The organism is Paenibacillus sp. 32O-W (assembly GCF_007679495.1).
In the GTDB taxonomy this organism is placed as follows: domain Bacteria; phylum Bacillota; class Bacilli; order Paenibacillales; family NBRC-103111; genus Paenibacillus_L; species Paenibacillus_L residui.
This window is the reverse complement of the sequence record NZ_VEGP01000009.1, coordinates 1-57,671: the sequence shown is the minus strand read 5'-3', so window position 1 is coordinate 57,671 and position 57,671 is coordinate 1. Positions and strand designations below refer to the sequence as shown.

48 protein-coding genes and 2 riboswitches (1 of these 50 running past the window's edge) are annotated in these 57,671 nt (G+C 48.3%); of the genes, 39 read left to right on the top strand and 9 right to left on the bottom strand.

Features of this window, described 5'->3' with window-relative positions; genetic code table 11:
- The 4 genes from FS806_RS05780 to FS806_RS05765 all read left to right on the top strand — a co-directional run.
- Positions 1-1,301, top strand: partial view of a DUF5704 domain-containing protein gene (locus FS806_RS05780; RefSeq protein WP_260981992.1) — the 3' portion only. The gene continues 2,347 nt to the left of window position 1, outside the view; 1,301 of the gene's 3,648 nt are visible here — the last part of the coding sequence; its start codon lies off the left edge, out of view; it ends in the stop codon at positions 1,299-1,301.
- Between the two features lie 24 nt (positions 1,302-1,325).
- Positions 1,326-1,811: a hypothetical protein gene (locus FS806_RS05775; protein WP_080835137.1), complete on the top strand. Its 486-nt coding sequence runs from the start codon at positions 1,326-1,328 to the stop codon at positions 1,809-1,811.
- 211 nt (positions 1,812-2,022) lie between these two features.
- Positions 2,023-2,463: a hypothetical protein gene (locus FS806_RS05770; RefSeq protein ID WP_080835134.1), complete on the top strand. Its 441-nt coding sequence runs from the start codon at positions 2,023-2,025 to the stop codon at positions 2,461-2,463.
- A 21-nt stretch (positions 2,464-2,484) separates the two neighbouring features.
- Positions 2,485-2,751 (top strand): helix-turn-helix domain-containing protein, encoded by a 267-nt coding sequence (locus FS806_RS05765; protein WP_144933645.1) that lies wholly within the window; start codon positions 2,485-2,487, stop codon positions 2,749-2,751.
- Here FS806_RS05765 and FS806_RS26590 read toward each other — a convergent pair.
- Entirely contained in the window at positions 2,738-3,445 is a 708-nt protein-coding gene (locus tag FS806_RS26590) for a hypothetical protein (protein ID WP_260981991.1), read from the bottom strand. The genes FS806_RS05765 and FS806_RS26590 overlap by 14 nt on opposite strands.
- A gap of 76 nt (positions 3,446-3,521) precedes the next feature.
- Here FS806_RS26590 and FS806_RS26585 point away from each other — a divergent pair, with 76 nt between their 5' ends.
- The 14 genes from FS806_RS26585 (at position 3,522) to FS806_RS05700 (ending at position 19,269) form a co-directional block, all read left to right on the top strand.
- The gene (locus FS806_RS26585; protein ID WP_306436773.1) at positions 3,522-3,962 is read left to right on the top strand and encodes a TnpV protein; all 441 of its coding nucleotides are present in this window, start codon (positions 3,522-3,524) and stop codon (positions 3,960-3,962) included.
- 68 nt (positions 3,963-4,030) lie between these two features.
- A complete protein-coding gene (locus tag FS806_RS26965) occupies positions 4,031-10,048 on the top strand; it encodes a helicase-related protein (protein ID WP_313960562.1) in 6,018 nt (2,005 codons plus the stop codon).
- Between the two features lie 181 nt (positions 10,049-10,229).
- Positions 10,230-10,514 carry a hypothetical protein gene (locus FS806_RS05755; protein WP_054819675.1) on the top strand — a complete coding sequence of 95 codons (285 nt, stop codon included), beginning with the start codon at positions 10,230-10,232 and terminating at the stop codon, positions 10,512-10,514.
- A gap of 49 nt (positions 10,515-10,563) precedes the next feature.
- Positions 10,564-11,514 carry a DUF3991 domain-containing protein gene (locus tag FS806_RS05750; RefSeq protein WP_144878496.1) on the top strand — a complete coding sequence of 317 codons (951 nt, stop codon included), beginning with the start codon at positions 10,564-10,566 and terminating at the stop codon, positions 11,512-11,514.
- 162 nt (positions 11,515-11,676) lie between these two features.
- A complete protein-coding gene (locus FS806_RS05745) occupies positions 11,677-11,970 on the top strand; it encodes a type II toxin-antitoxin system Phd/YefM family antitoxin (protein ID WP_260981990.1) in 294 nt (97 codons plus the stop codon).
- The gene (locus FS806_RS05740; protein ID WP_144933643.1) at positions 11,948-12,265 is read left to right on the top strand and encodes a type II toxin-antitoxin system RelE/ParE family toxin; all 318 of its coding nucleotides are present in this window, start codon (positions 11,948-11,950) and stop codon (positions 12,263-12,265) included. Before FS806_RS05745 ends, FS806_RS05740 begins: the two co-directional genes overlap by 23 nt.
- 299 nt (positions 12,266-12,564) lie before the next feature.
- Positions 12,565-12,924, top strand: a complete 360-nt coding sequence (locus FS806_RS05735) for a plasmid mobilization protein (RefSeq protein WP_054819116.1) — start codon at positions 12,565-12,567, stop codon at positions 12,922-12,924.
- 14 nt (positions 12,925-12,938) lie between these two features.
- Complete coding sequence (locus tag FS806_RS05730) at positions 12,939-14,354, top strand: relaxase/mobilization nuclease domain-containing protein (RefSeq protein WP_144878495.1); 1,416 nt, start codon at positions 12,939-12,941, stop codon at positions 14,352-14,354.
- Entirely contained in the window at positions 14,272-15,168 is an 897-nt protein-coding gene (locus FS806_RS05725; protein WP_144878494.1) for a PcfB family protein, read from the top strand. Before FS806_RS05730 ends, FS806_RS05725 begins: the two co-directional genes overlap by 83 nt.
- Positions 15,165-16,070: an ArdC-like ssDNA-binding domain-containing protein gene (locus FS806_RS05720; RefSeq protein ID WP_144933642.1), complete on the top strand. Its 906-nt coding sequence runs from the start codon at positions 15,165-15,167 to the stop codon at positions 16,068-16,070. Before FS806_RS05725 ends, FS806_RS05720 begins: the two co-directional genes overlap by 4 nt.
- 39 nt (positions 16,071-16,109) lie before the next feature.
- On the top strand, positions 16,110-16,301 hold the full coding sequence (locus tag FS806_RS05715) for a hypothetical protein (RefSeq protein WP_054819089.1): 192 nt from the start codon (positions 16,110-16,112) through the stop codon (positions 16,299-16,301).
- A gap of 16 nt (positions 16,302-16,317) precedes the next feature.
- A complete protein-coding gene (locus FS806_RS05710; protein WP_260981989.1) occupies positions 16,318-18,057 on the top strand; it encodes a VirD4-like conjugal transfer protein, CD1115 family in 1,740 nt (579 codons plus the stop codon).
- Positions 18,057-18,362, top strand: a complete 306-nt coding sequence (locus FS806_RS05705; protein ID WP_041052545.1) for a hypothetical protein — start codon at positions 18,057-18,059, stop codon at positions 18,360-18,362. The genes FS806_RS05710 and FS806_RS05705 overlap by 1 nt, the downstream gene beginning before the upstream one ends.
- 67 nt (positions 18,363-18,429) lie before the next feature.
- The gene (locus tag FS806_RS05700; protein ID WP_144878491.1) at positions 18,430-19,269 is read left to right on the top strand and encodes a VirB6/TrbL-like conjugal transfer protein, CD1112 family; all 840 of its coding nucleotides are present in this window, start codon (positions 18,430-18,432) and stop codon (positions 19,267-19,269) included.
- A 2-nt stretch (positions 19,270-19,271) separates the two neighbouring features.
- Here FS806_RS05700 and FS806_RS05695 read toward each other — a convergent pair whose 3' ends face one another.
- Positions 19,272-19,523 carry a helix-turn-helix domain-containing protein gene (locus tag FS806_RS05695; RefSeq protein WP_054819090.1) on the bottom strand — a complete coding sequence of 84 codons (252 nt, stop codon included), beginning with the start codon at positions 19,521-19,523 and terminating at the stop codon, positions 19,272-19,274.
- Positions 19,524-19,692: 169 nt separating this feature from the next.
- On the opposite strand from FS806_RS05695, the gene FS806_RS05690 reads away from it, so the two are divergent.
- The 4 genes from FS806_RS05690 (at position 19,693) to FS806_RS05675 (ending at position 22,985) form a co-directional block, all read left to right on the top strand.
- Positions 19,693-19,878: an aspartyl-phosphate phosphatase Spo0E family protein gene (locus FS806_RS05690; protein WP_144878490.1), complete on the top strand. Its 186-nt coding sequence runs from the start codon at positions 19,693-19,695 to the stop codon at positions 19,876-19,878.
- Positions 19,879-19,907: 29 nt separating this feature from the next.
- Positions 19,908-20,201, top strand: coding sequence for a hypothetical protein (locus FS806_RS05685; protein ID WP_054819091.1), 294 nt, complete (start codon positions 19,908-19,910; stop codon positions 20,199-20,201).
- A gap of 98 nt (positions 20,202-20,299) precedes the next feature.
- Entirely contained in the window at positions 20,300-20,665 is a 366-nt protein-coding gene (locus tag FS806_RS05680; RefSeq protein WP_054819092.1) for a PrgI family protein, read from the top strand.
- Positions 20,658-22,985, top strand: coding sequence for a VirB4-like conjugal transfer ATPase, CD1110 family (locus FS806_RS05675; RefSeq protein ID WP_144878489.1), 2,328 nt, complete (start codon positions 20,658-20,660; stop codon positions 22,983-22,985). The genes FS806_RS05680 and FS806_RS05675 overlap by 8 nt, the downstream gene beginning before the upstream one ends.
- 202 nt (positions 22,986-23,187) lie before the next feature.
- Here FS806_RS05675 and FS806_RS05670 read toward each other — a convergent pair whose 3' ends face one another.
- The 5 genes from FS806_RS05670 to FS806_RS05650 form a co-directional block, all read right to left on the bottom strand.
- Complete coding sequence (locus FS806_RS05670) at positions 23,188-24,441, bottom strand: aspartate kinase (protein ID WP_144878514.1); 1,254 nt, start codon at positions 24,439-24,441, stop codon at positions 23,188-23,190.
- A gap of 100 nt (positions 24,442-24,541) precedes the next feature.
- Positions 24,542-24,850 (bottom strand): Na-translocating system protein MpsC family protein, encoded by a 309-nt coding sequence (locus FS806_RS05665; RefSeq protein ID WP_144933641.1) that lies wholly within the window; start codon positions 24,848-24,850, stop codon positions 24,542-24,544.
- A 24-nt stretch (positions 24,851-24,874) separates the two neighbouring features.
- On the bottom strand, positions 24,875-25,339 hold the full coding sequence (locus tag FS806_RS05660) for a hypothetical protein (RefSeq protein WP_054819094.1): 465 nt from the start codon (positions 25,337-25,339) through the stop codon (positions 24,875-24,877).
- A 112-nt stretch (positions 25,340-25,451) separates the two neighbouring features.
- A riboswitch (cyclic di-AMP (ydaO/yuaA leader) is annotated at positions 25,452-25,610 on the bottom strand.
- 209 nt (positions 25,611-25,819) lie between these two features.
- Positions 25,820-26,521: a response regulator gene (locus FS806_RS05655; protein WP_144878487.1), complete on the bottom strand. Its 702-nt coding sequence runs from the start codon at positions 26,519-26,521 to the stop codon at positions 25,820-25,822.
- Positions 26,508-28,076 carry an ATP-binding protein gene (locus FS806_RS05650; RefSeq protein WP_144878486.1) on the bottom strand — a complete coding sequence of 523 codons (1,569 nt, stop codon included), beginning with the start codon at positions 28,074-28,076 and terminating at the stop codon, positions 26,508-26,510. The genes FS806_RS05655 and FS806_RS05650 overlap by 14 nt, the downstream gene beginning before the upstream one ends.
- Before the next feature lie 498 nt (positions 28,077-28,574).
- Positions 28,575-28,736: riboswitch (cyclic di-AMP (ydaO/yuaA leader) on the top strand.
- 107 nt (positions 28,737-28,843) lie between these two features.
- Between FS806_RS05650 and FS806_RS05645 the strand changes: the two genes are divergently transcribed.
- The 14 genes from FS806_RS05645 to FS806_RS05580 all read left to right on the top strand — a co-directional run bounded on the left by FS806_RS05645 (position 28,844) and on the right by FS806_RS05580 (position 49,026).
- Positions 28,844-29,251 carry a hypothetical protein gene (locus tag FS806_RS05645; RefSeq protein WP_054819095.1) on the top strand — a complete coding sequence of 136 codons (408 nt, stop codon included), beginning with the start codon at positions 28,844-28,846 and terminating at the stop codon, positions 29,249-29,251.
- A 161-nt stretch (positions 29,252-29,412) separates the two neighbouring features.
- Entirely contained in the window at positions 29,413-29,490 is a 78-nt protein-coding gene (locus FS806_RS27060; protein WP_144878513.1) for a potassium-transporting ATPase subunit F, read from the top strand.
- 31 nt (positions 29,491-29,521) lie between these two features.
- Positions 29,522-31,204: a potassium-transporting ATPase subunit KdpA gene (kdpA, locus tag FS806_RS05635; RefSeq protein ID WP_144878485.1), complete on the top strand. Its 1,683-nt coding sequence runs from the start codon at positions 29,522-29,524 to the stop codon at positions 31,202-31,204.
- Between the two features lie 13 nt (positions 31,205-31,217).
- On the top strand, positions 31,218-33,248 hold the full coding sequence (kdpB, locus tag FS806_RS05630; RefSeq protein WP_144878484.1) for a potassium-transporting ATPase subunit KdpB: 2,031 nt from the start codon (positions 31,218-31,220) through the stop codon (positions 33,246-33,248).
- Between the two features lie 32 nt (positions 33,249-33,280).
- A complete protein-coding gene (gene kdpC / locus FS806_RS05625; RefSeq protein WP_144878483.1) occupies positions 33,281-33,889 on the top strand; it encodes a potassium-transporting ATPase subunit KdpC in 609 nt (202 codons plus the stop codon).
- Positions 33,890-33,976: 87 nt separating this feature from the next.
- On the top strand, positions 33,977-36,313 hold the full coding sequence (locus tag FS806_RS05620) for a histidine kinase (protein ID WP_144933640.1): 2,337 nt from the start codon (positions 33,977-33,979) through the stop codon (positions 36,311-36,313).
- A gap of 89 nt (positions 36,314-36,402) precedes the next feature.
- Positions 36,403-37,230 (top strand): alpha/beta fold hydrolase, encoded by an 828-nt coding sequence (locus tag FS806_RS05615; protein WP_144933639.1) that lies wholly within the window; start codon positions 36,403-36,405, stop codon positions 37,228-37,230.
- 447 nt (positions 37,231-37,677) lie between these two features.
- On the top strand, positions 37,678-38,097 hold the full coding sequence (locus tag FS806_RS05610; protein WP_144933638.1) for a sigma factor-like helix-turn-helix DNA-binding protein: 420 nt from the start codon (positions 37,678-37,680) through the stop codon (positions 38,095-38,097).
- Positions 38,098-38,214: 117 nt separating this feature from the next.
- Positions 38,215-38,622: a DUF6075 family protein gene (locus FS806_RS05605; RefSeq protein WP_144933637.1), complete on the top strand. Its 408-nt coding sequence runs from the start codon at positions 38,215-38,217 to the stop codon at positions 38,620-38,622.
- A gap of 761 nt (positions 38,623-39,383) precedes the next feature.
- Positions 39,384-40,625: a C40 family peptidase gene (locus FS806_RS05600; protein ID WP_222126592.1), complete on the top strand. Its 1,242-nt coding sequence runs from the start codon at positions 39,384-39,386 to the stop codon at positions 40,623-40,625.
- 274 nt (positions 40,626-40,899) lie between these two features.
- Complete coding sequence (locus FS806_RS05595) at positions 40,900-42,753, top strand: ATP-dependent nuclease (protein WP_144933636.1); 1,854 nt, start codon at positions 40,900-40,902, stop codon at positions 42,751-42,753.
- Positions 42,746-44,506 carry an ATP-dependent helicase gene (locus FS806_RS05590; protein WP_186328223.1) on the top strand — a complete coding sequence of 587 codons (1,761 nt, stop codon included), beginning with the start codon at positions 42,746-42,748 and terminating at the stop codon, positions 44,504-44,506. The genes FS806_RS05595 and FS806_RS05590 overlap by 8 nt, the downstream gene beginning before the upstream one ends.
- Positions 44,503-46,353 (top strand): site-specific DNA-methyltransferase, encoded by a 1,851-nt coding sequence (locus FS806_RS05585; RefSeq protein ID WP_222126591.1) that lies wholly within the window; start codon positions 44,503-44,505, stop codon positions 46,351-46,353. The genes FS806_RS05590 and FS806_RS05585 overlap by 4 nt, the downstream gene beginning before the upstream one ends.
- Before the next feature lie 48 nt (positions 46,354-46,401).
- Positions 46,402-49,026, top strand: a complete 2,625-nt coding sequence (locus FS806_RS05580) for a restriction endonuclease (RefSeq protein WP_222126590.1) — start codon at positions 46,402-46,404, stop codon at positions 49,024-49,026.
- Positions 49,027-49,210: 184 nt separating this feature from the next.
- Here the strand turns inward: FS806_RS05580 and FS806_RS05575 are convergent, their stop codons facing one another.
- Positions 49,211-50,050, bottom strand: a complete 840-nt coding sequence (locus FS806_RS05575) for a TIR domain-containing protein (RefSeq protein WP_144933633.1) — start codon at positions 50,048-50,050, stop codon at positions 49,211-49,213.
- Between the two features lie 9 nt (positions 50,051-50,059).
- Positions 50,060-53,182, bottom strand: coding sequence for a sacsin N-terminal ATP-binding-like domain-containing protein (locus FS806_RS05570; RefSeq protein ID WP_222126589.1), 3,123 nt, complete (start codon positions 53,180-53,182; stop codon positions 50,060-50,062).
- A 177-nt stretch (positions 53,183-53,359) separates the two neighbouring features.
- Between FS806_RS05570 and FS806_RS05565 the strand changes: the two genes are divergently transcribed.
- From FS806_RS05565 to FS806_RS05555, 3 genes are all read left to right on the top strand, one after another.
- Positions 53,360-54,505, top strand: coding sequence for an IS4 family transposase (locus tag FS806_RS05565; protein ID WP_005837477.1), 1,146 nt, complete (start codon positions 53,360-53,362; stop codon positions 54,503-54,505).
- 938 nt (positions 54,506-55,443) lie between these two features.
- On the top strand, positions 55,444-55,590 hold the full coding sequence (locus tag FS806_RS05560) for a hypothetical protein (RefSeq protein WP_054796018.1): 147 nt from the start codon (positions 55,444-55,446) through the stop codon (positions 55,588-55,590).
- A 71-nt stretch (positions 55,591-55,661) separates the two neighbouring features.
- Positions 55,662-57,407, top strand: coding sequence for a recombinase family protein (locus FS806_RS05555; protein WP_144933631.1), 1,746 nt, complete (start codon positions 55,662-55,664; stop codon positions 57,405-57,407).
- Positions 57,408-57,671 lie beyond the last annotated feature (264 nt).

Below are 57,671 nucleotides of genomic sequence, written 5' to 3'. Positions count from 1 at the left end.
GCAACCGGGATTATGCCAAGTATGTGAGGGACAAGCAGGTACGCTTTCCGTTCGATGTGTACAAAGCGGATCGCACAACGCTCGTCCCCAAGGAAACGTGGGTATCCATCCCGGTCGGCCAGATGCAGACAACCTTCTATTTACCCGTTTGGGTGGACGAGGGCCATTATGACGTGTTATTCCGAACGTTTGCCGAGAATAGTCCGGCCTCCTTTACGTCCCAGATGAATGCCAATCTGGACTTGTCCAACCATGTGGCTACGCAGGTGGTTCCAGTGGAAGTGATCGGACGTCTCTATGATTTCCGCATCACCGACATTGCCGATTTTGCCTGGGAATCGGTGTTCCGCACCCAAAAGGGCAGCGCGACGCCGACAGGAAACGCCTACTGGGTCGGCACGAAAGGCATTGACGGCGCACCGCGCGGCAATACCCCTCCTTACGTGCTGCCGGTACGGCAAGGCAGTCACCCGGAGAGCGGCAAGAAAAATGTTGCGGTCAAAACGGGTTACCATGTCAAATTCGAAGTCATGACGAAAGGCAACATGTTCGGCTCGGGCGACGGCATCCTCATTACACCGACGTTTTATTTTGTGGACAGCAAGGGGAAGAACAGGCAGGAAGTCGATCTCTACTATCATTCAGGCAGTCAGCGGTTTATTCGTATTGGCTCCAGCGACGATGTGGAGAAACGGTATGTGACGCTCGACGCTCGCCTGCGCAATGTGCCGAAGCAGGAGTTGACCGGCACCGCCGCAACGCTTTGGTCGCTGAACGGTTCGCCCGGAGCGAGGCAGACGTTTATCGATCAATATGTAAAGGATGCGCAGAAGCCGACCTATGTGGGCGGCTACGATATCATGCTGCTGCCGCCTCAGCTTCGGACGTTTGTCGGAAGCACGCAGGTGCCCTCCGGCATCGATGCGGCCCGCGCCAACGCTTCGGTTCAGCGATGGCGGGGGGACTACAGTTTGCCCGCCGCGCCGTACGTGGTGCCGAAAGGCTTCAATCTGGCGGAGTACGGCCGCACGCACCGGCTGGACGACCATGCGCCCGTATTTCTGAAGGATGGGTACATCATCGTCAATTTCAACATCGAAACGATCCGCAATCAAGACTTGAACCATCCGCATCTGCAATACAAAAACGCGCCGCTGGACAATCAGTGGCGGATGGAAGGGTTTCAGCCCAGCTTCGTCGATCCATACGGGGCAACGTTCTCCCTGCTGGACGGCGACGTCGTCTTTTATCATGCCAATTTGTCCAGCTACGACGACTTTGGGACGGGAGGCACCCATTAAATTCACCAGACGGGAGGGATAAACATGTTGGAAAAGCTGCAAAGTGCCGCGCCAGAGGATACGGCTTATTTTTATTCCGCTTCTGCCGCAGAGGAGATCGAACGTGGCTGCATCGGCCACCTGCGCGGCGATTTTGGGCGGTCGGGCGAGGAGTTCTGGGTAACCTGGTTTCCCCGGCGCTCTCCCTTTGAAACGACTGCTTTTAAAGAAGAATTGGGTAAGGTCTTTCAAGCTATCGGCGATCAGAAGGTGCTGAAAAGCCGCAAGCATATGTTACGATTTTGCAGCGAGCACCCGGAGGCGCGCATCGGCGGTGCTTGGAGCACGGATGTATACGGGTTTTGCATGCAAACGCAGGATCACCGCTACTATTTGCGCTGCTTTCCCTTTGCCGGGGATTACAACTTTTACTTGTACTGCTATGCCCGGCCGGAGCGCTTGGTGGAGCAGCAACAGCAAGCGCCTTCCACGCCTGCCGCACAGAAGAAAAAAACGGAAACGCAACGATAGGAGGACGCAATGAACGATCTCACTCGTTATCGGCTGCTGGACGGAGCCTCGCTTCCGCTTGCGGCCAAGTTGGTGTACTGCTATTTACTGAATTTGGCGGGCGGAAAAAACAGCCGCTTTCCTCCCGTCGGCTTGTGGCAGATATCGGACTTTCCCCTTCTATGTGTGTCGCAACCTAGAGCGAACACCTACCAGCCGGGAGGAAAAGAATATGCTGGAAAGACTGCAAACGGCCGTGTCGGAGGACGCGGCCTATTTTTATTCCGCTTCGATAAAGAAGGATACGGAACGGGGTTGCATCGGGCACCTGCGCGGTTATTTTGGCAGCAGCGGCGAGACATTCTGGGCAAACTGGTTCGAGCATTTGCCAGCGCTAAAAACGCCGGCTTTCCGGGCGGAACTGGATGCGGTTGTGCGGGCATTGACGGAGCAGGGACTTCTTCAAAGCCGCAGCCAGATGCACCGTTTTTGCCTGTCGCATCCGGAGGCCCGATTATCGGGGGCGTGGCATTCCGGCGTATACGGCTTTTGTTTTCAAACAGAGCGCCATCGGTACTACCTGCGTTGTTTCCCGCATGCGGGAGACTACAATTTCTATCTGTACTGCTACATCCGGCCGGATCGTTTGTCGGAACGGTCGCCGGAGCGTTAGCGTCTGCTGAGGAGGAAGCCTATGAACGATCTCACCAGGTATAAACTGCTGGCCGAAGCGAAGGTCCCTCCTGCAGCAAAGCTATTGTACAGCTACCTGATGGACCGCGCGGGCGGGCGGCATGGCTGCGTCTTGTTGTCCGGCAAAAAGCTGGCTTCGGAGGTGGGGCTCTCTCTTTCCACTGTCCGCCGAAATCTGCATCGACTGCAACTTATTGGACTCATTCGGATTACGGCTCGTTATTCCGAGGAAGGCATTCGCCTGACCAATCAAATCACGTTTCGGTAAGGGAGGTGCTCTCATGACAGCCAAGTTGCAGCGCATCGTCGAACTGGCTGCCAGCACGGCTCGCACGGTGACGAATCACCCTGACCGCTGGGCGGATTTTTTGCGGACGGCGGCCTGGAACTATAAATATCCGTTTCAGGATCAACTGTTGATCTACGCACAACGTCCTGACGCAACGGCCTGCGCGCCGATTGACGTCTGGAACAAACGGCTGGATCGATGGGTGAAGCGCGGCGCGAAAGGGATTGCCCTGATTGAAGATCGGGGCAACCACTTGGGCCTGCGCCATGTGTTTGACGTATCGGATACCCAGAGCAGACGCCAGCCGCAGGTGTCGCTTTGGCGATTGCAGGACAGCGATACGGCTCATGTCATCGAAACGCTGGAAAATGCGTTCGGCGCGTCGGATGAGATAGAACCACGTGCGGATCTGCCTGCTGCGCTCCTTGCTGCTGCGCGGAATGCGGTGGATGACAACAGCGCCGATTATGTGGCGGAGTTGATGAAAGAGCGGGAGCACAGTTTGCTGGAGGACCTGGATATTTCGCATGTGGAGCTGTTGTTCAAACAAGCGGCTGAAAAAGCCGTCGCTTATATGGCGATGATCCGTTGCGGACTCGATCCCGCACATTATATCAGCATCGAGGATTTGTCCGGCATCGGGTATTTCAACACGCTTCCTGCGCTGTCCCACTTGGGCGCAGCGATCAGCGATGTGTCCGAGATGATGCTACGGGAAGTGGAATCGACCGTCCGAGCACTGCGTCGGGATGCACAACATGCAAATGAGGGGCAATCGTTTCATACCCTTGCAAGACCCGATTCCTTGCCGCACAATGAAGCTACTCGACAAGAAAGGAAGGATGAACATGGAACTGACGTACTCGCCGCAAGGGGATTATCTGCTGCCCAACCTGACGCTGAGCGAAGCGGAGACGACCATCGGGAAGTACGGGATGATGCGCAAGACGTTCCTGAAAACCGAGCGGAAGGGCATGTACGCCCATCTGATGTTGTCGGGGCAGTTGAACCAACATCTGGCGGAAGTCGACCGGACAGCGCGGGAGCAGATCGACCGGACGATGCAGGAGCTGCTCGCGTCTCACCCGGCGCCGGACAAGGCGAGCGATCCGCTGGCCTGGACGGGACACATGAACAACCTGAAGCAGCAGGCGGAGGAACTGATTCTCGCGGAACTGATTTATCATTAAAATGGTACGACCGGGAAACGGAGGACCGAAGTCTTCCGTTTTTTCACGACCATGCCCTCATTAATGACATGCTCCGAGCCGCGCCGCTGCGGGAGAGCAAGTCGGACATCGCAGCATTTTTCCTTGCCCATGAAGACGAGCGCGAGCGCATGTTGTATGTGCGCGGTTTGTTTCCGTCAGGCATCACCGAACTGACGCTGGATGAAGGCGTACGAGCAGGATTTGAACCGTACCGAAACGTTTTGCATCTGTGGACAGGGACGGCGGAGGAACGCACGGCGCAAAGCTTTTACGATTGGGGCGTCATCGCCGGGCATATCGCCAGCATGATACTGTTGAACGAATTTGACTTGACGCGAAAGTTGGAACCGTCCATCGAGCAACAGACGCTGTGGATGGAACAAGCGGAGGACGCAAAAGCCTCCGCTTTTTTCATGCCGCAAGCGGTCATTGACGCCATTTTGCAAAACGGCAGCGGTTTTGAGAACGGCAAGTATCGCATCGCGCTGCATTTCCAGCAGTCGCTGTCCGCACAGGAGAACGCCGATTTCCTGAAACGGGAATACGGAACCGGCGGGCGTCTTCCCGCGCTGATCGGCACGGATATTCACATGAATTATGACAGCAAAGGCATCACGCTGACCCGCGGCTCCATCATGAACCCGGATACGCAGGTGGTGCTGCCGTGGATGAACGTGCAGAAACGTATCGGCGAACTGCTGGCAGCGGGTCGTTACTTGAACCGGCAGGAAGCCGAGCGATTGCCCGCTTTTGCAGAGGAACAGGAGGAAAAGCGGAGACAGCAGGCGGCGGAAATGGCCAGGAACGATGTGCCTCAGTCGGATGCATCGTCGGGGCTTTCCCCACGAGACGCACAGGTGGAACCGGAACAAACGCCGGTGAACTGGGAACGAGCGCGCTACGGTTTTGATACTGGCAGTATGGTCTGGATTGGTGCGGACGAATATGAAATTGTTGAACTGGCGCAGCGAACAGTGGTGCTGCAAGACCGTCAGTTCCCGCTCTTCATCAAAGAGTTGAATCGCCGGGATTTTGAGCGAATGCTGCGCGAAAACCCGCTGAACGATCATCTGATTACTGGAGAGCAGGAGCCGGAACGGTCTGACGAAGCGGCCTGGGAAACAGCGGAAGATGCGGTTTCACCGGAAGAGCCGGTGACGGAGGGGCGAGAGCCCATATCGCAGCCAGACACTTCCCTTTCCCCTGATCCTGTGGCCGGCCGCACCGCGCCAGCCCGCCCGTCTGTCCCGGCTATCAACTACCGGATTACGGATGATGAACTGGGGTATGGCGGCGCAAAAACGAAGTTCAAATGGAACATGGAAGCGATTCGGCTGCTGAACAAGCTGGAGCAGGAGCAGCGGCAAGCGACAGCGGACGAGCAGGCGGTGCTGGCCCGCTATGTCGGATGGGGCGGCATTCCGCAGGCATTTGACGAAGCGAACACGCAGTGGGTAACCGAATATGCGGAACTGAAAAATGTGCTGGAGCCGGATGAATATGCGTCCGCTCGCGCGTCAACGCTGAATGCTCATTATACATCTGTGACCGTCATCAAGGCGATGTACGACTGTCTGGAATCGATGGGCTTTCGCAGCGGCAATATTTTGGAGCCGTCTTGCGGCATCGGCAATTTCTTCGGTCTGGTGCCGGAGTCGTTCCAAGGCTCGCGGCTGTTTGGCGTGGAACTGGACAGCATTACCGGCCGTATTGCCAGGCAGCTATACCCGCAGGCGTCGATTGCAGTCAGCGGCTACGAACAGACGAATTTGCCGGACAGCTTCTTCGATCTCGCCATCGGGAACGTGCCGTTCGGCGGTTATGGCGTGGCGGATAAACGTTACGACAAGCACAAGTTTCTCATCCATGATTACTTTTTCGCCAAGACACTGGACAAAGTGCGTCCGGGCGGCATCATCGCCTTTATTACGTCCAAAGGAACGATGGACAAGCAAAACCCGGCGGTACGCAAATATATAGCGGAACGCGCCGAACTGCTCGGAGCGGTGCGTCTGCCAAGCAATGCGTTTCTGGCCAATGCCGGAACCGAAGTAACCGCCGACATTATCTTTTTACAGAAACGGGATCGCATGGTTGCCGTCAGCGAGCAAACCGAAGCATGGCTTTCCCTATCCGAGACAGCGGACGGTGTGCCGGTGAATCGTTATTTCGCGGAACATCCCGATATGGTGCTGGGCACCATGGTTTTTGACGACCGGATGTACGGCAACCGGCAGGAAACGTCCTGCAAGCCATTCCCGGACGCCAATCTGGATGAGCTGCTGCGCGAAGCGTTGTCCAATATCCATGCCGAATGGGTGGAGCTGGAACGGGAAGACCAGCCGGAGGAAGAAGAACCTTCTCTCCCTGCCGATCCGTCTGTCCGCAATTTCAGCTTTGCGCTGGTGGATGGACAAATCTACTATCGGGAGAACAGCCGAATGCGGCGCGTGGACACTTCGGCTACGGCGGCAGGCCGCATCAAGGGAATGATTCAGCTGCGGGACACCGTGCGCGAGCTGATCGAGTACCAAACCGAAGACTATAGCGATGAGATGATAGAGCAGCAACAGCGAAAGCTGAATGCGCAGTATGACCGGTTTACGGCGCAATACGGCCTGATCAACAGCCGCGCCAACAGCCTTGCTTTTTCGGACGACAGTTCCTACTTTCTTCTTTGCTCGCTGGAAATCATCGACGAGGAAGGACGGTTGCTGCGCAAGGCGGATATGTTCACCAAACGCACCATCCGGCAGCGCATCCATGTGGAGCAGGTGGATACCGCTTCGGAGGCGCTTGCCGTTTCCATCGGCGCAAAAGCCCGTGTTGATCTGCCGTATATGGCGCAGCTAACCGGTTGGACGGAAGAACAACTGATAAAAGAGCTGCGCGGCGTCATCTTCCCCAATCCCGAAAATCTGGACGAGGAAGGTAAGCCGATCTACGAAACGGCGGATGCGTACTTGTCCGGCAATGTGCGGGAGAAGCTGCGTGTGGCCAGACAGTTTGCCGCATACGATGCCGAACGTTACGGCGAAAACGTCAAAGCGCTTGAAGCGGTGCAGCCGAAAGACCTGGACGCCTCCGAAATTGATGTCCGCTTGGGCGCAACCTGGCTGCCGCCGGAAGACATTCGGCAATTTCTGTTTGAGCTGGTGGACACGCCGCCGATGTACCAGACCTACATCAACGTGATGTATTCCGAATATACGGCTGCCTGGAACGTCAAAGGCAAAAGCGATGACCGCAGCAACAATATCAAGGCGAACGTCACGTACGGCACCAACCGCGTCAATGCGTACAAAATTCTCGAAGATACGCTGAATTTGCGGGACGTTCGCGTATTTGACACCGTGTATGAGGATGGCGTGGAAAAGCGTGTGCTGAACAAACAGGAAACGGCCATCGCCCAGCAAAAGCAGGAGATGATGAAAGAAGCGTTCCGCGAATGGATATGGCGAGATCCGCAGCGGCGCGAACGGCTGACACGGCTGTACAATGACCGGTTCAATGCCATCCGTCCCCGCGAATACGATGGCAGTCATATCCGATTCACCGGGATGAACCCGGAAATCCGGCTGCGCCAGCACCAGGTCAATGCGGTTGCCCGGGCGTTGTACGGCGGCAACTCCCTTTTCGCTCATTGTGTCGGCGCAGGAAAAACGTTCGCGATGACCGCCGCGGCGATGGAGAGCAAGCATCTAGGGCTGTGCAACAAGAGCATGCTGGTCGTTCCGAACCATCTGACCGAACAGTGGGCGGCGGAGTTTTTGCAGCTATATCCGTCGGCGAATATTCTGGTGGCGACCAAAAAGGACTTTGAAACGAAAAACCGCAAAACGTTTTGTGCGCGGATTGCCACCGGCGATTATGATGCGATCATCATTGGCCATTCACAGTTTGAGAAAATTCCGATTTCGACGGAGCGGCAACGGCAGCAACTGTACGAACAGATTTCGGAAATTACGAACGGCATCCGGGAACTCAAGGAAGCCAGAGGCGAACGCTATGCGATCAAACAGCTTGAAAAAACGAAAAAGACGCTGCAAACCAAGCTGGAGAAGCTGAACGACACGAGCCGCAAGGATGATGTCGTGACCTTCGAGGAACTGGGCGTAGACCGTTTATTCGTAGATGAAGCGGATTCGTACAAAAACCTGTTTCTTTATACGAAAATGCGCAATGTAGCCGGACTGTCGCAAACCGAAGCGCAGAAGTCGTCGGACATGTTTGCCAAATGCCGCTATCTGGACGAACTGACCGGAGGCCGGGGCATCATCTTTGCGACGGGTACGCCGATTTCAAACTCCATCACCGAGATGTATACGATGCAGCGCTACTTGCAATACGAGCGGCTCAAGCGGCAGGGCTTGCAGCATTTTGACGCTTGGGCTTCCACGTTCGGAGAAACCGTCACCGCGATCGAACTGGCTCCGGAAGGAACGGGCTATCGGGCGAAAACCCGGTTTGCCCGTTTTTACAATTTGCCGGAACTGATGAATATGTTCAAGGAAGTGGCCGATATCCAGACGGCGGACATGCTCCAGCTTCCCGTACCGAAAGCCCATTTCCACAATGTTGCCGTGCCGCCGAGTGACTTTCAGCGCGACATGGTTGCGGATCTTGCCCGCCGCGCCGAACGGGTGCGGGCGAAGGAAGTGGAGCCGCACGAGGACAATATGCTGACGATCACCAATGACGGACGCAAACTGGCGCTCGATCAACGGCTGGCGAATCCGATGCTTCCCGACGACGAAGGCAGCAAGGTCAGCGCCTGCGCGGACAATGTCTTCCGGTATTGGGAGGAACATCAGGAGCAGCGTTTGACCCAGTTGGTGTTCTGCGATTTGTCCATTCCGAAACAGGATGGTGCCTTCAATGTGTACGACGAGTTGCGGCGCAAGCTGATGAAGAAAGGTGTTCCTGCCGAGGAAATCGCCTATATTCACGACGCCAATACCGAGGTCAAGAAAAAGGAACTGTTCGCCAAAGTACGCAGTGGCCAAGTTCGGATACTGCTCGGATCGACGTTCAAGATGGGCGCAGGCACGAACGTGCAAACGAAGCTGATTGCCCTTCACGACCTTGACTGCCCCTGGCGTCCGCGCGACCTGGAGCAGCGCAGCGGGCGCATTATCCGGCAAGGCAACCAGAACAGCGAGGTGCATATTTTTCGCTATGTGACGGAGAACACGTTCGACGCGTACCTTTATCAAACGCTGGAAAACAAGCAGCGCTTCATTTCGCAGATCATGACCAGCAAGTCTCCGGTTCGTTCCGCCGAGGATATTGACGAGACGGCGCTCTCCTATGCCGAGGTCAAGGCGCTTGCGACCGGCAACCCGTACATCAAGGAGAAAATGGACCTGGATATCCAGGTATCCAAACTCAAGCTGCTCAAAGCCAACCACTTGAGTCAGCGCTATGCGCTGGAGGACCGGCTGCTCAAAATGTTGCCGCAGCAAATCAAGTCTACGGAGGAACGAATTGCCGGCTATGAACAGGATGCGGCCTTGTTACTGCGCTCCAAAGCGTCCGAGGCGGACGGGGCGGACGACGCCAAATTCCCCGGCATGACGGTCAAGGATTACACCTATTCGGAGCGGACAGCAGCAGGCGCAGCTCTGCTGGACGCTTGCAAAGGAATGACATCGCCCGATCCGCAGGAAATCGGCAGCTACCGGGGATTTTCCTTGTGGCTGTCCTTTGACAGCTTCCATAAGGAGTACAAGGTCACGCTTCGCGGCGCGCTGGGTCATACGGTGACGCTCGGAGCGGATGCAGGCGGCAATATAAGCCGCATCAACAACGCCTTGTCGGATTTGCCTGCGAAGCTGGAGCATGCCCGCGAGCAGCTTGCCACCTTGCGTCTGCAAATGGAAACGGCGAAAGAACAAATCGCGGCTCCTTTCGAGAAGGAGCAGGAGCTGCAAACGAAAGCGGCGCGGCTTGCGGAACTGAATGCCCTGCTGAATATGGACAAACGGGAAAACGAAGCCGTGGACAGCGTGCCGGACGAAGAAATAGAAGCGCCCGAACGGCGGGTGGTGGGCCGTGAGCGATAACGGCCTGACACCGTCGTTCCTCCCCCTGAAAGGGAACTTCATGCTGACCATTACGGAAAAGAACATGGTATCGGTGCGAGCATTTCACAGGTCGAAGATAGCTCGCTTGTTAAAGTTATAAATCACATGATGAATTGGACTCCGGTTTTGGGGTCCTTTTCTCATTTCCGGAGGAATGAACATGTTGTATGCCATCCCAAGCGGCGGATGCTTTTGTCCGATTCTGCCGCCTTTTTGTTACGGAACCGGCTTGATCGAGGAGGGAGAAACCGTGCCATCGTTGGAGTTGATATCCAAAGAGAAGAACGGATTTGGCGACACGTATTATTACATCCGCGACTCAAACGGGGTGACCAGTCAAGTTTATGAAGGCGATTTAGACGCATTCATGAAAAAGAAAGGCGTTACGAAGTTGAAGGAAGGCAGAGCTTATCTGTACCCCAAAAAGAGGGGTAAGGCACGATGAACAATATACCCATCGGACGCTGCTTGGATTTCCAAAAGGAGCTTCGGCAATGAGCTACGTAAACAAGGAACAGATCGAACGTGCCAAAAGACTCGATCTGCTCACATATTTGCATATGCACGAGCCGGCAGAACTGGTCCGATGCTCTCGCAATGTCTACACCACCCGGACACACGACAGCTTGAAAATTTCCAACGGCAAATGGTACTGGTGGTCAAGGGGGATCGGCGGACGCTCGGCGCTGGACTATTTGGTCAAAGTGCGGGGCATGTCTTTTCCCGATGCGGTGTTGCAAATTGAAGGCGTTCATCCAGGCAGCGCACCTGCATTTTCGCAATCTTTGCAACAACGCTCATCTCCAGCGCGGTTTGAGCTTCCCGAACCGAATCATACATCGCATCGCGTCATGGCCTATCTCAGCAAACGCGGTATCCATCGCACGTTGATCGACTACTGTCTCGAAACGGGGCGTTTGTATGAAAGCCGCCGCTATCACAACGCGGTATTCGTCGGTTTCGACCAGCAAGGAACGCCGCGCTATGCGGCGATACGCGGTACGACAAGCACCCGTTATATAGGGGAAGCCGCTGGCAGCGACAAGCGGTATTCGTTTTCCATTCCGGCCTCGGGAAACTGTACGGAACTGCATCTGTTTGAGAGCGCTATTGATCTCTTATCCTACTGTACGCTGGAACATCTCGCTGGCCGGGATTGGCGGCAGGCGCATAAGCTGTCGCTGGCCGGAATATACAGGCCCAGGACAAATGGGGAGGACTCTACTCCCCCGTCTGTCCTAACGCATTACTTGCAGTGCTTTCCCCAGGTGAATCGACTTGTCCTGCACCTGGACAATGATGAGCCGGGGCGATTGGCGGCAGCCACGATACAGAGGCTCTTCTCCCATGCCCTTCTCATATTCGATGAGCCGCCTAAGTTCGGAAAGGATGTAAACAACGATTTAATGGAATTCCGAAGAAGACGCGGTGAACCATCCCGATAGCGGTAGACGCTGAACGGTTGGCGTCTTTTCTTTCTGGGCTACGGAAAATTCTCACTGTATGTGGATAAGATGTGAATAGATTGGGGATAAGCGCAACCGCATTGATTATATAGCATGTAATAGGTATAATAAAATCAATATACAGCTATGCAAGGAGTGACCATGATGATTATCAAACCTTCCGCCAGTATCCGGCAAAACTATAATGAAATCGCCGATCTATGCAAATCTTCCGGGGAACCGGTTTATCTGACCAAGAACGGTGAAGGTGATCTCGTCGTGATGGACATTGAGACGTTTTCCCGTCGCGAGAAGATGTTAAAGCTGCGCGAAGAACTGCTCGCTGTGCAAGAGGATCGTTTGGCGGGCCGTGTTGGTGTGACGCCGGATGAACTGGACGCTTACCTGGAGGGCATTATAGACGAGGTTCAGCATGGAAAAGATGCCCCGTTATAAGATCATCGTTTCCGACCGCGCCCGCCAAATGCTGGCGGTTCATGTGCGATTCCTTGCGGAAAAAAATCCGGATGCGGCGCGAAAAACGAAAAACGAATTGCTGCAAGCGATACGTTCCTTGGTGAAAATGCCGGAACGCTATCCTTTTCTGGAAGCTGAATTTATTCCGTCAAACAAGTATCACAAGATGTTCGTGGAAAAATGGTATCTGGTGTTGTATCAGATTCAGGATGAAATCGTGTATGTCGATTTCATTGTAGACTGCCGCCAGGATTACCGCTGGTTGGTGCGATAACAAAAAAGTTCTGAGGAAGACGCTGAGCGAATCGGCGTCTTTTTGTGTTTTTGGGGTCCTCTCTTTTTCCCGGCAGGTGCTTGAAGGCGACGCGAGACGGATGTCTCGTGTTGCAGCAAGCACTGAATTTGGTCTCCCAAATTCGGCTTGTTAGGGGCAGGCCCCTAATACCCCACATCTAAACAACACGCTGTTTTTCAAGAATAAAGGTTGCAACAATGAACGGTATTTTTCAGAGACGGCAGAAGCCATTTAGCATTTTTATTAAGACCATTCTTTTGAAGAAAGAAGCGAAAGCGATGAGAAAACGAGGGATTCGCATTCAGGTATGGGTGAACAATGAAGAAGACGCAAGACTCCAAACCAATGCGAAAAAATCCGGACTTTCACGGGAAGGTTATCTCCGTTCCTTGATCAATGGCTATATCCCGAAGGCGCTGCCGCCACCGGATTATTACGCGATGATGCGCCAGCTTCACGCCATTGGCAACAATCTTAATCAACTGGCGGCGAAAGCACATGCGACAGGCCATCTGGATCGGGCCACTTTTCAGCGGGAGGCCGATCAGTTGCGCCGCGCCGTCCAACAGATTCAACAGGCCGTGACTGCGCCGGAACGAAGAACCGAGCAAGCGACTCCAAATGTGCATCCGCCGTAAAGGGGGCGTCACATATGGCGACGACGGCAATATGGGATGTCACCGACCGATTGAAGCGCGTGATTGATTACGCCACCAATCCCGACAAAACAGCGCAAGATCGCGCCGAGAAGAATGAAGGTTTGCGGCAGGTGCTGGAATATGCAAAAGCGGATGCCAAAACGGAAAGGCAGCTTTATGTGAGCGGCATCAATTGCGACCCGCTCACTGCATACGAGCAAATGCAGCGCACCAAGCGGCAGTTTCAAAAGACGGAAGGCATTGTGGCTTTTCACGGGTATCAGGCGTTTGCGCCGGGCGAAGCTACGCCGGAGATCGCGCATGCCATCGGCGTCAAGCTGGCGCAGGAGCTATGGGGAGATCGCTTTGAAGTCGTGGTATCGACCCATCTGGACAAGGAGCATTTGCACAATCACTTCGTGCTCAACTCCGTTTCCTTTATAGACGGCAGACGGTATTACGACAACAAAGCCTCCTACGCACTTCTGCGGAGAACATCCGACCGGTTATGCCGGGAACATGCATTGTCAGTAATTGAGCAGCCCGAGCCGGGCAAGGCCAAGCACTACGGAGAATGGAAAGCGGATCAGGAAGGCAAGCCGACTTGGCGAGGATTGATTCGGACCGATGTGGATCAGGCGATTGCGGCATCCATGACGTGGACCCAGTTTATCGCTGCTTTGCAGAAGCAGGGTTATGAAGTGAAAACGACCGTGAAGCATATGGCGGTGCGTCCACCCGGAAAGGAACGTTTCGTTCGTTTGCGCAGCTTGGGGGACGACTATACGGAAGATGCTCTGAAAAAGCGGATTTTGCGAAACCGCATTCCCCGTAAACCACAGCCTTTGTCAATGCCACGAAGCAGGCGCGCCGTTTGCAAAGGAACGCTTCGATCCGGCAGGAAGTTCAGCGGCTTGCAAGCATTGTACCTGCGCTATTTATATGAGATGGGCATATTGCCTCATTTTCGCGCGTCCGTGAGAAGGACGCATTTTTTATTGCGTGAAGACTTGCGGCATTTGGCGGTTATTACCGCGCAGACCAAGCTGCTCTGTCAGCACCGTATTTCCAGCAAGGATCAGCTTTTGGACTATGTATCTGTCACCCGGCAAGAGATGCGCTCGCTTTACGGCGAACGCAAAGCGCTATACAACCGCCTCCGCCGCTGCAAGGAGAAAAGCCAGATCGTCGCTTACAAAGAGCAAATAGCCGTACTATCCAAGCGGCTTGCCACGCTCCGAAAGGAGGTGAAGCTGTGTGCGGGCATCCTTGCCCGATCCGGTGAAATGATGACTAAACTACATGGCGACAAGCAAAATCAACCATTACGAAGGGAGGATTCCATCCATGAGCAGTGGAGCCGAGGCGGCCGATCAGGTCGTCAACATGAGTCTGCGGGGTATCGAGGTAATGGCCAAGATTTCCGGTGAAGGCGCTAAGCATCTGGCCGCCTATTTGTTTGCCGCCCTGCAAGGGCAGAAGCGGACGAAGGGCAGCATCCGTCTGGAAAGCTTGCTTCGCAGCGGCAAGGAATTGAAAGTATTTGCCGTCAAAAACGAAGACTTGCCCACGTTCTGCAAGGAGGCCAAACGTTACGGCGTCCTGTACTGTGCCCTGCGGGACAAAAAGAATGTCGATGGGTTATGCGACGTGATGGTACGGGCCGAGGACGCGTCCAAAATCAATCGCATTGTCGAGCGCTTCAAACTGGCGACCGTGGATACGGCCAGCATTAAAAGCGAAATTGAGAAATCCCGCGCCGGGAATCAGCAGGACCAATCAACATCCGGGCAACACCGGCAACAAGCACCGGACCAAACCCGTCAGCAGATGGAGGAACAAAGAGCGGCGGTCAAGGGAACTTCTGCGGAGAAGAGCACCAACGATTTTTTGGACGAACTGATGCAGAGGCCCGAATCGGCGCAGCCAACTTCCCCGGCGAACGGCAACCCAAACCCCACGATGGCGACGACGGAGCCGCCCCATCCGTTCGAGCCTACCTCCGGGCGCAGCGAAGCATCCGCAAGGGGTACGATTGAACAGAAAGCCGAGACCGTGCAGCGGTGGCCATCGATCCGTGAACTGCTGCGCGAGATTCGGGAAGAAAATAGGAGAGCGGAGAAAGAGCGGCGTCAGTTGGTCAAGGAACCGTCGCTGACCCAACGAAGCGAGCGAAATGCCGGTAAAGCGAAGACGGGGAAAACCAAATCCAACGGATCTCGAAAGCGAGGGAAAGCCAAATGAACAATCTGGACGATTTATTCCGTCAGGATGCAGCCAGTCGATCATCCACGAATCCGTCCGAGCAACCGTTTGACAAGGAAGCCTGGGCACAAAAAAAGCAGGAACTTAGGCAATGGACTTATGAGACGATTGATGCCGCGACATCCTCCATTGCGCAAAGCGGCGATGAGTTTCAGCGTTATCTGGATGTGCAGAGCCGTTTCGATCGCTACAGCGTATCCAATGCGCTTCTGATTCTCGCGCAGCGGCCGGAGGCGACCCGCATCGCCGATTTTGATACATGGAAAGAACAAGGCGTATTTATTCGTCGCAAGGAAACCGGCTTTTACATTTTGGAGCCGGGTGAGGAGTACCGGAGGGAAGACGGCAGCACCGGCATTAGCTATAACCCCAAAAAGATGTTCGACATCGCACAAACGACGGCCAGCCAAAAGAGGGAACAGCCGACTTACCCGGACGACCGGATGCGTATCAAAGCGCTGGTGGATCGCGCCCCCGTCCCGATCGTCATTAACGATGCGCTGCCGCCGGAAATGCATGCACTATACCAGCCGGACACGAGAAATATTGTCATCCGCCGCGGCCTGGATGCCGGGGATATTTTCCGGTCGCTCGCGCAGGAGCTGGCGCATGCGGAACTGGATCGCGGCGATGGCCGATACAGCCGTTCCGATTTTACGTTCCATGCATATTGCGCCTCTTACATGCTGTGCAAACAGTTCGGCGTGGACACGTCTTCCTTTCGCTTCCATCGTATGCAGGAGAAGTTGAAGGACATCGAGCCGCAGCAAGTTCGCGCCGAACTGACGGTGATGAAGGATGCCGCACACGACATGGCCCGCAGGATGAACCGGATGCTGGCGCAGCAGCGGCAACAACTACGGACGGAACCGGCAAGGTAAGCGCCGTCAAGTTCTATTTTGCTTAGGGAGGGAGCGCCTGTGAAGGAAGAAGAACGGATTTTATGTTTGGATCATTACGAGCATGGCATTGTGGTGCATGCGCTGAATGCGCTGCGAAACGATTTGATCGGCGAGAAGCGCCCCACCGATGCCGTCGATGATCTGTTGCTCAAAACAATTGACGCTCCTTATCAAAAACATAAACGCCGGAGCCATCATGAGGCGCGTTGAAACCGCAAGGAGTCATTTGATACTCTTTGCGATTTTTTTGATTCCCGTCGTTTGGGCGGCATTGCTCACCGCCCCTTCTCTTTCCAGCGGGCTTCCGGCGATGGTGGAGCATCTCAGCGTGGCGATCCACCGCCCCTTTGACATCCGATGGGTGGACGATACGCCGCGCTGTCTGCTCTTTTTTACGCTGGCCTATGGACTCGGCGTCGGCGTCTATCTGGCCTCCCCGCGAAACTATCGACGACGGGAGGAGCATGGCAGCGCCCGTTGGGGCCGGGCGAAAACCATATGCGCCAAATATAGCAGTAAAGAGTCGAAACAAAACAAAATTTTAACCAAGCAGGTGTGCATCGGTCTGGACGGTCGCAAGCACCGGAGAAACTTGAATGTGCTTGTCGTAGGCGGTTCCGGATCCGGCAAAACAAGGTTTTATGCCAAACCGAACGTCATGCAGGCGCACACGTCGTTCGTCGTTCTCGACCCTAAAGGCGAAATCTTGCGGGATACCGGCCATCTGCTCAAGGCCAAAGGATATGACATCAAGGTGCTCGACCTGATCAATCCCCATCGTTCTCATGGCTATAACCCTTTCGCCTATTTGAAGGACGACAAGGACGTATTGAAACTGGTCACGAACCTGATTCGCAATACGACGCCGAAAGGCAGCAACACGAACGACCCGTTCTGGGAACGATCCGAAACGGCGTTGCTGGAGGCGCTCGTTTTGTATTTGCTCTATGAAGCGCCGCCGGAGGAACAGAATTTTCCGATGGTGATGGAGATGATCGCCGCCGCCGAGGTACGGGAAGAGGATGAAACGTATCAAAGTCCGCTGGACGAGTTGTTTGAACGGCTGGCCATGCGCGACCCGGAGCATTTGGCGGTCAAACAGTACAACATTTTCAAGCTGGCGGCGGGTAAAACGGCCAAATCGATTTTGATCGGCCTCGGCGTTCGGCTGGAGAAGTTCAACTTGCATACGATCGCCGGGATGAGCCTGGTCGATGAAATGGAATTGCCTGTCATGGGAGAAAAAAAGACGGCGCTGTTTGCCGTCATTCCCGACAACGACAGCAGTTTCAACTTCATCGTCGGGATGCTCTACACCCAGCTTTTCCAATGCCTGATGTATGAGGCCGACTACCGGCACGGCGGACGCTTGCCGGTGCACGTGCATTTTGTGATGGACGAATTTGCCAACGTCGCCTTGCCCGATGAATTCGACAAGCTGCTCTCCACCATGCGCAGCCGCGAGATTTCGGTTTCCATCATCCTGCAAAATTTGGCGCAGCTCAAAGCGCTGTATAAGGAGTCGTGGGAATCGATCGTGGGGAACTGCGATGTGTTTTTGTACCTTGGCGGCAATGAACAATCCACCCACAAATACGTCTCGGAACTGCTGGGCAAGGAAACGATCGACACGAACACGTACGGCCAAAGCAAGGGACGCAGCGGCAGTTATTCGATCAACTATCAGCTGTCCGGCCGCGACTTGCTGACGCCCGATGAGGTGCGGCTCCTCGATAACCGCTATGCCTTGCTCTTTATTCGCGGCGAGCGTCCTGTTCAGGACGACAAATACGATTTGCTCAGGCATCCCCATGTCGCGCTCACGACGGATGGCAAAGGTCCTCCCTTCCAGCATGGCGGCACGGAACACGCTTTGGATTGGCGAACCGTGACGCTTGATGAAAACGGAGAGTACGAGCTTCTGTCGGAAGAAGACATGGAGTCGCTATTTTTGCGAGGGGAATGATGAAATTGAAGTTCAAAAAGAAACGGCTGTTGGCATTGTACATCATGCTGATGTTAACGGGAACCGTATTTGTCTCCACCGCTTATGCCGAGGGCGATCCGATGACGACGGTCAATAATTTGTCCACTTTCATATTCGGCTTAATCCGGGCCATCGGCATGATCATACTCGGCTTCGGCATTGTCCAGATCGGATTGTCGCTCAAGTCTCACGACCCTTCCCAGCGGGCGAACGGGTTCCTGACGCTCGCCGGCGGGATTATCATTACCTTCACGAAGGAAATTCTTACCCTGATTGCCGGATAAACGGGAGTCGCAAATGAGGGGAACGGGCGGTTTGCCCGTTCCCCATCTAAAGAAAAGGGGTGAGAATATGGCCAAAAACAGTTGGATTATTGACAATCTCGAACATGCGCTCGATACGTGGAACGAGAAAATGAACGAAATCTGGCAACTCGTTACCGAGTCGCCGGCCGACTTCAAAGGCGGCGGCGTTTGGCGCGTCATTACCGACATTCATGGCGCGTTGCAGGCGACGGGACTGGCGCTCCTGGTCTTGTTTTTTGTGATTGGCGTGGTGAAGACGACCGGCAGTTTTGCCGAAATGAAAAAGCCGGAGATGGCTGTCAAGCTGTTTATCCGTTTTGTCTTGGCCAAAGCGGTCGTCACCTACGGGCTGGAGCTCATGATGGCGCTGTTTACCATTGTTCAGGGAATCATCTCCACGATGATGGGACGTTCCGGGTTCGGAAAGACGGAGGCCATGACCTTGCCGAACACCATTGCAAAAGCGATTGAAGACGTCGGCTTTTGGCAAAGCATTCCGCTGTGGGTCGTCTCCCTTTTGGGCAGTCTGTTCATCACAGTGTTGTCTTTTGTGATGATCCTCTCGGTGTACGGGCGTTTTTTTCGCATCTATTTATATACAGCCATCGCTCCCGTTCCGCTATCCGCCTTTGCCGGGGAGCCGAGCCAAAATATCGGCAAATCGTTTCTCAAAGGATATGCTGCCGCTTGTCTGGAGGGAGCGATTATCGTACTCGCCTGCATCATCTACTCCGCCTTTGCCTCCGCTCCCCCGGCGGTCGATGAAGGCGCGGGTGCAGTCACGATGGTGTGGACCTATATCGGAGAGTTGATTTTCAACATGCTGGTACTCGTGGGGACGGTCAAAATGGCGGACCGGGTGGTGAGGGAAATGATGGGGCTGTAGCTTCATTCCGATTCTTCGCCCAGCAATTCCCGGACGGAAACATCCAGCGCTTTGGCAATCGCCACGACTTCGTAGTCTTGGACAAGCCGATACTGCCCTTCCAGACGCGAAAGACTGGTAGGACTGATGTCAAGGCCAGCCGTTTGCAGTCTGGCGAGAAACTCCTTCTGTTTCATCCCCTTTGCCTTGCGGATGGCAACGACTCTCACGCCGATTATATTTTTGTCGCCTGGCGGTTCTTTTCGATGTTTCATTTGTATGCACCTCACATTACAAGCAAAATTGTACGTGAGTGCATCATTGTTTTAATGCGAATATCGCATTAAAATGAAATAAACCGATTTTCGCAATAAAATGGAGAGATACTCTATCATTCAGACAGCCAGAAACGCCGATCTAATGAAGACACTGGGAGGCCGACCGATGACACGATTGCTTGGTCAATTGGAGGAGGAAAGAAGGAAGTTGAACGAACTCGGGAAAAAATCTCTTGATCAGGGAATTCCTCTGTTCGAGAATGAGGCGGTTCAGGCTCAAAGCCGGAAGGTGGACGAATGGATTGTCCAGTGGCTTCAAAGGAAGTCCGGACGAGAGCGTCAGCTGCGCTAGAGCGCGTTCGCATAAGGAGGGGGAAGTCAATGGAGTTTCCGTCATGGTTTCAAAACGCGTTTCAGCGGCGGCTGGACCACGTTTCAGCTCGGATCGAACGCGATCCCGAGTTGTGCACCTATCGTAAAGCAGAGTACACGGCTTTTCAAGCGATGTTTTCCTGCGTGGAGATGACGCAGTTGCCGGCGTTTATGGAATGGGAGGACAAGGTTCATTTTACGCGGGCTTTGGAGAATGAACGCTTGTATTTGCAAGGAATGAGAGACGGCGTACAGCTTGCGTTTGCGCTTCTCTTCGATCCCCTTCCATCCGGCGATGAGTAGTTGGCAAGAAACGAAAAAGACAGAGCCAACATCGGTTCAACCGGAAACTGAGGGCGAGTTGTAGACCATAGTGAACATCGTTTATGGGAGGATTTCAAATGGAAGTGAAAATCAACCGGGAAATCCGGGATTATACGGAAAGCTTATTCTTTGGACTGTCCTTGCGGCAGTTCTTTTTTTCTGTGCTGGCTGTCGGCGTGGCGATCGGACTTTATTTTGGACTGCGCGGCCGCTTTGGTTTGGAAACGCTCAGCTGGATGTGCATTTTGGGGGCCGCGCCCTGCGCAGCCTTGGGTTTCATCAACTATCACGGCATGACGGCCGAGCAGTTGCTTTGGGCGTATGTGAAATCGGAATTTCTGCTGCCAAGACGCTTCGTCTTCTATTCGACCAATATCTATGTTGAAGCGCTGAAAAAGAGCATGCAGTATCGTGAGCAGGAAAGGATGAAGCGCCGTGATTAAAACGCTCAGACGCATCATCAGGCAGGACAAGGAACGATTTGTTATCCCGAAAGGCGTTCAGCAAGTCATCCCGATTCGTGCCCTCTGGCCGGACGGGATTTTTTTTGTCGGCAACAAGTTCTCCAAATCGTATCGGTTCGAGGATATCAACTATGCTGTAGCGTCCAGGGAAGACAAGGAAGCGATGTTTTTGTCTTATTCCGAGCTGCTCAATTCCTTTGACAGCGGAGCGACCACGAAAATTACAATCCATAACCGGCGTTTGAATCGGACCGATTTTGAAAGCTCGATTCTGATTCCGCTACGGCAGGACCATCTCGATGTGTACCGGCAAGAGTACAACGAGATGTTGCTCGCAAAGGCCATCGGCGCGAACGGTACGATTCAGGAAAAGTACGTTACCATTTCTGTCGTCAAGAAAAATGTGGAGGAAGCCCGTCAGTACTTCGCGAGGGTCGGAACCGAATTGATGTCGCATTTTTCCCGTCTCGGTTCCAAATGTATCGAACTGGATGCAACCGACCGTCTGCGCATTTTCCATGATTTCTTTCGAATCGGCGAGGAAGCGGATTTTCGTTTCCATATGTCCGAAACAATGCGCAAGGGGCATGATTTCAAGGATTACATTTGCCCGGATACGTTCGAGTTTGAAAAAGATCATTTTCGGATGGGCCACTTTTTTGGCCGCGTCATCTTTCTGCGGGAATACGCCAGCTATATTAAGGACAGCATGGTGTCCGAGCTTTGCGACCTGAACCGGAATTTGCTGCTGTCGCTGGATATCATCCCGATTCCTACCGACGAGGCCGTTCGTGAGGTGGAGAGCCGTTTGCTCGGCGTGGAGACGAACATCACGAATTGGCAGCGGCGACAAAACCGGAACAACAATTTTTCCGCCGTGGTCCCTTACGATATGGAGCAGCAACGCAAAGAGAGCAAAGAATTTCTGAACGACTTGACGACCCGCGACCAGCGGATGATGTTCGGGCTGCTGACGATGGTCCATATCGCGGACAGCAAGGAGCAGCTCGACAGCGATACGGAGGCGCTGCTCACCACCGCCCGCAAGCATTTGTGCCAGTTTTCCACGCTTACCTACCAGCAAATGGACGGTCTGAATACGGTGCTACCCTACGGCTTGCGAAAGGTTCACGCTTTGCGGACGTTAACGACGGAAAGCACGGCTGTCTTTATTCCGTTTCGGGCGCAGGAAATCGTACATCCGGGCGGCATTTACTACGGACAAAATGTGATCAGCAAGAACATGATTATTGCCAACCGCAAGCAATTGCTGAACGGAAACAGCTTTATCCTCGGCGTATCCGGTTCCGGCAAAAGCTTCACCGCAAAACGGGAAATCGTCAACCAGATGCTGGCCAGCGACGACGATATTATTTTGATCGACCCAGAACGGGAATACTCCGCACTGGTGAACGCATTGGGCGGCGAGACGATTCATATATCCGCCACTTCGCCCAACCATATCAATGCGATGGATATGAATCGTCAATATGGCGACGGAGCTAATCCGATCATCCTCAAATCGGAATTCGTCCTCTCGTTGTGCGAGCAGCTGATAGGCGGCTACCAGCTGGGAGCCAAGGAAAAGTCGCTCATTGACCGCTGCACCGCCAGCGTGTACAGGAAGTATTTGCAGAGCAACTATAAGGGGCAGCCGCCTACGTTGCAGGACTTTCGCGCGGAACTGCTGAAGCAAGCGGAGCCGGAGGCGCAGGACATTGCGCTGGCGATCGAACTGTTTACTTCCGGCAGTCTGAACACGTTTGCTAAGCTTACCAATGTGAATGTCCATAACCGGCTCATCTGCTACGACATTCTCGACTTGGGCAAACAACTCCTCCCGATCGGCATGCTGGTCGTCCTGGACAGCATCCTGAATCGGATAACGCAAAATCGTGCCAAAGGCAAAAATACATTTATCATTATCGACGAAATCTACCTTCTGTTCCAGCACGAATACAGCGCCAACTTTCTGTTCACGCTTTGGAAGCGCGTCCGAAAGTATGGCGCTTTTTGTACGGGAATTACGCAAAACGTGGATGATTTGCTGCAAAGCCATACGGCCCGGACTATGCTCGCGAACAGCGAATTTATCGTCATGCTGAATCAGGCAGCCACAGACCGGATGGAGCTTGCCGGGCTTCTCAATATTTCGGACCTGCAACTCTCTTATATTACGAATGTAGACGCCGGGAACGGACTGATGAAGGTGGGCAGTTCCCTTGTGCCGTTTACCGACAAGTTCCCGCGGAACACGAAACTGTATCGCCTGATGACGACGAAGCCTGGGGATCATTAACAAACAACAGTAAGCGATTGGTCTTAACCGAGAACAATCGCTTACTTTTTTAAATTGTTCTTTCATTTTCCGGTTTAAACACTCTTGTAAAACTCACTGCCAATGGTGCTACTCTTTCTAAGTGGTTTAGGTTTTCGAATGTACCGCTAATTTCTAGTGTTAATTGAACTAAGATACAGCGTGTTTTTCCGTTGCGTAACATTCATTCATTACTTACGTCCGTTACAAAGACATATTCGTGCTCGTCGAGTCCAAACACGGTATGCAGGGATCGAATAACTTCATGGAGCCTTCTCCCTTCGATTACGCACGAAATTTTAATTTCAGACGTGCTGACCGTGTAAATGCTAACGCCGGTTTCGGCAATGGTATGAAACATCGTCGCTGCAATACCTGGGGAACTGACCATTCCCGCCCCGACGATAGATACTTTCACCAAATCGGAGCGGATATCCAATTTTTTGAAACCAACGTCTGCCTGGATGAGATCAAGCACACTTTTTGCCTTCTCCAGATCGGCGAGGCTAACGGTAAAGGACAGGTCTGCCTTGCCATTCCTTATTCCGCCTTGTACGATAAGATCGACATCAATATCGTCTTTTGCCAGCGAATTAAAAACCTCGGCGAGTCGGCTTGGGCTTGTAGGCATATCCAATAAGCTTACATGCGCAATAGGCTTGTCGAACGCGATGCCACGAACTGCGATTCCTTGTTCCATATCCGTTTCCTCCTTCACTTGCGTACCTTCATGGTTCGTAAAGCTGGATCGAACGACCAACTTCACTTTATTTTGTTTGGCACATTCCACCGCGCGAGGGTGGAGAACCGCCGCTCCGAGATGAGCCATTTCCAACATTTCGTCGTAAGAGATTTCCTTCAGTTTTCTGGCTTGCTTGACGATGCGGGGATCGGTTGAATAAACACCGTCCACATCCGTATATATTTCGCACAAATCTGCCCGAATCGCTGCTGCAAGTGCGACAGCCGTCGTGTCGGAGCCTCCGCGTCCAATCGTTGTAATCTCGCCATTCTCTGTCGCGCCTTGAAAGCCGGCTATAATGACGATGTGCCCCTGATTTAGCGCATTCCTTATTCGATCTGCCTGAATGTCGATAATCCGTGCCTTCCCATGGTTTGATTCTGTAAGAATGCCGGCTTGCCATCCGGTTAAAGAGATAGCTTGTTCGCCCAGGGAGTGCAGTGCCATGGATAATAAGGCAATTGAAACTTGTTCTCCGGTACTGAGCAGCATATCCATTTCACGCGATGAAGGGGCTGTCTCCACGATTTGTTTGGACAACTCGATCAAATCGTCCGTCGTATCTCCCATTGCGGAGACCACCACGACGCACTGATGGCCTTCCTGCCTTCGATCCGCGATCCGCCGCGCAACGCGCTTTATCCGTTCGGCGTCGCCTACGGAACTGCCTCCATATTTCATCACCAGTAATGACAACATCATCACTCCCGTGTATGATTTCGAGTTTGTCTCGTAAAACCGTTTACTTAAACTTAATCATGCATAAACTTGTCCTCGATATCGCAATCCAAATGAATCAGATCCATTTTTTTCCAGTGCCGATGCAAATGTCGGATTGAATGGAAGTGACGCGGCAACCGACAATTGAGGCAACTTTAGGTTTCAACAGTACTTGCAAGCGTTCGCGATCCATTTCGCATATCGTTTGATGAATGCTTCTGTCGCGTACAGAGATGGATTGTTCAATTATTGGAGTTCCTTTGTCGATGATCACGATATGGTTTTTAATGACTCTTACTTCAACCTCCTGAGGATATACGCCGATCACTTCCCGCTTGCATTGCAAATAGGCTTCTTTCAGTTGATTGGTTAGCTCCTGCACCATACATTTCTCCTTCCTGCCAGGAAATCAGAATGAGACGTAAGAGTCTGCATGTTCCATGAAATAGATGTGTTTTTTCGGAAAGTCAACGTCTTGTGGCAAATGAACAGGGGATCTGAGAGTAGGAACACAGTTCAATAACGCCGATTCGGCAAGTTCTTTCCGGAATGTCCCCCATTTCTCTTCCTTCTCTTTAACCAATTGGAAAGCTTGGGCAAAGTCAAGACCCTTCAGATTCATAAAAACGGAAGCCCATCCGACGAGGTCGAACGATTTATTGTTGTAAGGCAATCGATATTCGCCCCAACCGCTGAATCCATTACCGGATAGCTTCAGATAACCGCAAATGCTATCTTTTTCGTTATTGGAGAATATACGCCGGGTCAACTCTTGATCAAATCGAAATACTTCGATGGAACGGATTCTCTCCTCATACCGAAAACTGGACGATTCAAGACTCGGAAGCGGATCTGCTTCTTGTACGTGTAACATGCTTGTCACTCTCCCTAAATGTTTTTTGGGTACGACAAAAAGCCCGAAGAGCAGAGAAACGAAGCTCTCGGGCAGTCTGTTGTCAGTCCATCAGACAAACGCAGATCGGATGCGGTTCTCTCTCAATACGCTTACGAGGTTAGCTGTCGGGTTAGGGCTTGAGAGTACCCTTTCCATGTGTCAGGCAGACAAGGAATTCACCCCGTGAAACCATGTAACGGCTTCTGTTGGTTCCCCCGTTTCCCCTTAGGGAATTCAGCGATTCAATTGAATTTGAAGTTGTTGATAGAGATCATACGCTTTTTTCACGTCAATGTAAAAGCCGAATCCGGTGTAGATTTTAGATTTTTTTGCGTTTCTCGTGCATGAAAACGGATGCATTGGACAAAAACTTACGGAGACGGCCATATTTCTTCACAAAGATTCCGTTCTTACGTTTCTGAACGGGAGATAATCGAATTATTTGGGGGAACGATTCTGTTATTCCCTGGACAGGAAGCGATAGCCGATCCCTGGCTCCGTCACAATGAACTTGGGTTGTGTCGAATCTTCCTCCAATTTTTTGCGAAGATGTCCAATATACACCCGTAGATAATGGCTGTCTGACTCATTGTGGAGGTTGCCCCATACTTGTTGGAGCAGCTGACGCTGTGTGACGACCTTCCCGGCATTGGAGGCGAGAATTTTCAACAGATCGTATTCCGTTGGGGTCAGCTTGATTCGTTCTCCCTTCAATTCCACGTTCCGATGTGCCAGGTCGATGGTGAGCTCGCCGAACCGGAGGTGGGGTTCGTTTGTCGATTTGGCCATGTGCCGCAGCGCGACACGTATTCGAGCGACCAGTTCTCCCATTCCGAACGGCTTGGTCACATAATCATCGGCGCCGCTGTCTAATGCGGCGATCTTGTCTTCCTCCCGATCTTTTACCGTTAAGACAATGACCGGAGCATTCGACCATTCCCGGATGCGGCCAAGCACATCCATGCCGGACATGTCAGGCAATCCGAGATCCAGTACGATCAAGTCCGGAATGATCCTGGAAGCCTGTCCGAGACCTTCCTCTCCTGTTGATGCTTCGTAGATGGCATATTGATGGGCTTGCAGGGTTACCTTCAGAAGCTTGCGTATTTGGGGTTCATCATCGACGATTAAAATGCGAGCCCCATGTTCATTCATGGTCATGATTCTTGATGCCCCTTTCTTCAGATGCAGCATTTAAGTCGTCTTGCTTGTTTAAGGGAAGCGTGATCGTCATAATGGTCCCTCGCGGCTCATTCGGCTTCGCCGATATCGTTCCTTCATGAAGCTCGACGATTCCTTTGCATATGGCGAGCCCCAAGCCTGTACCGGTTATTTGCTTCGCCGCGGCTGAACGGTAAAACTTTTCAAATATCCGATCGTATTCGTCCTCGTTCAGTCCAATCCCCTGATCGGAGACGGATATGACAATGTCATCTTCTGTGGTTTGCACTGACAAGACGATTTCACTGTAATCCGGACTGTATTTGATCGCATTGCTGACGACATTGACCATCATTTGCTCCAGCAACACTTCATCCCCCAGCACTATAATGGGGCCGTCATCTGGCAGCTCGGCGCGCAGCTTGCGATGTTGTTGAAAGTCTTTGACTTGAGAAAACGTGACACCGATCAAGTCCTCCACATCACACCAGTTTTTCCTAAGGCGCAGCATCCCGCTCTCAAGCTGCACCATACTGAGCAGATTCGTCACCAGCCGATTCATACGAAGAGCGCCGTCCCGAATCGTGACAAGAAGCTCCATTCGATCACCTGAAGAAAAAAGATGCTCACCCTCGATCAGACCGGTTGTTGAGCCGATGATAGTTGCCAACGGGGTGCGCAGTTCGTGGGAAACCGAATTCAAAATCGCAGTACGAAGCCGTTCCGACTCTGCTGTAAGATGAGCAATTCTGGCTTCCTCCGCTAGCCTGACGCGAGCGATTGCGCTGGCCGCCAAGCCTGCGAGTGCCTCGAGGAGTCTTTTTTGATCGGTTGAGATCGCAGTTCGCGATTGTTTCGGATAGAGTGCCATGACACCATAGATGCGGTCCTCGGCCCGAAGTGGAATAAAGTAACCCAGGGGTTCGATCATATGCGAAGTTCCCATTCCGGATACCTCGCCGGATTCAAACACGTGCCGCACGACAGACATTTCCGCTTCTTTTTGACTGTGATTTGGAAGATCGGCCGACCGATGGGCAAGCGCCAACTTGTTCCGGTCTTCCGACAAATAGATCACGATTTCGGTATCAAACGTCTGCGTAACTTGTCGGGAAAAACTATCCAGCATGGAATGGATGTCTGCGATCGCGCTCATCTGCTTGCTAAGCGCGTAGAGTGCAGCAGTGTGAGCTTCCTTTTGCCTTGAATAGAGGACCTGTTGCTTCAGTCTAGCCGCCAGGCTGGCCGTTAACGCCGCGACCGCCAAATAAACGCCAAATGAAAGCAGATATCGCAGGTCTGCCACGGTAAAACTCATGACGGGTGGCACGAAGAAGAAATCAAAGGCTAACACACCAAGGATCGCAGCGTAGAAAGCAGGACTAAGTCCCCAAAAGACGGCGTTGATAAGAACCGGGAGCAAATAGATAAGGGCAATATTGACCAAATCAAAAGCAAGACCAAACGGTTTTAATACGAAGGTCATGAGAACGATTAGTAACGTTGTGAATAGGTACGATCGCAACGAAATCCATATTGATTTCCATTTCGGCATAACGAACCACATCCTGCTTTTTTTACTGAAGTTCCTCCCATTAGGTTACTGTAAAAAAGGAGTAAAATAAACGATACTAGGCGTAAAAATTTCATAAAAATAATGAAAAAAGCTTATAAGAATGAGAAAACCAGAGAAAAATGAAGATCTTTCACGACGATAAAGCTATCACAAGCATAAAGCACATGAATTACACAAATATACCGTGTGCTTCACTTTACAGTTTTATGGTCTGGGAGTAAGATACGTGCCATGAATTCATTTTGTTTTCAAGTGGGGACGAATTACGGATCGGAGCTTGGGTGAGAGCAAGTGGGCCGATCCGGCTGGGATGAATCCTGCCGCAATTGTGAAAGCATAAGTGGCAGGCTGGTGACTCTCACCACCTGAATCCATCAGCTAACCTTCTAAGCGTGGAAGCAGTTCGTTTCAAAAAGCGTTGCTTGTGGAGAGAGGATGATGAAGCTTTTGTGCGCTCATTTTAAAACATAATGGTCAACATTTCATTCGCTGAATGCTTCGTTAAATACGAAGGAGCGGGGGAACCAACCGAAGCCGGTCTTGTCGGCTTCATGGGGTGAATCGCCGGTAAATCCGGTGTAGGGCGACTCTTACGCCCGAATCCGACAGCTAACCTCGTAAGCGTCGAAGAGAGGCAACAATTGTCGTCATTAGACACGTTTTTCTAGTGCCTAAGAAGCTGACGAAGAGTTCCTCTTCCGAAAGCTTCTTTTTTGTTGCCTGTACCAGGATGGAGGAGATTGGCTATGGAAGCTCAAGATGAGTTTGTACTCGTCTCTGCGCCCAACAAAACCGGGGAGCAGTTTATTAAAGCGTTGCGAATCAAAGGAATACCTTATGCAGCGATTACCAATAATGAAACAGAGAAGTCGAGATTGACACATTTGGGCGTCAAGCACATCTTAATGGTCGATACTGTAGACCGGGAAACCTGGCTCATTCCAGAGTTGCCGGTAGGGAAGGTGTTCTTGTTTGAGTCAAGTTTGCCCTTGATCTGCCGATACATTCAGATCTGCCGATCCTGGACAGGCAAGCCGATCTATGTCGTTACCGGCAGCAGCAATGCAAGACTCATCTACAAAGGACTTGGCGCTAGCTATGTCATTCACACCCGCAGCGATGATGTTTCGTTTCTGCTTGATAACGAAGGATGAATCCATATCAGGCAAACGTACCGGACACATGCTTGAAGGGAGGGTTGATCGATCATGATGGATATCGCGATGATATTGACACTAGGTGGCGTATATGGATTGTTTTGCTTATTTTTAGCTTGGTGCGGACGAGTTGCAGGTGAATCGGGGGGAGAACGCTCATGATTATAGTAACTGTTTTTACAGTTTTGATTTTTTTATATCTCGTTTTTGCTTTGGTGAATCCCGAAAAATTTTAATGGATCTGTAAATGTTTGAGGAGGGCATGAAATGGCCATTTTGCAACTGGCAGCGGTCATTCTGATTTTAGTCTTGTTGGTCAAACCTTTGGGGACATACATCTTTCATGTGTTTTCCAATCAACCCAACCGGACCGACAAAGTATTCGGGCCGATTGAAAGGTTGATCTACGGGCTGACCGGTTTGAAAAACCGCGCCGAAATGAACTGGAAACGATACACGCTCAGCTTGATATTGACCAACGTTATTTTGGTGGCGGTCAGTTATTTGATTTTACGCATCCAGAAATGGCTGCCGATCAACCCGAACGGCATCGATAACATGGAGTCAACGCTTTCTTTCAATACGGTCATCAGCTTCATGACGAATACGAACTTGCAGCATTACAGCGGCGAAACAGGATTGTCCTATTTCTCGCAAATGGCTGTTATTATGATGATGATGTTTACATCAGCGGCATCCGGCATCGTCGTAGCGATCGCGTTCATTCGCGGTTTGACAAGCAAAGGGAAAACGCTCGGCAACTTCTTCACCGATTTTGTCAAAGCGCACACCCGTTTGCTTATCCCGATGGCGATCATCGTGACGCTGGCGCTGGTGGCTTTAAAGGTGCCGCAAACGCTTAGTCCGACCGTTCAAGCGACAACGATTGAAGGCGAGACACAGCTAATTGCAATCGGTCCGGTGGCTTCCCTCGTATCGATCAAGCACCTGGGAACGAATGGGGGCGGATTTTTCGGTGTCAATTCATCGCATCCGTTTGAAAATCCGAGTCCGCTCACGAACGTGATTGAAATGCTGTCGATGTGGTGTATTCCGGCCGCATTGACGTATACATTCGGCAGATTCGCGCGAAATCAAAAACAAGGCTGGGTGATCTTCAGCGCGATGCTTATCTTGTTTGTCGCCTTCCTCTCGGTTGTGTACACGTCGGAACTGCGGGGGAACCCGGCACTGAATGCGCTCGGAATCGACGCTTCGCAAGGAAGCATGGAAGGTAAGGAAGTCCGGTTCGGGATAGCGCAGTCGGCCTTGTTTACAACGGTTACGACCGCGGCGACAACAGGTACGGTCAATAATATGCATGATACCTTGACGCCGCTGGGTGGTCTGGTGCCGCTTTCGCAAATGATGCTGAACTGTGTATTCGGCGGTGACGGCGTCGGGCTGGTCAACATGCTTATGTATGCGATATTGGGCGTCTTCCTTTGCGGACTAATGGTTGGCCGTACGCCGGAATTCATGGGGCGCAAAATCGAAGCCCGGGAAATGAAACTAGTCGCCATCGCTATTTTAGCTCACCCGCTTATTATTTTGGCGCCCTCGGCAATCGCCTTTTTGACGGATTTGGGGAAAGGGGCCATCAGCAATCCCGGCTTCCATGGCATCTCGCAGGTACTGTATGAATATACGTCTTCCGCCGCGAACAACGGTTCCGGCTTCGAAGGTTTGGGCGACAATACGACGTTCTGGAACGTTTCTACGGGACTTGTCATGCTGTTCGGACGTTACATTTCTATTGTGGCACTGCTCGGCGTAGCCGGTTCCCTGGCGGCGAAACAATGGGTGCCTGAAACGATCGGAACGTTCCGCACGGACACCAAATTATTTGCGGGTATTCTCGTCGGTACCGTACTGATTATCGGAGCTTTGACCTTTTTGCCCGCCCTTGTTCTGGGTCCGATCGCAGAGCATTTGACGCTCCTGAAATAGAAGAGGTGAGATCATGAATACGAAACAAAAAAACATGTTGTCCGCCGAGATCGTAAAAAAGGCGATCATGGACAGTTTTATCAAATTAAATCCGGTTGTCATGATGAAAAATCCGGTCATGTTCGTCGTCGAAGCAGGAACGTTCGTTGTGTTGTTGATGACGCTGTTTCCGGGCTACTTCGGTACCCAAGGACGAGGTGGATTTAATCTGGCGGTTTTTCTGATTCTGCTATTTACCTTACTGTTCGCCAACTTCGCCGAGGCATTGGCTGAAGGCAGAGGGAAAGCGCAGGCTGACACGCTGAAGAAGACGAAAAAAGAAATCATGGCCAATAAAGTAATCGGCAACAGTGTGAAGGTGATTCCGTCCACGGAACTGCGCAAAGGCGATGTTGTGATTGTCTCGCAAGGGGAAATGATTCCGGGTGACGGAGAGGTCATTGAGGGTTTGGCTTCCGTGGACGAATCAGCCATTACCGGAGAATCCGCTCCCGTTATTAAAGAAGCCGGCGGCGATTTCAGCTCTGTGACCGGCGGCACACGGGTCGTTAGCGACCAGATTACCGTACGGATTACAAACGACCCTGGAGAATCGTTCATCGATCGCATGATCGCACTGGTCGAAGGCGCGAAGAGGCAGAAAACGCCGAACGAAATCGCGTTGAATACCCTGCTTGTCAGCCTAACGCTGATTTTCCTGATCGTAGTAGTGACTTTGGCCCCGATGGCCGACTATCTTGGGATTAAACTGGAGATTCCCGTTTTGATCGCGCTGCTCGTGTGTCTCATCCCAACGACGATCGGCGGTTTATTATCCGCGATCGGCATTGCCGGGATGGACCGTGTGACCCGTTTCAATGTAATGGCCATGTCGGGAAAAGCGGTTGAAGCGGCAGGCGACATCGATACGATGATCTTGGACAAAACCGGTACGATCACGTTCGGGAACCGGATGGCCAGTGAGTTCATCGCCGTTGGGGATGAATCCGTGGAGACGGTAGCCGAATGGGCGGCCGTCAGTTCGGTGAAGGATGAAACACCCGAAGGCCGATCCGTACTCGAACTCATGAAAAAAGAAGGGTATTCGTATCCGGCAAATGCGGTCGAAGGCGCGGAGTTCATTGAATTTAAAGCGGAAACTCGCATGAGCGGAATCGATTTACCGGACGGACGCAAAGTTCGCAAAGGCGCGGTTGACGCGGTCAAGGCTTGGGTTAGCGCAAAGGGGGGAGTGATTCCCGCCGATTTGGACCAAAAAGGGAACGCAATCGCATCGGAGGGCGGAACACCGCTCGCCGTTGCCGTCGACAATCGAATTTACGGACTCATTTATTTGAAGGATACGGTGAAGCCCGGCATGCGGGAGCGTTTCGATCAGCTGCGAAAAATGGGAATCAAAACGATCATGTGTACAGGAGACAATCCGCTGACAGCAGCGACGATCGCACGCGAGGCCGGTGTGGATGACTTTATCGCCGAAAGCAAACCGGAAGACAAAATTGCCGTGATCAAGCGGGAACAGGCGGCCGGCAAGCTGGTGGCCATGACGGGTGACGGAACGAACGATGCCCCTGCGCTGGCGCAGGCGGACGTTGGGCTTGCGATGAACAGCGGCACGACGGCAGCCAAGGAAGCGGCCAACATGGTCGATCTTGACTCCGATCCGTCGAAGATCATTGAAGTCGTAGCGATCGGCAAGCAACTGCTAATGACGCGCGGCGCTCTGACCACCTTCAGCGTGGCGAACGACATCGCCAAATATTTTGCCATTATCCCGGCCATGTTCATGCAGGCGATTCCGGAAATGAACGTATTGAATGTAATGGGACTCGGATCACCAATGTCGGCCATTTTGTCGGCGCTTGTGTTTAATGCGATCATTATCCCGTTGCTTATTCCGTTGGCCATGAAGGGCGTTGCCTACAAACCGATGAGTTCCGCCCAATTGCTCAGCCGGAACCTGCTTATTTATGGATTGGGCGGAGTCATCGCGCCGTTCGTCGGGATTAAATTGATCGACATGGTCGTTCACTTATGGGTGTAGTTGAAACGGAATACAGAGAGGATTGAAATGGAATGAATCATTCAGAGCAGCATTTTCAGGGACTTTCCCGCGGATCTTACTTGTTTTCCATGATTCGGCTCAGTTTGTTGTTCATATTGCTATGCGGAATTGTGTATCCGCTCGTTTGCACCGGCATCGCGCAACTTTTGATGTCAGATCAGGCTAACGGCAGTTTGATCAAAAGCAGCAGCGGAGAAATCATCGGTTCCGAATTAATCGGGCAAAACTTTACCGATCCAAAATATTTTCAAGGCCGGGTCTCCAGCATTGAATACAAAGCGGAAGCCTCCGGTTCCAACAATTACGGGCCATCGAACCCGGACTTGCTGAAAAGGACGGAGGAATCCGTTGAAGCGTGGAAGGCAAACAATCCGGACGTTCCTGTTAGCCAATTGCCGATTGCCTTGATCACGAACTCCGGTTCAGGGCTGGATCCCCATATTACGCCAGAATCCGCCAACGTGCAAATTCCGCGTATCAGCAAGTTGACCGGTTTGTCTTCGAGCGAGCTCGAGAAACTGGTACAAGAACATACCGAAGGACGGGATTTGGGGATTTTCGGGGATCCAAGAGTCAATGTGTTGAAATTGAACATCGCGCTGCGCGAACTTATGAAATAGTTAAATATCATCTGCGAGCCCTGCCTATGGCCAAATAGGCGGGGTTATCGCATTTTAGTAAAGAGCTTGCGCAAGGGGGGAACAAGAGTGGGAAGTTTTCGCAGGAAGACGCCGGAAGAAATCCTGTACTCCATTTCCAAGCTGCACCGTGGTCGGCTCAAAATCTATATCGGCGCGGTCAGCGGTTCGGGTAAAACGTACCACATGCTTCAGGAAGGTCAGCATTTGAAGCAGCAGGGAATCGATGTCGTCATTTGTGCGGTTTCGACAAGACAGCGGCCGGAAACGGTGGAGCAACTCGGAGACTTGGAACGTGTACCCAGCATTCACTGGATCAAGGATGGAATGGAGCGTAAGGACTTGAACCTCGAGGCGCTGGTCAAACGCAATCCGGAAGTGGTATTAGTTGACGGGCTTGCCCATCGCAATCGGGAAGGAGCACAGTTTCCGACACGTCTGGATGACATCCAATTTTTGCTGAATCATGGCATCAGCGTAATCACAACCGTCAACGTGTACGAACTCGACGGCGCGACGGAACTGGCGAGAAAATGGACCGGTGTCGTGGTGGAGGAAACCGTCCCGGCAAACACATTGGAGATGGCGGATGAAGTCCAATTGATCGACGTATCGCCGGAAACGATACTGAAACGGCTGGAGGAGGGGCATGTCAACGGTGACTCCTCGCCCATGTTGTTTGAGCGAAGCAACATCGGAAAATTACGGGAGCTGGCTTTGCGGCTAGTGGCGGAAGATGTGAACGATTCCCTCGAAAAATACCGCATGGAGCAAGGTTTAACCGGGCCTTCCGGAGCAGCGGAACGCATTCTCGTCTCGGCGCAATACCATTGGAACGGTTCCATTCATGTCCGCCGCGGCCAACAAATTGCCAAACGCTTGGGTGGAGATTTGATGATCGTCACATTTGTCCATCCGAAAAAAATGCTGTCTCGCGAAGCAACTGCATTTAAGCGTTCCCTCTTGAAATTGGCCGATAAAATAGGAGCTAAATTCGAAGAACTCACCTTGGCAAGTAGACGGAAGCTTCCCGGCATGTTGGCTCGTTACGCAACCTTGCATCAGGTAACGAGAATTGTACTCGGCCATTCCAAGCTAAATCGCTGGCAGGAGCTGTGGCGGGGATCGATTACAAACGGCATCCTTAAAAAATCGAGACATACGGATATCTACTTCGTTGCGGATCGTGCTGAAAAGGAAGGAGAGCGGATACTGCCGACCAAAATGCTGACGGAAGGTCGGTCGGATGATCGCTACCGCAGGCTAAGCGATCAGGAAGTGGAGCGAAAAATAGGGGAAATCCGGAGAGGACGATTCAAGGTGCTCATCGGCGCCGCCCCCGGGGTCGGGAAAACGTATGCGATGCTTCGCGAGGGGAACGATTTGCAGAAGAAAGGCATTGACGTCGTCATTGGACTTCTCGAAACGCATGGACGAAAAGAAACGTTAGCGCAAGTCGGTTCGCTGCAAACGATCCCGCGGGCGAAGTTGGAGTATCGTGGAGCGAATCTGGAAGAACTGGACGTCCAGTCCATCATTCGCCGCAATCCGGAAGTCGTACTCGTGGATGAACTGGCACATACGAACGTGCCCGGCAGTAAAAACAAAAAAAGATTCGAAGATATTGTAGACATTTTGAACGCAGGCATTTCCGTTATTTCGACGATGAACGTACAGCATTTGGAAAGTTTGAACGATGCGGTTGAACAGATTACCGGCGTGCGAGTTCGGGAAACCCTCCCCGACCACGTGTTGCGCATGGCCGATGAAGTCGAGCTCATTGATGTCGATCCAAAAACGCTGCAGCAACGAATGCGGGAAGGAAAAATCTATGCGCTAGATAAAGTGGATCAGGCCTTGAATCATTTCTTCCGAACGGGCAATTTGATTGCTTTGCGTGAATTGGCGCTACGGGAAATCGCTGACGATGTGGACGAACGATTGGAAGCCTGGGAAAGAAACGATTCGCTTCGCGGACCTTGGAGAAAGCAGGAGACGGTCTTCGTCGGGGTAACATTAAGCACCAATGCTGAGCGCTTAATCAGGCGGGGGTTTCGAATTGCTTATCGTTTGAAGGCTGACTGGGTTGTAACGTATGTTCACGATCATGCTGAGGTTGCTGATGAGTTGAAAAAACGCATCAAAGTGCTGGAAGACTTGACAGCGCGGTTGGGCGGTAAGTTTATGATGCTGTTTGCCCGGAGCCGAAGGCAGATTCCATACCTTTTGCTGAATAAAGCCAACGATATCCAAAGTACGCAGATGATTGTCGGGCAATCGAAGCGGACCTTGTGGGAAAAAATATGGAAACGATCCGTAATCAGGCCGATTCTGCGTTATGGACGCCATATGGATGTGTTGGTGATTGCGGATATTGAGGCTTGCTATTATCAAGATGAAGGGTAACATAGCTTGTCGTCTCATGAAAAATAATTACGTTTTAGCAGATAGTTAATGGAAAAAAGTTAATAGATGTTAACGAAAAGGAGTTGGGAATGTTGCCACTTTGGAAAGTGAATGGAACTTCGCTATATTATGAAGTTTGTGGTCAAGGAACATCCCTCGTCTTTATTCATAGTCTTGGACTAACACATGAAATGTTTGAAATTCAAAAAAATTATTTTAAACAATCGTATCAAACTGTGTTCCTTGATCTGAGAGGAAACGGACAGTCTGGAAATTTGAAAGTTCCGGTTGGAAGAGTTATAGAAACCCAGTGTGAGGATCTAAGTCTCCTCCTGGGGTATTTGGGAATTAAAAAAGCTGTAATTGTTGGCGTTTCCTATGGTGGAATCATTGCTCAGAAATTCTCGAATTTGTATCCAAACCAAGTAAGCGCAATCGTGATTTCAGACTGCTTGAGTATAAATGTCAGGACAACTATGATTGGCAAATTCGTCTCCATGATCGATCTCATCAGTTCGCTCTCGTATTATTTGCCAGGTGAATTCTTTTTACGCTCGATGAAGATCACTTATTATAAGTGGGACTTGGCTTATCGTGCAATTCGAAAAGGAATGCTGCAAAAAAGATCTGGAGAATGGTATAAACAGCGTCTGGCGGTCAGGGGGATTGATTTCACCCCGTTCTTGCCGCAAATTAAAGTGCCCGCGCTTTGTATTGCGGGGGACCATTCCTATCCAGTTATCAGGCAAATGAATGAAACTGCAGGGCTGTTGTCCAATGCTCGTTTACAAGTCATTGAAGATTCCTGTAACCCAAGCAACTTGTGCCAACCACAACGATTTAATGAGATTGTCCAATGCTTTTTAGAGGATAATCATTTGAACAAAGGTGCTAACAATTATATGCAAGGGTATTAAGTCCCCTTTTGAAAGGAGTTTATGCACGGCGCCAAAAAATGTCGTTTTGTAAGTTCAATTTCATCGAACAAATGACCTATAACCGGCTGAGTTCGAGATGAAAAGGAGCGTTTGGACAAAAAACGTATGACAGCACCAACATAAAAACAGACTATCTTTCTTCTCGCAGCGGTGTTGCCATGTGAGATGGAGCTGATATTATGTGCTCTCAGATGCCTGCAATGTCAGGCAGCGGTCTCTTTATGTGTCTGTCCTACTAGTACGGTTTCTAACACATCAACGATGGATATCATTTTCAGACTTAGTCGCAATGGAGTGTTGGCATGCTCTGCGGCAAGGTCTTTTTTGTTTTTCACGAAAAATAAACAAACGTTTGAAATGGAACGTTGGCTGTCGCTCTCCCCCCTCTGTTTTGGTTTGCCAACAAACCAAAATGGAGGGACTTGAATGAAAAAGATAAATTTGCGGGATATGTATCCTTTTTTTAAGACGGATGTATGGGTTGATGTAGATGAAGAAGTTGCCCATGAAATTCGCCGCTTCGACTTGGAAGAAAGCGCCTACAGGCTGCGAACGTATCGCCATCGGGCCTATTATTCGCTTGATCGCAACGACGGGATTGAGCAGCATGTTTTATTTCTTTCGATTTCACCGGAGGAGTATTACGAGCGCAAACTTTCACGGCAGCAACTTTATGAAGCTATGTGCCAATTGCCGGTGAAATCTGCCAGACGGATTTATGCCCATTATTTCCTAGGCATGAGCAAAGTCGCTATTGCCAGAGCCGAGCATGTCGATGAGCGGGCGGTTCGTAAATCTATCCAAAGAGGCTTGAAACAAATGGAATACTTGCTCAAAAACTTGTAATCGTTTCGTCGGAGGGTCCGATTTTCCCGCCATAATGAACTGTTATATAGAGGACCATGCTCAGATAGCGGCTGGTTGCAACCAGCCGCTCATTTTCCATGAGAGGGGTTTGTAACGATGCATCCGATTCGATTTCGAGATGAGGAACACGAGAGATTTTATGTTCAGATGCTGAATGAAAGGAAATGTAAAGACGGCTACCATCGAGCACTTTTCTATACATTGGGCATTTCCCGGGAAACCAGAAGTCATATCTGCGATTTGTATGATTTTTCTAATGGCGGCATTAAGCCCGAAGGTCTTTCGGCCCCTTGGCAAACCGGCAGTACCATTCGAGTGTGCCGGCTCGCCTTTAATTTATGGAACGGCTGGACCGAAGCAGGCGGCGAACGTTACTCCACTCCCCACGAATTATTCGATTGCAGCTATGCCCCCTACTTTTTTGAAGCGATTCATCTTCGTTATCCCGAATATTGCCGAAGTCACGAGAGAACGATCAAACGGCTGGCCGAACAAATTCGCTGAATGGCTGCCAGCGACGGGAGTGGAATGGGACGATGAAGGAAATTAAAACGAGGAATGTTGTGAAAGACGTCAAACGTTTGGACAGATTCCCAAACGTGTTGCATCGTGTAAAGCGTTCAAGCGCTCGTGCCAAGCGGCAAGTTGATCATGACAAGACGACTTCCCAATCTCCGGTTGAATATGCGCAGGGCCAGTCCGCAGCGGCTACGATAAAAACGATACGTGCCCAAATGGGAATGAGTGTGCGTGTCAACAAGAGATTGATTCGGCACATTCTAAAAAGGCGGCCGTTGCCAGATGGTGATTCTGTCACAAGTCAGAGCCCAATTGATGTTCATACGGAGTCTTCGATTACGCGTACACCGCGACTTGCCCGTAGGATACATCTCCGTAAGCCGGTTGATGGAAAATACGTCTTGTCTTCTGGCTCGCATTCAGGAAAACAACGATTTATACGGAGCCGGGTCAATGCCCGGCTTCTGCATCGTTCTCGAACAGGCGACTTTCCTGAGCGGATGCAGAAAAGGGATATCGGCCCTCTAAAACCGGTGGGGAAGAAGGAAACATTCTCAGCCGCGGTATCTCGTTCAGCAAATGAACGCGTGAAACCGTTAACCCGAGTCCCCTCTGCTATATCAAAACAATCAGGTCATACGATCAAACGGAAAGTACGAAATTTTAAGACATTATCGCCATTTGTAAAAAATGGGCATCGGCTAGAGCACGCTAACAATCATTCGGATGCTCAAACTGAAGGGAAAATGAATGCCGTCAAGGAAGCACAGCGGGCTGCGCAGATGGCGATGTCTGCCCGCCGGTCCATTCAAACCGCGCGAGCTGCCGCGAGATTGAATCGCCTTATCGTTAAAATGGTTGTAAGAGCCACCGCCTTGCTTGTCAAGGGATTGACGGCACTTTTGGGGATCAGCGGTTCGGTAATTGTAGTTTTGTGCATTGTCATGGCGATAGCCGCTGTCATTTCCTCTCCTTTCGGTATCTTTGTGTCTGGTGAAAATACGGATGCCGATGTAAAGCCGCTTACCCGAATCGTTCAGGAAATAGACGATGAATTTGCCGCCCGACTGGCAGAAATACAGCAATCCGCTGGCAATGTAGACCGGGTGGAATATCATTATCCCGGCAGCGCGGACAATACGCGGATCGATAACTGGATGGACATTATCGCCGTCTTTGCCGTGAAGACCGTCATGGATGCGGAAAACGGAATGGATGTGGCTACGCTTGATGCAACAAGAATCGGTATCATTCGATCGGTGTTTTGGGATATGAATTCGCTGGAATCTCGTGTTGAAACGATAGAACATAAGGAAACGGTTACGATCGAACATGAGGACGGGAGCACCAGCGAAGAAACGATTACCCGATATGAGCGCATCTTGCATATTACCGTCACTAGCCAAACTGCGGAGCAACAGGCAGATATATACCGCTTTACAAATGAACAGATTGAATTAATGAAGGAAATGCTGTCCGAGGAGTTTCGCCCGCTCATGTATGCAATACTTGGAAAAGATGCGGATATTGGTTTGACGCCGGAGCAGCTTGAATCGGTTCAACAGCATTTGCCCGAAGGCGAACTGGGCAGTGAAGCCGTCAAATTGGCGCTGACTCGTCTAGGCGATCCGTATAGCCAACCGAAGGCCGGTCAGGACAACTATACGGATTGCAGCTATCTCGTCCAATGGGTGTATCGTCAGCTAGGTATTAACTTGCCGCGAACCGCAGCGGAGCAGGCCAGATTTTGCGTTGAGAATGGCCTGACCGTAAGCGCGGCGGAGTTGGTTCCGGGTGACCTTGTGTTTTGGAGCTACGAGCGCAACGGCAGATTCAAGGATATCACTCATGTCGGCATTTATGCGGGAGACGGCAAAGTAGTGGACGCTTCCTCCACTCGGGGACAAGTGGTATACCGGAATCTGTTCGACACGGAAAAGCAGGTGTTTTTTGGCAGGCCGTATCTGGCGAGCGGTGTTAGCCCGTGAGATAATCTTCCTCAGAACGATACGAGGATGATATTATGTTTCATTGTAAAGAATGCGGTAGATTTTGGGGTACACGTATATAGTCGCGGCTACAGCTACTATAAAGAATAGAAGCCCAGTTTTGGAAACTGTCACAAGCACTTCTTCCCAGGTTGCAACCGACATCAGCAAAAGATGATAAAGCAGGAATGTTGTCCGGTTTTGTCGTATTTATTATTTGGGCTTACGGACTTCTAAGTTTCGGTTTTAGCATAAACGCAGAGGAGATGGGCGTATGTATTTAAAATATCTCCTTATCAAGAACTTCAGAGCTATAAAAGAGCTGAAGCTTGAATTTAATAAGGGGTTAAATATTCTTGTCGGGGAGAATAACGCCGGCAAATCCGCGATCATCGATGCTTTGAGAATATGTTTAAGTTACGGCAAACAAGTCCGTGACATTTACGTACGGAAAAGTGACTTTTACATCGATAGGTCGAACCCTGATTTTCTGCTTCCTGACATCGAGTTTCATTTGAATTTTAAAGTTGAGAAAGATGAAGAGACGGGTTGGTTTAACGATTTGCATGCACTCAACGATAATGGTCAGAGTGAGTTGCAAATACATTATCGATATTACATAGATCGACAAAAAAATATAGAAAAAATAAAGTACAGGGTTTGGGGCGGTCATAATGAAGGCCAGCAAATTGAACCCGATGTATGGGATCTGCTGTTGCATGTATATCTCGGGGCATTAAGAGATGCCGAACAGTATTTGAGACCCTCGAGAGGAAATCGTATCGGACAACTTTACATGAATCTGAACGAGGACAGAAACAAAAATCGAATTGATGAAGATAAGCGAAAGGAACTGGCCAGAAAAGTAACGGATGCTTTGAAAAATAATCAAGAATGGACAGATTTAATTAACACCGGTAAAGAAAAAGTCAACGAACATTTAAAGCAAACAACCTTTCATGGAAAAGGACAAGAAGTAGAGATCGACTTTCTTCCTTACGAGTTTAGAGGCATAGTCGATAACCTTCGCATGCAAATTCCTGTTTTCAACCAAGAGAATCTGCAAACCGATTCTTCAAAGCAAGGGTATTTTGAACTCTATCAGAACGGACTAGGGTATAATAACCTGATATATACTGCAACTGTTCTTGGCGATTTAAAGAATAGACAGCAAGTCGAACCTGAGACCTATATTGCCCTGTTAATCGAAGAACCGGAAGCTCATCTGCACCCACAGTTGCAAAACGTATTCTTCAAATATCTGAATGAATTGGACAAGATCGGATTCCAGCTTTTTATTACATCGCATTCTCCGACTATTACTGCCAAAGCCGATTTAAATGCACTTATCGTTCTGCAAAATCAAAAAAACAATATTTCGGCGTTGTCTATTAAAAACTCTGACTTAAAGGATGAGAACAAAGCGTTTTTAGCCAAGTTTCTAGATGTAACAAAGTCGCAATTATTTTTCGCAAATGGAGTCATATTTGTCGAGGGCATTTCCGAAGCATTGCTTCTCCCTGTTTTTGCAAAGTTAATGGATAAAGACGGAAAGTATGATCTGGATAAAAACGGGATTGAAATTGTGAACGTGAACGGCGTGGCCTTTGAGCATTTTGGAAAGTTGTTTAACTCTACGGATGAAGGAAAGAGACTGCATGCAAGAGCAGCTATTATAACGGATAGTGATCCTAATTCAACTGGAGAAATTTCAGAGAGGGCTGTAAAAGCTGCGGCTTTGGAGCAAGGGCTTTTAAAAGTGCGGTTAGCAAAAATCACCTTTGAACATGATCTGTTTCTAGAGGACAAAGCGAACAGGGATTTGTTGCTTAATATCTATCAGGAGATGCATCAGCGTACTGTTATTGAGAAAGGTAGTTCCGATATTCAGCATGCTCGCGAATTTATGAAAAAGCTTGGGACGAACAAGGATAAGTCGGAATTGGCTTATCGGCTGGCAGTGAAACTTGAAGCCGAACTGTTTGCCTATCGTCAATCCGAAAAGGAATTGGCTAATAAAGCACACCCAAACGATGCAAATCAAGGGGCAACCAAAATTAACTTTAAAGTCCCTGAGTACATCGCACAAGCAATCAAATGGGTTGTTCAGGATGATGCCGATGTTTAGTTCTCTGTCCTCAGAGCAACGCGAGATTGTATTTGAAAAAACCGGAAGATCTGTCGTCAGAGCATGTCCCGGCAGTGGGAAAACATACTCGCTTGCCGCGAGATTGGCCTATAGAATAAGTAATTGGGATCGAAAATGCCAAGGTATTGCTGCTATTTCCTTTACAAATGTGGCATGGAAGGAGATTGAAAAACAACTTAATGAAAAGTTTGAGATTAGAATACCCGTTCAATATCCTCACTTTTTAGGCACAATCGACAGCTTCGTTAATAAATTCATTTTTTTGCCTTATGGCCATCTCATTATGGGGTGCAGTAGGCGTCCCATCCTTGTTGGTGAACCACATGGCACTTGGACGGGTGGAAAATATGAGAGAGATTATAACCGATACTTTGATGCAGTAAGTTTCAACGCTGAGGATATTGCGATACGTACCAAGAGCCCGTCACAATACCATTTTAAATGGTTCAATAAGGATGGCTCCGAAAGTGGTCATGTCAAGCACCTGAAAGACATGAAGTACGCTTTCTGGAAACAGGGATTTGCAACACAATCAGATGCCAACTACATTTCAACTAAAATATTGGAGAGTTATCCTGCAGTGGCCAAATCAATTGTGCAGAGATTCCCCGAACTTTTGATTGACGAAGCACAGGATACATCGGATGTTCAAATGAAAATCATCGACTGTCTCCTGAATCACGGGCTTGAGCACATTTTGATGATTGGAGATCCGGATCAGGCAATATATGAATGGAATGACGCCAAACCGGAATTATTTATAGAAAAGTATGCTCTTTGGAAAGAAAACTCAGTCGTTTTAAACGAAAATAGAAGAAGTTCCCGTAATATCTGCAATTTTACTTATCGGTTGTCTTCTTTAGATAATCCATCAGTAGCAGTAAACGAAAATGTGAAAGAATGCGAACTACAGCCAACTATTGTTACCTATAATGCAGACAATTTACAGCATACAATCGATGATTTTCTTCGCTTATGCATTCAGAACCAAATCGATATAAACCGTGAAAAAATTGCTGTATTGTACAGAAGTAAGGGCTTTTACTATCAAATCATAGGTATCGACGGTGCAATAAAGCAGGAAGACCCTTGGCTTCCCGGAAAAATGTTCACAAGAGAGTTCGCCAAAGGCAAATACTTATACGACCGTAAACATTTTAAAGACGGTTATAAAATGATTGAGCGTGCAATACATAAAGCATTGTCAGGCAACAATTACTGTTCAGAAAATGATATTGCTGATAGGATATCAGAGGAAGGTTTTTTGAAATATCGGAAACGTATTCTAAACATCCTGCAGTTACTGCCAAATACGAACATCGATCTTATGAGTTGGATCAATCAAGCAAATCAGAATTTCAAAATAAATGGGATCAAAATAAAACTGGAGGTTGATTCTAGTTTTGGAGGTCTGACGTTCGAACAATTGTTTGAAACTGCCGAATTATACGCAGAACATCTTGAGTATAGATTGGGAACGGTGCATACCGCGAAAGGCGAGACCTTTGATGCTGTGCTACTTTTTTTGAAAAAGAAAGCTGGCAAGAAAAGCTATTACAGTACGTATATAAAAAATAACACTAGTATAACAATTTGTGAAGAGTTAAGAATCGTATATGTAGGCATTACTAGGCCGCGAAAACTGCTTGTACTTGCTGTTCCTGATGAAACTGACAAGAAAGCATGGGAAAAGAAACTAATCGGAATAGATCAGGGAGAGAGTTCATTATGAGTGAAAGATTAAGAATAGCGTCACTAGATATGATTGCCGACCGGACAGAAAAATTAAAGCAGCTTTTTCCCGAGGTTTTCCGCGAAGGCAAAGTTGATTTTGATCATCTTAAAGAAGTTTTGGGAGAATTGGTGGATAACCGCAAAGAACGCTACGTACTGACCTGGGCCGGGAAAAGTGAGGCGATACAAAACATACAAGTTCCTAGTGTCGGGACCCTCCTTCCGGTTCCGGAACAATCCATCCACTTTGATACATCCGAAAATGCCATTATTGAAGGAGATAATTTGGAAGTATTGAAGCTGCTGCAAAAAAGCTATTATGGCAAGATTAAAATGATTTATATCGACCCGCCTTACAATACGGGCAATGAATTCATTTATCCGGATAACTTCAGAGAGGGTTTGGAAGAATACTTGCGTTTCTCGGGACAGACTGATGAAAATGGCATCCGGTTGAGCACAAATGCGGAAACAAATGGCCGCTATCACTCCAACTGGCTGAACATGATGTACCCACGTTTGTTTCTGGCGAGAAACTTGCTCAAAGAAGATGGAATTATATGCATTTCCATTGACGATCATGAGATCAAAAACCTAAGAGCGTTACTTGATGAAATTTTCGGGGAAGAAAATCACGTTATCACTACTGTTTGGCACAGGCGACAAAATGCGGACAATAGAAACCTGACAAATGCATCAACGGATCATGAATATATTGTTGTGTATCAAAAAACTCAAAAAGGAACGCTCAGAGGAAAAGATATTGATATTTCGAAATATCAAAACCCCGATAATGATCCCAGGGGACCATGGGCAAGTATTGATTTAACAGGTTTAGCAACTAAAGAACAACGACCTAACTTACATTTCGATATCATTGATCCAGAGACGGGCATTGCTTATCCACCTAATCCAGCCAGAGGATGGTCAAAATCAAAAGAAACAATAGATCAAATGATCCAAAATAATGAAATACTTTTTCCAAAGAATCCAAATGGAAGGCCGCGGCAGAAGAAGTTTTTAAGAGATCTCCAAAGTAGCACTACGGGTTTTTCATCAATTTTAAAAGATGTTGGTTTTACTACTGACGGAACACGGGAAGTTACAGAGTTGCTTGGAGAAAGAATCTTTGCTTACCCAAAACCTACAGAACTAATAAAAACGTTTATTGATCAATGTACGGGAGAAAACGACATCGTCCTCGACTTCTTCGCAGGTTCCGGAACAACGGCTCAAGCCGTTCTGGAATTAAACCGTCAGGATGGAGGCAATCGCAAATTTATCCTTGTTCAGCTTCCCGAACCGATAGATCGGCAGGACTACCCTACAATCGTTGAAATCACCAAGGAACGTGTCCGCCGCGTGATTGCGAAAATCAATCAAGAAGAAGAAAACGAACTGGATCTTGCGGATGTTCATACCCAGGATCGCGGCTTTAAAGTATTCAAACTTTCTTCAAGCAACTTTAAAATTTGGGATGGTTCGTTCGAGAACATTCCGAATGCGCAAGTTTTGGTCGAACAGCTTACCCTTTTTGCTGATAATGTTCAACCTGGCCGTTCGAAGCTGGATATGCTGTATGAAATCCTGCTGAAATCAGGCTTTCAACTTTCGGAACGAATTGCTCCTGTCCTTGCCCTTGGCGAAACCGTTTATTCCGTTGCCGATGGAAGCCTTCTCGTCTGTCTTGCGGAGACTCTAACAGAAGAACTTGTCCGAGGCATGATCGAACTAGAGCCTGATTCAGTCATATGTCTTGACTCGGCATTTCATGGCAACGATCCTTTAAAAACGAATGCGGTGCTGGAGATGAAGTCTCATGACATCGAATTTCGGACCGTATAGGAGTGTGTTTTTGTGAAGATTCAATTTGACAATCAGCAGCCGCACCAATTGGAAGCTGTTCAGGCGGTTGTCGATCTGTTTAGAGGCCAGCCCTTGCAACGCGGCGAATATGAAATCGATTTGACTGGAATGGCCGGAGGGTTGCTGACTGAGCTAGGCATAGGAAATCAACTTCACATCAGTGCGGAAACCATATTATCAAATGTTCAGCAAATCCAGCGGAAACACCAATTAAACGTATCAACGGAGCTGAGCGGTCTAAACTTCTCTATAGAAATGGAGACGGGAACCGGGAAAACTTATGTTTATTTGCGAACGATTCATGAGTTGCATGCCAATTATGGGTTTAAAAAATATATCATTGTCGTTCCCAGTGTAGCCATCCGGGAAGGCGTTTTGAAAAATTTGCAACTAACTCGCGAACATTTTGACAAAGAGTACGGCCATCCTCCGATGGATTACTGGGTATATGACTCCAAACGCATTTCATCCCTTCGCCAGTTTGCCGCCGCCAATCAGCTGCAAATCATGGTGATCAACATTGATGCATTCAATAAGAAAGACAATAATGTCATACACAAGGAGCATGACCGATTGTCCGGTCGGCTTCCCATTGAATTTATTCAGGCGACAAGCCCGATTGTCATTATGGATGAACCGCAAAATATGGAGAGCGAACAGGCGCGCGCTGCCATTCAAAGTATGAATCCATTATGCACGTTGCGCTATTCTGCAACCCACCGTCATGTTTATAATTTGCTATACCAACTTAACCCGGTTAGAGCCTACGAACTGAAACTGGTTAAGCGGATCGAAGTAGCTTCCGTTATGGAGCAGCCGGATTATAACCAGCCGTATATCTTTGTGGAATCCATTACGGCTACGAAGTCCAAGGTAACGGCAAAACTTGTCATTGAAAAACAACAAGTGCAAGGACCCGTCAGAACAAAGATATCTGTCAGCAAAAACGGCGAGGACTTATATAAGTTGTCCGGAAATAGAGAAGCTTATCGCGATTATATTGTTGACCACATTGACGCCGGGAGCGGTATCATTGCTTTTGCAAACGGGACGGTTCTTGGTACGGGACAAACATTGGGCGGACAAACCGAAGATTTGATGCGTGTGCAGATTTATGAAACGGTTAAAGCTCATTTGGAAAAGGAATTGCGTATAACGGAACGTTTTCCGATTGGGAGAAGAATGAAAGTTTTATCCCTGTTTTTTATTGATCGTGTAGCAAACTACGCAGATTCAGACGGTAAAATCCGACTTTGGTTTAAAGATGCCTATCAAGAGCTGTCGTCCAAACCATTATATCGATCATTGAACCTACCGGATGTAGATCTTGTTCATAACGGGTACTTTGCAAGTGACGGCAAAGGAAAGGCAAAGGATACATCCGGAAACACCAAGGCTGACAATGATGCGTATGAACTGATTATGAAGGACAAGGAAAGACTGCTTTCTCTCGACGAGCCTCTTCGGTTCATCTTCAGCCATTCCGCATTGCGGGAAGGTTGGGATAACCCGAATGTATTCCAAATCTGCACATTGAACGAAACGAAATCCACTTTGAAAAAACGACAGGAGATTGGCCGGGGATTGCGGCTGCCGGTAGATGAAACAGGAAATCGTGTATTTGACGCCAGCGTGAACCGATTAACAGTTGTAGCCAATGAAAGCTATGAGGATTTCGCTCGTGAGCTGCAGACAGAAATTGAAAACGATTGTGGTGTTCAGTTTCCCAAAGAATATATCGATCAAGCCAGCAAACGCAAGAAAATTCAACTGGTTAGCAAATGGAAAGAAAATCAGGACTTTTTGGACTTGTGGAACCGCATAAAACACAAGACACGTTATTCCGTGCATTACGCGGCTTCCGATTTGATTCGTGCCGCCGCCGAAGCTATGCGTCAAATGCCTGCTATTTCGAATCCGAATATTGTGACTCAGAAGAGAGGCATTGAGATTACACAGAAAGGCGTAACGACTTCTTTGTTTGCTGTTAGTGAATCTCAGTCCTCGTTTAAGGTTCGGCAAATTCCTGATCTGATTGGTTATATTCAGAGGGAAACAGAATTAACCCGAGGTACAATCGCAGAAATCCTGGTCTCTTCCGGTAGGCTCGGTGATCTGTGGGTGAATCCACAGCAATTTCTTTACTATTCGGCTAAATCGATCCGCGAAGCAATGGAAAAACTGATGGTGGACGGAATCAAATATGAAAAAGTGGCAGGAGCGGAATACGAAATGCTTCTGTTTGAACAGGAAGAGATCATCAGTTACATCAACCGCATGATCCCGGTGAACCATTCCATTTACGAAGCCATTGAGTACGATTCCGAGATTGAACGGCAATTTGCTCAAGAGATGGATACCCGGACGGATGTGAAAATGTTTCTTAAGCTGCCGCGATGGTTTCAAATTGATACGCCGCTCGGCAAGTACAACCCCGATTGGGCCATTGTATTAGAGCCTGAAGGCGAAGAAGCTAAGTTGTATTTTGTCGCTGAAACAAAGTCTACCCATGATGAAAACAAGCGCCGAAACAGTGAAAATGCAAAAATACGTTGTGGTGAAGCGCATTTTGAAATATTTCCTAATGTTACCTTTAAAACGATAACAAGTGCTACGGAAATTAATATTGCACTCAAAGGTTTGAATGACTGACGCAAAACGCTAGCTTGATGCATGCTCAAATCATCGTAAAAAAACGCATAAAAAAGAGTTTGCGCTTCTGAGTCGAATTCATCATATGCAATCAGAGCGAACTTGGGGGAGTTATAACAATAAGGTTAAATCACCAAAACTCCCCCTAAGTCAGAATAAAACATTAGAATTAACTAGTTCTTTTCTAGTAAATTTTATTCATATCTATGTCGTAGCCTGAACTTTTCATCTCTCTAGCTAATGCTATTTTCCAAGCGCCGTGACTATCCATATCAACATAAACAACACCAGAGATATCATTAGGTTTTTCAACATCTCCCTTTACAAGTGCACATACATTTTCTCGTCCTATTTTTCCAATAAGATACCCATGCTCAAAAATTACATTTTGTCTTGCGCGTGGTTTTAACTCTGGCTCATCTTTCGATTTCCCGACGTCACAAGAAGTATATAATACAATTGCGAATCCAACATTGGAATGTTCTTCTATTTTTTCTATAATTGTCTTTCCTTTGCTTGCTTGTTCGTGTAAAATAATTGCTTCCAATCCCAATTTTTCAACGAATCGTGCTGTTGTATATTTAGCTTCATTGTCATGCCCATGAACAATGAAAACTTTTGAAGTATCCAATTCGATCGCTCCTTCGCATTTTATTATGTCCGAACCTTCTAAGACATATTTGCTATTAAGTACAAAGATACTATGTTTGGATTTTAACACCTTAATCACAAACAAATATTTGTTTTCCTTTTCCAGAATGGCATATTCAATTTCAGGTCGCGAAGAAAATAGTTTTAGCGCACTATCAATTATATTTTGAAAATTAAACTTCTGACTGATTCCATTTAAATAAAAATTCTCACCATCATACGTAGCCCCAATTATAATATAACCGAGTCCAGTATTCGCCAAAGCACATATATATGTAGCAATAGCACTAGGTTTTAATTGAAATTCTCGACATATTATATTGGTCGTAATTTCCTTCGCGAGTAACTTAGTGATATCGATATCTAAGGACATTTAATACACCTATCGTATTTTTCTCAATGGAATTTTGTTTATTCCCGTAGTTTTTAGTATTTTCCCAAATGTTATTTTCTCTGGCTCATCCCGACCATTTTCAACCCATATTTCCCAGTCCTTCTCATAATCAAGTACGTCTTTTTCCGTATCATAATAAATTATTATTTGGCCAAAATCAGACGGTCGGGTAATAAGGTAAATTTCCTCGTTATTTTTCGATATCAAAAAAATAGTCTTATCAATTTCAATTATATTATCTAAATTATAATCTGGTTTTCTTTTTAAGTAGTTCAATATATTCTCTCTGGACCTATTCAATATATTTTGCACATAGTTAAATTTAATAGGGTTACTATCAGATATATGAATAAAGTTTTCAGCAAAGAAGCTGTTCTCTAACGCTCTCTCCAAACCTTTATCCGAAAAGATCCCCGACTGAATCAAAAATTCTTCTGTAATTTTTTGCTTAACCCCTAGGGCTTCAGCTTCTAACGTCGATTGAGTTGATAATAGATTTTCCAAAGCCAATTCATCCGTAAGTCCATACTTATTAAGTATTCGATCAAACTTTTCTGCTTTTTCCATATTAATCGCAATCTCTTCATCATCAATAAGCTTATGTTTATTTTTATATATTTCATGAAACAACTTTTTGGCTTTTTCTTTGTTTTTGTTCTCATTAAACCACACGAAAATTTTTCTGAATATTACTTTAGTTTCCTCGCTCCTCGGATATTCATTAAGTCGTTTTGTTAACAGAACAGATATTTGGTCTGCTACATCCTGTTCCTTCTTCACTCGGGTTTCCGGCAAATCCAAAAATATATTTAGGTCAAGCAATTCTTTTCTGAAATCGTATCCCAGTTCAGCAGAAATGTCTTTTAAAGCTCCGTCAATTTTGCCGTCATCCAAATACAGATCATCTTTTATGACAAATTCACCATACTGATTAGGCAGAATTGGATTGATACTGTTGTTTAATATATTATCGTAATCGTTATCTATCAAGAATGAAATAAAACTGTTTAACCAGCCAAGAGTTTGTGATGCGCTGTTCCACTGCAGGTATTCTGTTAATGCAGAAACACTCCCTGTGTTAGCTATGGTCTGAGCAATCCACCTAATCTGCCTTTTATCAACTTCATTCCAAATGCTTTCGGACCAATTATATATTATTCTTTCTTCGTGTATCTCATCTGGATAAATTGCCTTACAAAATTGGTAAATTAATTTTCTCTTACTTGGAAAATCAGGTGCTTGGGAATATAACGCTACTAAATAATTGCAAGCATGCGATATTTTTTCGCGTTTTCCTTCTCTTATTATTTTGTTCATTTCATCTACGATTTCTTCTTGTCGTTTAACTGCATATTTGATTTGACCAGTTGCTACTTTATTATGTACTAAGTAATCTCGAATATCTATTCCTAGTAGTTCCATTACGTTCTTTAATTCCTCATCGATATTCTTATCAATTTTCAATTCTGATTTTTTCTTAAAAATGCCCTTTTGGTTGGGAATAACCGAATATTGGTCGTTGTTCACATCATTCAAACAATCTTGGTCTAAATTTAATATCTGATAATAAGAATTTAGCCATGAGATGGGATCAATACCTTTTACAAGTGATTTGGCCAAATTATCCAAGTCACTTCTCTGATGGATTGAATAAGTAATCACTTTCGGTGTAAGCTGGCTCATTTCAGGCCATATAAGCTCATACCAAACATCAATATGAGCTTTCCGTGGTAACATTGATGGTATCCACTGATACCCTAAATCCCAAATCTTATTTCTTAGGTCTTTAGAAGATGCTGAAGGAAACCAGACATTTGCCTTACCATCCTCGCGAAGAATTGTAATTCTCCTACCGTCTTCGGTATCTACGATTGGAGTATTTAGTATTTTAGATTTAATAGGTTGGAGTACTTCACTATTAAACCATTCTTTTGAAATCCATGCTTTTTCTTTCTGATTCGGTATTTTTGCAAGTAAATGAATATTTCCCCAGTTTTCCTTTGAGGCATGTTCCAACAAAGTGTTATAGAGCTCTAACGCTTTAAGAATTATTGATTTATTCTCCTCAATTTTTTGCCCTGGACGATCTGTGAGGTATACACCGTTTCTCGGTTCATTTGGATTAAAATTAGGACTATTTACAACAACGGGAAATGAAAAATCCTCTGTACCAATTAAAGGAAAATCACAAAACAATCTAGGCAATAGTGGATTATACTCTTTTAGAAAGATTCTATTCTCAGCAAATTCAATTTCGACAGCTATAGAAACATCGTTTTCAGTTAAAACCGCAATTTGAGTCTCGACTTCATCCCACAATTCGCTTTTTGTCACTTTGTAAAGCTTAATATTATCTCCTAATTCACGGTGGCTTCTTGACAACTCGTATTGAACGTTCTCATTGGCTATATTTACGGATTTTATCTCAGGCAAAAAGACTAACGTATAAGCCAGTGCAATGTGTAGGTCATTTAATCCAGTTTGGGCTACTTTTACGCCGCTTTCGTCCAAAACATATCTGAAAACGGTATTGAACCCATCAGGTGAATAATCATCGTATGGAACTTGAAGATCAATATCTTCAAGTGATGCATGTGAATTGTTCACCGAAGCGATAATTTCATGAATATCAGTACCGCTTCGATCAAGTCGGATCTTGAATTTTTTATATGGTTCATCTAATTCCTTAAGCACACCTTCAATTTCAACTTTTTCAGACAGTAAATGTGTCGTGAGAAAGCCTGTTCCGAATTTCCCCGTTTTTTTCTTGACAGTTTCCTGCGTTGTCCTCTCTTTTGTCGAAACCTGCTCAATCAAAAAGGTCACATTATCCGTTGTGAAAGGCTTCCCGTTATGCTTAAATTCAATAATTTTATTTTCCTTATCTACTTTAAAATCAATTTCAATTGTTAGATCGCAATTTTCGTGTGCAACATCTTTTGCATTTTGTAATAGCTCCCATACCCAACGCCTTGCAGAATCTCCATTTTCGTCAAATCTCAATTTATCCATCAAGTCGAGGATTTTCGTAGCAATCGCATGACTATAAACTTTTTCTTTAGAACGCTTAATCTTTGAAATGTACGACATATTAGATGTCCCCGCTTTCATTAACAATCAGGTTTTCAAATAAATCTTCTATAAGAAATCACTAGCGTTGCATTAATCTTTTCATACCATTCAAAATCATCATAACTTTCAGCGTTCAAGTGTTCTCAGGCATAAAAAAATCCTTTACACTGGAAAGGTCAGGTAGTTCCTGTCCAAATCCAACGCAAAGGATAGACCATGGACAAGAATACCCTATTTTCTTCATTTGGTAAATACATTTCACCCATTAATATTGTGAAATTTCAACAACGGATAGACGAAACGGATCAGGACAAGTACGTGAAAAAGTTAACGACCAAAGCATATCTACTCCTGTTTTTGCATGCTCAACTTCAGCAACGAGAAGGACTCCGAGCCATTGCAGATGATGTTTTATCAAAGAAATTCCAGCGAGAGTTAGGACTGTCGTCGATTAGTCCCGCTCAGCTTAGTCGCAAAAACAATCGAGTAGATCCAGCTTTGCTTGAAGAAATATTTGTTGACCTTGTAGGGCAAATTCAGAGACACTCGGGCAACACGTATTCCCTTCGAAAAGACATGAAAATCATTGATTCTACAACGATTGGGCTGTGTTTGCAGAAGTACAAATGGGCAACTTTCCGTAAAACCAAGGCTGGCATCAAACTTCATCTTCGTCTCGTCTTTGCCGACCAGGGGGATGTGTATCCTGAAAAAATAACCATCACGGGTGCCAAGTCCAATGACCGCACTCAAATGGAATCGTTGATTGATGAGATCGGTATGATGTACGTCTTTGATCGAGGGTATGTGGATTATGAAAAATTTGATGAATACACGGACAAAGGCATCTTTTTCGCTTCTCGTCTAAAAGATAACGCCGAAATCCGTCATCTTTATGAATTCAAAATCCCCTTGGAAAGCTCCGTTTTATCGGATTCCATGATCCTTCTTGGAACGCCTCAAAAGCGGGTAGATAACGTGCTGCGACTCATTGAAACGCTTGATTCGAAGGGAAATCTCATTCGAATCATTACGAATCGGTTCGACCTGGAAGCAGAAGAACTCAGCGACATCTATCGTTGGCGTTGGCAAATTGAGCTGTTTTTCAAGTGGATAAAGCAGCATGTAAAGATCAAGAACTTCTATGGAACGAGTGAAAATGCGGTACGAAACCAAGTATTACTCGCACTCATTGCCTACTGCCTGTTGCTCCTTGTCAAACTGGAACAAAACAGTCAGCACAGCTTGTTGCAGATCAGGAGATGGCTAAAAGTGTTTCTTTGGCAAACGTTCGAACAATGGATAGGTAGAATGAATTACCAGTCCAAACGAACATCCAGAGGGCGACAGAAAAGGAATTAGGTATTGGTTGCTGTTATCACGATTGTAATAAATGTATAAAACTACCAAATGGACAGTGGCTACCTTTTGCTTGGTTGCTGCCGTTTTTGGTTGTGTAGCTGAAAATGTCATTCAGAATACTTTGACAAATTACGAACGCATTTTTTATGCAACGCTAGTGATAAGAAATAAGAAATCAGAATGTATGGTCGACAAAATTATGACTCTTCGAAGTTATACATGTAAAGCAATTCTACCGGAAATCTTGAGTCGGCGTGACGTGGAACTTCAGTTGAAATAATTTCTTGTCAAACGGCGAAATCCCAATGGTGTTAACCAAATTGACCCAAAATCAAACGAGAAGTCTTTCTCATAATAATACCATAAAATTGGGAGATCAGTCCCTAATGCACGTTCGTTGAAAGCTCGTTGAACTATATGAGAAAGATAAAATGAAAAAGGGATATTTTAAAATTTAAGGTCCGGTTTTACATCAAAAATGAAATGAATAATAGAGGGACATGTTCCGTTCCTTTCAATGAACCTTGACAACCGAATACAATCTTATCCGGTACGTTCCCCGCATGGCCAGAACGGAAAGCCACATTGCAGGCGCGCCACGACCATATTGCCGATTTATTTCTGTATGTCTTTCATCAGAAACGGCAACCTGCGAGCGATTTTGCCCATGCAATCCATAAATGGTGGTTCCATTTAAGGCGAAGACCCATGCGGAGGGATAATGATACTTCCGTCCAGCCACAGTTCAGCGCAATGGGGGCGGCTTGCAGCGATCCTGGAAGAGGTTTGAAGCCTATGAGGACGGCTAACCACTGTCCGCCGGATAAGATTTTTGAGAGAAGCAACCAAAACAGAGGCGAAAACAGAGATGCGCACATACGGTAATGTTCGTTGCGCATCTCTGATTTTCAGCTTTGATGAAATAATGGGAGGTTACTATGAATCATAAACTCATCCGGTACAGCATGCAAATCGCTATGATAAGACAGCTACTGGCATTATCCTTGATTACCGAAAACGAATTTCATTTGATAAAGAACAAAACGATGCGGGATTACGGCATCATTTCGGACCTCACTTCTTGATTCGCACATTTGTCGGTCCGCCCATCTCTTATTAAACTGATGGCAAGTAAATAAGAATGGAGGACAACATCATGGCTCTCGAAGTAGAAGTAATTAAAGCAAGTAGGAAAATATCCGATCGCAACGCCGGAAAGTTATCAGATGTCCTTCGCGTCGCCCCTTATGCCCGCGTAAGTACCGACACCGAGGAGCAATTGAGCAGCTACAAGTCGCAAGTCGCCTATTACACCGATCTCGTTAGCAAACGAAGCGACTGGGTGCTGGTTGATATTTATGCAGATGAAGCCATAACCGGGACTCAGGTAACGAAGCGAGAGGATTTCCAACGCATGATTAACGATTGTATGGATGGGAAAATTGATATGATCATCACGAAGTCAATCTCCAGGTTTGCAAGAAATACGCTGGACACGTTGAAATACGTCCGTATGCTGAAGGAAAAGAACATCGCCGTACTTTTTGAAGATGAGAATATCAATACGCTGACGATGGACGGCGAATTGTTGCTCGTCATTCTAAGCTCCGTAGCGCAGCAGGAAGTGGAGAACATCTCCGCCAACGTAAAAAAAGGTTTGAAAATGAAAATGAAGCGCGGCGAACTGGTGGGCTTCCAAAGTTGTTTGGGCTATGATTACGATGTGAATACGAAACAGATAACCGTTAATCAGGAAGAAGCCGAACTCGTCCGCTATATTTTTGAACGATACACATCGGGAATCGGCGCTTATGTTATTGCAAAGGAACTGACTGAGGCTGGACATAAAACCAAGTACGGGAGAGTCGAATGGCAGGACACAACCATTCTTGGTATCATAAAGAATGAGAAGTACAAAGGCGACTTGTTGCAAGGAAAGACATTTACCGTCGATCCAATTTCCAAGAGAAGACTGGACAATTACGGCGAGGAAGATCAGTTTTATGTCAAAAATCATCATGAGCCGATTGTCAGCGAAGAAGTGTTTGAGAAGGCGCAGGATATTTTGCATCGAAGGAGCGAGAATCGCCGCCGCGGCGCGAAAGGCAAGCGGGACAAGTACAGCAGGAAATTTGCTTTCAGCAGCAAGTTGGAATGTGCTTTCTGCGGAAGCAACCTCTCGCGGCGGAACTGGCACAGCGGAACCCCGCATGAGAAGGTGATTTGGCAGTGTGTGACAGCCACGAAAAAAGGGAAGAAATACTGCTCTCACAGCAAAGCTTTGGAGGAAAAGCTGATCGAGGGTGCTTTTGTCGAATCGTACAAATTGGTGTGCCGCAACAATTCGGATGTACTGGACGAGCTTATGAAAAGAATGGAGTCCGTGTTTAGTGACCAAAATAATCAAAAGCGACTGAACAAAATTATTAGCGATATTGAGGCCATGGAGCAAAAACGTTGCAAACTGATTGATTTGTGCCTGGATGAGAAAATAGACAGGGCTACTTACGAACAGAAGTATATGGAGCTCGATACTTCGCTTACTAAATTGCTCGAAGAAAAGGAACAGTTGGAGCAATCCGCGCAAGATGAAATTGACTTGGGAAAACGGCTTGAACATTTTCGCAAAGTGCTTCAAACGAATGAGGTTCTGACTGCATTCGACCGAAACGTATTCGAAAGCATTGTCGATAAAGTTATTATTGGGGAGAACTCCAATCAGGAAAGTCCCGAGCCGTACAAACTGACCTTTGTATATAAAACAGGCTTTCATAACAGCATCCAAAGCAAGATGCATAAGCAAAAAAAGTCCATGCGAAGTGAAAGGGGGAAAGTGCCTTCCTATTCTGAGCACAACACATGTGGAGTGCTGTGTGTCGCTCGTAAGGAAGTAGTATTTTGAGAGCCGCATTTACCTATTAGACGAAGCCCAGGCGCTGTTGGCGCTTGGGCTTTAATTTTGCATTCCACAGAGGTAATAATGCAACCTATAAGGCTCTAGCAGTTAGTCCTATTGGTGAATTAGATGTTGACTACAGTTGTTTTTTCTAGGTAATGAGGAAGGTAAGTTTCATTTTGCAATATATAATTAACTCAACTTTCGCACCTGAAATTCTTGCCTGATGCCAAGTATGACAAGGAGTTAACGGTATATTTCAGGTGGTGT

Excerpts from the sequence above, each read along its gene's own strand:
- FS806_RS05730 (WP_144878495.1), top strand. The coding sequence starts at position 12,939 with ATGGCGACGACGGCAATATGGGATGTCACCGACCGATTGAAGCGCGTG.
- kdpA (WP_144878485.1), top strand. The coding sequence starts at position 29,522 with ATGGCCATTTTGCAACTGGCAGCGGTCATTCTGATTTTAGTCTTGTTG.
- FS806_RS05590 (WP_186328223.1), top strand. The coding sequence starts at position 42,746 with ATGTTTAGTTCTCTGTCCTCAGAGCAACGCGAGATTGTATTTGAAAAA.
- FS806_RS05665 (WP_144933641.1), bottom strand. The coding sequence starts at position 24,850 with ATGGTGCAGGAGCTAACCAATCAACTGAAAGAAGCCTATTTGCAATGC.
- FS806_RS05685 (WP_054819091.1), top strand. The coding sequence starts at position 19,908 with ATGGAGTTTCCGTCATGGTTTCAAAACGCGTTTCAGCGGCGGCTGGAC.
- FS806_RS05575 (WP_144933633.1), bottom strand. The coding sequence starts at position 50,050 with ATGTCCTTAGATATCGATATCACTAAGTTACTCGCGAAGGAAATTACG.
- FS806_RS05660 (WP_054819094.1), bottom strand. The coding sequence starts at position 25,339 with ATGTTACACGTACAAGAAGCAGATCCGCTTCCGAGTCTTGAATCGTCC.
- FS806_RS05690 (WP_144878490.1), top strand. The coding sequence starts at position 19,693 with ATGACACGATTGCTTGGTCAATTGGAGGAGGAAAGAAGGAAGTTGAAC.
- FS806_RS05770 (WP_080835134.1), top strand. The coding sequence starts at position 2,023 with ATGCTGGAAAGACTGCAAACGGCCGTGTCGGAGGACGCGGCCTATTTT.
- kdpB (WP_144878484.1), top strand. The coding sequence starts at position 31,218 with ATGAATACGAAACAAAAAAACATGTTGTCCGCCGAGATCGTAAAAAAG.
- FS806_RS05655 (WP_144878487.1), bottom strand. The coding sequence starts at position 26,521 with ATGACCATGAATGAACATGGGGCTCGCATTTTAATCGTCGATGATGAA.
- FS806_RS05775 (WP_080835137.1), top strand. The coding sequence starts at position 1,326 with ATGTTGGAAAAGCTGCAAAGTGCCGCGCCAGAGGATACGGCTTATTTT.
- kdpC (WP_144878483.1), top strand. The coding sequence starts at position 33,281 with ATGAATCATTCAGAGCAGCATTTTCAGGGACTTTCCCGCGGATCTTAC.
- FS806_RS05680 (WP_054819092.1), top strand. The coding sequence starts at position 20,300 with ATGGAAGTGAAAATCAACCGGGAAATCCGGGATTATACGGAAAGCTTA.
- FS806_RS05720 (WP_144933642.1), top strand. The coding sequence starts at position 15,165 with ATGAACAATCTGGACGATTTATTCCGTCAGGATGCAGCCAGTCGATCA.
- FS806_RS05610 (WP_144933638.1), top strand. The coding sequence starts at position 37,678 with ATGAAAAAGATAAATTTGCGGGATATGTATCCTTTTTTTAAGACGGAT.
- FS806_RS05560 (WP_054796018.1), top strand. The coding sequence starts at position 55,444 with ATGAATCATAAACTCATCCGGTACAGCATGCAAATCGCTATGATAAGA.
- FS806_RS05605 (WP_144933637.1), top strand. The coding sequence starts at position 38,215 with ATGCATCCGATTCGATTTCGAGATGAGGAACACGAGAGATTTTATGTT.
- FS806_RS05765 (WP_144933645.1), top strand. The coding sequence starts at position 2,485 with ATGAACGATCTCACCAGGTATAAACTGCTGGCCGAAGCGAAGGTCCCT.
- FS806_RS05750 (WP_144878496.1), top strand. The coding sequence starts at position 10,564 with ATGAGCTACGTAAACAAGGAACAGATCGAACGTGCCAAAAGACTCGAT.
- FS806_RS05565 (WP_005837477.1), top strand. The coding sequence starts at position 53,360 with ATGGACAAGAATACCCTATTTTCTTCATTTGGTAAATACATTTCACCC.
- FS806_RS05645 (WP_054819095.1), top strand. The coding sequence starts at position 28,844 with ATGGAAGCTCAAGATGAGTTTGTACTCGTCTCTGCGCCCAACAAAACC.
- FS806_RS05570 (WP_222126589.1), bottom strand. The coding sequence starts at position 53,182 with ATGAAAGCGGGGACATCTAATATGTCGTACATTTCAAAGATTAAGCGT.
- FS806_RS27060 (WP_144878513.1), top strand. The coding sequence starts at position 29,413 with ATGATTATAGTAACTGTTTTTACAGTTTTGATTTTTTTATATCTCGTT.
- FS806_RS05600 (WP_222126592.1), top strand. The coding sequence starts at position 39,384 with ATGAATGCCGTCAAGGAAGCACAGCGGGCTGCGCAGATGGCGATGTCT.
- FS806_RS05735 (WP_054819116.1), top strand. The coding sequence starts at position 12,565 with ATGAGAAAACGAGGGATTCGCATTCAGGTATGGGTGAACAATGAAGAA.
- FS806_RS05585 (WP_222126591.1), top strand. The coding sequence starts at position 44,503 with ATGAGTGAAAGATTAAGAATAGCGTCACTAGATATGATTGCCGACCGG.
- FS806_RS26585 (WP_306436773.1), top strand. The coding sequence starts at position 3,522 with ATGCACAACATGCAAATGAGGGGCAATCGTTTCATACCCTTGCAAGAC.
- FS806_RS05705 (WP_041052545.1), top strand. The coding sequence starts at position 18,057 with ATGAAATTGAAGTTCAAAAAGAAACGGCTGTTGGCATTGTACATCATG.
- FS806_RS05615 (WP_144933639.1), top strand. The coding sequence starts at position 36,403 with ATGTTGCCACTTTGGAAAGTGAATGGAACTTCGCTATATTATGAAGTT.
- FS806_RS05745 (WP_260981990.1), top strand. The coding sequence starts at position 11,677 with ATGATGATTATCAAACCTTCCGCCAGTATCCGGCAAAACTATAATGAA.
- FS806_RS05555 (WP_144933631.1), top strand. The coding sequence starts at position 55,662 with ATGGCTCTCGAAGTAGAAGTAATTAAAGCAAGTAGGAAAATATCCGAT.
- FS806_RS26965 (WP_313960562.1), top strand. The coding sequence starts at position 4,031 with ATGCTCCGAGCCGCGCCGCTGCGGGAGAGCAAGTCGGACATCGCAGCA.
- FS806_RS05700 (WP_144878491.1), top strand. The coding sequence starts at position 18,430 with ATGGCCAAAAACAGTTGGATTATTGACAATCTCGAACATGCGCTCGAT.
- FS806_RS05740 (WP_144933643.1), top strand. The coding sequence starts at position 11,948 with ATGGAAAAGATGCCCCGTTATAAGATCATCGTTTCCGACCGCGCCCGC.
- FS806_RS05755 (WP_054819675.1), top strand. The coding sequence starts at position 10,230 with ATGTTGTATGCCATCCCAAGCGGCGGATGCTTTTGTCCGATTCTGCCG.
- FS806_RS05695 (WP_054819090.1), bottom strand. The coding sequence starts at position 19,523 with ATGAAACATCGAAAAGAACCGCCAGGCGACAAAAATATAATCGGCGTG.
- FS806_RS05725 (WP_144878494.1), top strand. The coding sequence starts at position 14,272 with ATGAGCAGTGGAGCCGAGGCGGCCGATCAGGTCGTCAACATGAGTCTG.
- FS806_RS05650 (WP_144878486.1), bottom strand. The coding sequence starts at position 28,076 with ATGCCGAAATGGAAATCAATATGGATTTCGTTGCGATCGTACCTATTC.
- FS806_RS05595 (WP_144933636.1), top strand. The coding sequence starts at position 40,900 with ATGTATTTAAAATATCTCCTTATCAAGAACTTCAGAGCTATAAAAGAG.